The sequence below is a fragment of the Bradyrhizobium sp. BLXBL-03 genome, from assembly GCF_051853015.1.
GTDB lineage: Bacteria > Pseudomonadota > Alphaproteobacteria > Rhizobiales > Xanthobacteraceae > Bradyrhizobium > Bradyrhizobium manausense.
Genome location: NZ_CP182470.1, coordinates 7,760,001 through 7,816,326, shown reverse-complemented (window position 1 = coordinate 7,816,326; position 56,326 = coordinate 7,760,001). Strand labels below are relative to the sequence as shown.

The following is a 56,326-nucleotide window of genomic DNA, read 5'->3' as shown; positions in this document are numbered from 1 at the left end:
GAGGATCGGTTTCAACAGGTCGATCGGCACGACCATGTTGACGTGCTCGGCCTTGCCGTCGCGCTCACGATCAAGCTGGAGCGAGCCGATGCCGATCAATTCGCCGCGCTCGTTGATCAATCCCGTGCCGCCCCAATTCGGATGGGCGGGATAGGTGAACAAGGCCTCGTCGAGCAGATACTCCCAATATCCGGCGAATTCCTGCTTGGCGACGATCTGGCTCGCGACCGAGCGCGTCCGCCCTCCGGCGCCGCCGACCACGACGCGGTCGCCGAGCCTGACGTCCGCCGAGGAGCCGAGCGGCAGCGGCTCGATGTCGAGCCGTCCGAGCGCCTGCACCAGGCCGAAGCCGGTGACGGCGTCGAAGCCGAGCACATGTCCCTCCACCACGTGTCCGTCGCCGCGATGAAGCCAGACGGATTCCGCCTCCGTGATGAGATAGCCGATCGTGAGCACCAGCCCGTCGTCGATCACGACGCCATTGCCAGCGCGCTCGGTGCCGAGCGTTTCCGCGCTGAAGGCGTCTGGCGGGATGATGGCGTGGAGGCCGACAACGGAACCGAGCGCACGGTCAAGATCGAAGCCGTAGTCGCTCGCACGCGGCTGATAGGCCGGCGGCACTCTCCATTCGGTCAGAACAGTCATGGAGTTCTCCTGGCTGAGAGCATCGCTCCGCCGAGGCTGCGGAACAACGCACGAAGCAAGCATAATTTAGGCCGCAGGAGGCCGTCTTGAAAGACTTGACCGCAACTATTCCAGATGTCGTGACGCCGATTTCGGAGGACGACAGAAATTGTTCGCCCAAATTCGCCCGGCGGTTGCCCCTTCCGGCACCGGTCGCATGGCTGCTGTCCCGCGAGATGCTAGGCGGGGTGCAATGAAGCTGCTAACCATTGCCGCTTCGTTGGCCAAGAGATCACGGACAGAACCATGGACAATCGCAGCGACATCTGGCGTGGCATCGACACGATCAAGGGACGCTTCATCGACCTCAGCGACAAGGTCTGGGGCATGCCCGAGGTCTGCTACACCGAAGCGCGCTCCTGCGCCGAGCATCTCGCTGAGCTGCGCCACCAGGGTTTCCGCATCACCGAGAAGGTCGCGGGCATTCCGACAGCGGTGATGGGGGAATGGGGCGAGGGCGGCCCGGTCATCGCCTTCATGGGTGAATACGATGCGCTGCCAGGCCTCAGCCAGGAGGCCGGCGTTGCCGAACACCGTCCGGTCGAAACCGGCGGTCACGGCCATGGTTGCGGTCACAATCTGCTCGGCTCCGCCGCCCTGCTCGCCGCGACCGCGGTCAAGGACTGGCTCGCCGAGAACAAGGTGCCAGGCCGCGTGCGCTATTACGGTTGCCCGGCGGAAGAAGGCGGCGCAGCCAAAGCGTTCATGGTGCGCTCGGGCGCGTTCGAGGACGCCGATATCGCCATTACGTGGCATCCGCATAGTTTCTGGGAAGTCGCGGTGACGCCGTCGCTCGCCAACACCCGCGCCGACTTCATCTTCACCGGCCGCACCTCGCATGCGGCGGCTTCGCCCCATCTCGGCCGTTCCGCGCTCGACGCGGTCGAGCTGATGAATGTTGGCGTGAACTACATGCGCGAGCACATGCCGAGCGATGCGCGCGTGCATTACGCGCTGCTGGACACCGGCGGCATTGCGCCCAACGTGGTGCAGGCTCACGCCCGGGTGCGCTATTCCATTCGTGCCCGGGACCTTCCCGGTATGAACGAGCTGGTCGGGCGCGTCAGCAAGATCGCAGAGGGCGCGGCCTTGATGACCGAGACCAAGGTCGAGATGAAGATCATCTCTGCAGTCTCCAACATCCTGCCGAACACGCCGCTGGAACAGGCGCTGCATCGGGTCATGGAGGAGCTCGGACCGCCGCATTTCGACGACACCGACAAGGGCTTTGCCAGCCAGATCCGCGCGACGCTGACCGACAAGGACATCGCGTCGGTGTATTACGCGATCGGCATGGAGCCGACCGACCGGCCGCTGGCCGACTTCCTGGTGCCGCTGGATGCCAAGCGCAACCCGCTGGTCGGCTCGACCGACGTGGGCGACGTCAGCTGGGTGGTGCCGACCGTGCAGGTTCACGCACCAACGGTTGCAATCGGCACGCCGTTCCACACCTGGCAGGTAGTGGCGCAGGGCAAGAGTCCCCACGCGCACAAGGCGATGGTACAGGCGGCCAAGGCCATGGCCGGCCTCGGCATCAAGGCGTTGAGCGAACCGGAACTGATCAAGGCTGCGAAGGCCGATCTGACGAAGCGGACGGCCAAGACGCCTTATGTCTGCCCGCTGCCGGACCATGTCGCGCCGCCGCTCAATATGTCCGTCGCGTAGAATTCAATCTCGATACTTCGTCTGATCTCGCGAACAAATTTTTCGCAGTGCAACTAGGTTTCCAGCGGATTTTGACGCTGGAATGCCGAACCGTTGGGCTGCGGAATGAAATTTTGCCCAACCGACAGCCAGAACATCGTTTGCACACACACGGCTGCAGTTGACGTGCGACCTATTCGGTGTGCCATCTACCGCCAGCCAAAACCCAGGCGGCCGTTCCGCGGCCGCCCGCAAGCATATGGGAACCAGACGGGGGATAACCATGCTGGACAAAGAACTGCGTTCGATGATCGGTGACGTGAAGGACGGGCGGATGGATCGCCGCGCCTTCATTCAGCGCCTGGCCGCTGTCGGTCTCACTGCCCCCATGGCGAACCAGATCCTCGCCATCGGCGGCGTTGCCATGGCGCAGAGCCCGTCGCCCTATCCGCCGACCAAGCGCGGCGGCGGTGGCCCGCTCAAGCTGCTGTGGTGGCAGGGACCGACCCTGCTCAATCCGCATTTCGCCACCGGCACCAAGGATCAGGACGGCTCGCGTCTGTTCTATGAGCCGCTCGCCAGCTGGGACGTCGACGGCCACCTCAATCCGATCCTCGCCGCCGAGATCCCGTCGATCAAGAATGGCGGTCTTGCCGCTGACGGCAAGTCGGTGACCTGGAAGATCAAGCCCGGGGTCAAATGGCACGACGGCAAACCCCTGACGGCCGACGATCTCGTCTTTACCTGGGCCTATGCCAGCGACCCCGCCACGGCGGCCGTCTCGATCAGCACCTATGCCGACATGACGGTCGAAAAGGTCGATGACCTCACCATCCGGCTTGTGTTCAACAAGCCGACGCCGTTCTGGGCCAATGCGTTCGTCGGCGCCTATGGATGCATTATCCCGAAACATCTGTTTGCGGACTACAAGGGTTCGAAGTCCCGCGAAGCGCCGACCAATCTGGCCCCGGTCGGCACCGGCCCCTACAAATTCGTCGAGTTCAAGCCGGGCGACCTGATCCGCGGTGAGCTCAATCCCGAGTACCACATGCCCAACCGTCCGCATTTCGACACCATCGAGATGAAGGGGGGCGGCGATGCCGTCTCCGCGGCGCGAGCCGTGATCCAGACCGGCGAATTCGATTTCGCCTGGAACATGCAGGTCGAGGACGAAGTGCTGCTGCGCCTCGAGAAGGGTGGCAAGGGCAAGACCACCTATGCCGTGGGCGGCGACATCGAGTTCATTGCGGTCAACTTCACCGATCCGAACACCGAGGTCGATGGGGAACGGTCCTCGATAAAGACCAAGCATCCAATCCTGTCGGACCTCGCGGTGCGTCAGGCGCTCGCTTTGCTCGTCGACCGCGAGTCCGTGAAGAAGGCGATCTACGGCCGCGCCGGTCGCACCACCTCGAACTACCTCAATGGTCCCGAGGACTTCGTGTCCAAGAACACCAAATGGGAGTTCAGCCTCGAGAAGGCGATCGCGCTGCTCGAGAAGGCCGGATGGAAGGCCGGTGCCGACGGCATCCGCGAGAAGGACGGCAAGAAGCTGAAGTTCGTCTACCAGACCTCGATCAACGGTCCGCGCCAGAAGACACAGGCGATCGTCAAGCAGGCCTGCCAGAAGGCGGGCATCGACGTCGAGCTGAAATCGGTCGTCGCCTCGGTGTTCTTCTCCTCCGACGTCGCCAATCCCGACACCTATTCGAAGTTCTACACCGACATCGAGGAGTTCCAGATCCCGATGACGCAGCCCGATCCTGCCCTGCACATGAAGCGCTACATCTCGAGCCAGGTCGCCAGCAAAGACAACAAATGGCAGGGGCAGAACTTCCCGCGCTGGGTCAACAAGGACTACGACGCCGCGATCGAGGCTGCGGAGACCGAGATCGACCCGGTCAAGCGCGCCGCGCTCTACATCAAGTGCAACGACATGCTGTGGCAGGATGTCGTGTTCATCCCGGTGATGCACCGCCTGACGGTGGATGCCTGCGCCACCGCGCTGCAGCCGGTCGTCTCGGGCTGGGCCAACCGGACCGACAACATCCAGGACTGGTATCGGGGGGCATGATCGCGCGGACATAGACGGGATTCTTCCCCATGAGCCAGTATGTCCTGCGTCGCCTTCTGATCGCCATTCCGAGCCTGCTCGGCATTTCGGCGGTGCTGTTCTTCGTGCTGGCGCTCGCGCCCGGCGATCCCTTTTCGGAGTTGGCGACCAATCCGAACGTGCCACCCGAAGTGCAGGCCGCACTTCGGGCCAGGTTCGGCCTCGACGATCCGATCTATCTCCGCTACCTGCACTGGCTCTTTGCCATGGCGCACGGCGATTGGGGCTTCTCCTTCGTCAGCAGGATGGACGTCGACAGGCTGATCCTCCAGCGCCTGCCGGCCACGCTCTACGTGATCGGCTCGGCGCAGGTCCTGGCACTCCTGATCGCCATCCCCGTCGGGGTCTATGCCGCCACCAAGCCCTATTCGTTGTTCGACCAGATCGCGAACACGCTCGCCTTCATCGGCTTCTCGCTGCCGACCTTCTTCACCGGTCTCCTGTTCATCCTGATCTTCTCGGTCACGCTGGACTGGCTGCCCTTTGTCTACACCACCGACATCAAGGCCACCGGCATCCACTATGTGCTGGAGATGATTCGTCAGGCCATCATGCCCGTGGCGGTGCTCGGCCTGTTCCAGGCAGCGTCGATGACGCGCTTCGTCCGTTCGGCGATGCTCGACGTCATCAGGCTCGACTATGTCACCACGGCGCGCGCCAAGGGGCTCGGCCAGGCCAAGGTCATCGTCAAGCACGTGATGCGCAATGCCATGATCCCGGTGGTCACGCTGATCGCGTTGCAGATGCCTGCAGTGTTCGGCGGCGCCCTCGTCACCGAGCAGATCTTCCGTATTCCCGGCATCGGATCGCTGCTGATCTCCTCCATCCTTTCCAACGACACGCCGGTGGTGATGGCCGTCACCTTCGTTTTCGCGTGCCTCGTGGTGCTGTTCAATCTCATCGCGGACGTCCTGTATGGCTGGCTTGACCCTCGCATCTCCCTCCGCTGAGCGGGGCGTCTATTCGCCCTGGCGCGAGACGTGGCGGCGCTATAGCCGCCACAAGCTCGCCGTGGTCAGCGCCTTCCTGCTTCTCGTTCTGATCCTGGCGGTCGTCGTCGGTCCCTTCATCTGGCGCGTCAAGATCAACGACATCGACATCGTCGCCGGCCTGCAGGGGCCATCGCTCACCCATCCTTTCGGCACCGACGATCTCGGCCAGGACATCCTGGCGCGCATGATCTATGGCGGGCGCATCTCGCTTGCCGTCGGGCTCGCCGCGATGCTGGTCTCGGTCTTCATCGGGACCTTGATCGGCGCGCTGGCCGGCATGTCGCGCGGCGCGCTTGGGCACGGTCTGATGTGGCTCACCGACCTCTTTCTGTCGCTGCCGGCACTGCCGCTGCTCTTGATGCTCATCTATCTGTTCCGCGACGCGTTGAAAGCGACGTTCGGTCCCGAGGGCGGCATCTTCATCCTGATCGTGCTCGTGATCGGCGGCCTGCGCTGGATGCCGGTGGCGCGCCTCGTCCGCGCCCAGTTCCTGTCGATCCGAGAGAAGGAGTTCGTCGAGGCCGCGCGTGCGCTTGGTGCGAGCCCCGTGCGGCAGGTGGTGAAGCACATCCTGCCCAATGCGCTCGGCCCGGTGATCATCGCCGGCACCATCGATGTTGCCGCCGCCATCATTGCGGAATCGACGCTGTCCTTTCTCGGTCTCGGCTTCCCGCCTGATACCCCGACCTGGGGCCGGCTGCTGTTCGACGCCAAGGACTTCCTCGATATCGGCCCGCACTGGGCCCTGTTCCCGGGTGGCGCGATCTTCATCGCGGTCGTCGCCATCAACTTCATCGGCGACGGTCTGCGCGACGCGCTCGATGCGCGACGGGTGATCTGATGGCGCCGCTGCTCGAGATCAAAGGCCTCAAGACCCACTTCTCTACCGATGACGGCATCCTCCAGGCCGTCGACGGCGTCGACATCACCATCAACAAGGGCGAGACGCTCTGCGTCGTCGGCGAATCCGGCTGCGGCAAGACCGTGACCGCAATGTCGATCCTGAAGCTGATCGCGATGCCGCCGGGCCGCATCGCCGCAGGGGAGATCATCTTCGAAGGCCGCGATCTGGTGCCGTTGACGAGCAGCCAGCTCGACGAAATCCGCGCCAAGGAGATCGGCTTCATCTTCCAGGAGCCGATGACCTCGCTCAATCCGGTGCTCACCGTCGGCGAGCAGATCGCCGAGAGCCTGCGCCGGCACGAGAGCGTCACCAGGAAGCAGGCGCTCGAGCGCACCATCGAGATGCTGAAGCTGGTGCAGATCCCGAACGCCGAAGGCCGTGTGCACAACTATCCGCACCAGTTCTCCGGCGGCATGCGCCAGCGCGTGATGATCGCGATGGCGCTGGCCTGCAAGCCCAAGCTGATCATCGCCGACGAGCCGACCACTGCGCTCGACGTCACCATCCAGGCGCAGATCCTCGACCTGCTCCAGGACATGAAGGAGCGCTTCGGCATGGCGGTGATGCTGATCACCCATGCCATGGGCGTGGTCGCCGAAACGGCGCAGCGGGTTGTCGTGATGTATGCCGGCAAGGTGGTGGAGGAAGCCGGCGTCGACGCTCTTTTCGCCGATCCGCGCCATCCCTACACGCAAGGCCTGATCCGCTCGATTCCGCGCATCGATCTCGACAGCGAGCACAAGACGCGGCTCGAGGCGATCGGCGGCTCGGTGCCGATCCTGATCAATCCGCCGGTCGGCTGCCGCTTCGCGCCGCGCTGTAAGTTCGCCATGAACGTCTGCACCGCGAAGGAGCCGTTGCTGCGCGAGATCGCGCCCGGCCACCGCATGGCCTGTCATCTCGGCGATCCGCAATTGGGAGGCGCGGCATGAGCGAGCCCTTGCTCCGCGTCAGCGGCCTGAAGAAATATTTCCCCGTGCTCGGCGGCCTGCTGTCGCGCCAGGTCGGCACCGTCTATGCGGTCGACGGCGTGTCGTTCTCCGTCAATCGCGGCGAGACGCTTGGTCTGGTCGGCGAGTCCGGTTGCGGCAAGTCGACCACGGGACGCTGCGTGTTGCGCCTGATCGAGCCGACCGATGGCGAAGTCACCTTCGACGGTCAGAACGTGCGCAACCTCGGCGGCAACGATCTGCGGGCGATGCGGCGGAACATGCAGCTCGTGTTCCAGGATCCGTTCGCCTCGCTCAATCCGCGCATGACGGTCGGCTCGATCCTCGGCGAAGCCTTCACCATCCACAATCTCGCAGCCAACGCCAGGGAGCGTGAGGAACGCGTCGCGGGCTTGCTGGTCAAGGTCGGCCTCAAGGCCGAGCACATGCGACGTTATCCGCATGAATTCTCCGGCGGCCAGCGCCAGCGCATCGTGATCGCACGCGCCCTTGCGGTCGAGCCGAAGCTGATCGTCTGCGACGAGCCGGTATCCGCGCTCGACGTCTCGATCCAGGCGCAGGTCATCAACCTGCTGGAAGATCTCCAGGCCGAGCTGAACCTCACCTATCTGTTCGTGGCGCACGATTTGTCGGTGGTCGAGCACATCTCCGACCGTGTCGCGGTGATGTATCTCGGCCGCATCGTCGAGCTGGCGAAGGCGAGCGATCTCTATCGCAATCCGCAGCATCCCTACACCAAGGCACTGCTCTCCGCGGTGCCGGTGCCGGATCCCAAGCTCAAGCGCAACCGCATCCGCCTCAAGGGCGACGTGCCGAGCCCGATGAAGCCGCCGTCAGGCTGTCACTTCCACACCCGCTGCCCGATCGCCCAGCCCCGCTGCGCGGAAGCCGCGCCGGAGCTGAAGGAAGGCGCGGGCGGACATTACGTGGCGTGTCACCTGGCTTAAAGTCACCTGGCTTAAAGTTGCGCGGTTGGCATTCTCGGCGGCTACGGTGCGCTGACGAGCGAGCTTTATCGACGCAAGCCCGCCTCACCCTTCCAGCGTAAAGCCGACGCGCAGCGTCACCTGGTAGTGGCGCACCGCACCGTTCTCGATGTGGCCACGGGTCTGCACCACCTCGAACCATTTCATCTCGCGGATGGTCTTGGACGCGCGGCTGACAGCATTTTTTATGGCGTCGTCGATCGAGGTCTCGGACGATCCGACCAGTTCCAGGATCTTGTAGACATGATCCTTCTCGGCGGTGGGCATGGTGAGCCTCCCTGGTTGCGCGGCAGCCTTCGCTTCCGCATGGGCTCCGATTGAACGGGTACCGGCCGTTCCGGTTCCCTCGCGCGGCGGCGTGACGCTGGCTCTGTCGCGAACGTAATGGCGCTATTCCGCAGCCTGGGCGGCTCGCGGTAGGACGGATGCGGACTGCATTCCGCGCCAGAGCAGCCGCAGCAGCACGGCCAGCAAGGCCATCATCGCGAAGCCGCCGAGGGCCGGCGCAAACCTGTCGGTCAGTCCGGCGAGATAGGCCTGTTCCTCGCCGAACTGCGCCGCCAGCCGCGCCGATTGAAGCATGCCGTAGGCGCCGGCCAGCAGGATCAGCCCGTAGATGACGCCGCGTTCGCGCGCGCTCGCCAGCAGCGCCAGATCGGGAAGCAGCAAGGCGAGGCCGATGCCGATCATGGGCAGATCATAGTCATAGGCGTAGGGGCTGATCATCACCGAGACCATGGCGGTGATGCCGAGGGCGAATCGAGGCGACATCTTGCGCGCCGCGCCGAGCCAAACGGCAAGCACCACCGCGCAAAGCGCAAGGCTCGCGACCGCTGCCTGCGTCCAGAAGGCAAGAATGGGCGGAACGCCCGCACGGGAAAGCGCCGCGTAGGTCGAGATCATTCGCAGCAGCGGGTAAATGCCCTGATCGAGAAAACGCGCCGATTCCCCGATCGCGCCAAGCCATGCGGTCCAGATCTGCCAGCCGAACACCAGTGTGCAGACCATGGAGCTTGCCAGCACGACGGTCGCGGCGGTCGCGAGCGCCACCCAGCGGCGTGTCGCCAGCATGTAGACGCCGACCGCGATGGCGAGATGCGGCTTGATCACCATCGCACCCAGCGCGAGGCCGGCGACAAGCTGGCGCCGCTCCACGTTGAGGCAGACCAGGCCAATCAGGGTGCCGGTGAGAAAGCCGTTCTGTCCGCCGCCGATCGTGATCGCAAGCGCGGGAAACAGTGCGACCAGGACATGGGCGAAATTCGCGCCCGCAATGGCGCGAAGCATCAGCAAGTAGGTCGCGAGCGTTGCGACGATGAACACGAGATAGGCGATGCCAATCGGCAGCAGCGCCAGCGGTGCGACGAGCAGGTCGAACTGCGGCGGGTAGGTCCAGGGCATGAAGCCGGTTGCTCCATGCGCAGCCTCGGCCTGGAACTGCATCAGCGTTTCGAACCGGTAGACCAGTTCGACCTGGCCGCGCCACACCTGTTGCGCGGCGATGTAAAAGGCGTCGAAATCGGAGAGCTCGCGGATCTGGAAGACGCCCCAGCGCCCAAACCTCAACGTCTTGAACAGCACCATCACGGCCAGTGCCGCCAGCACGAAGCGGACATAGGCGATCCGTTTCGATGGCGAAAATTGAACCGCTTCCAGCGCCTCGGCAAACATAAGCGACGACCCGACCTGACCAATCAGCGGCGTGCAGGCCCCGCAGATCCCGGCCAAACTGCCATCAGAGCTTTAAGGGACGGTAACGAATCAAGAAGGATTTGGGGCGCGCCTTGCCGCGACCGCTGCGCCGGATCGAGATCGCGGCGGCTGGAAGTCGCGCGCTGCCCTACGGATCCAGCTCCGTATCCCAGTAGAGGTAGTCCAGCCAGCTATCGTGCAGATAGTTTGGCGGGAACAGGCGGCCGTTGCGGTGGAGCTGGTGCACGGTCGGCGCGAACGCGTTCTGGCGCGGAAACATTTTTGCCTGAGCCGGCGTCAGATTGCCCTTGCGCAGGTTACAGGGCGAGCACGCCGCGACCACGTTCTCCCAGGTGGTCTGACCGCCTTTGCTGCGCGGGATGATGTGATCGAAGGTAAGATCGTCGGGCGAGCCGCAATATTGGCAGGCGAAGCGGTCGCGCAGGAAGACGTTGAACCGGGTGAAGGCGGGATGCGTGGTCGGCTTGACGAAGGATTTGAGCGAAACCACGCTCGGCAGCTGCATTTGCAGCGTGGGACTGTGAACCGCCTGGTCGTAATGCGCTACGATATTGACGCGGTCGAGGAACACCGCCTTGATCGCGTCCTGCCACGACCACAGAGACAGTGGGTAGTAACTCAGCGGCCGGAAGTCCGCGTTCAGGACCAGCACCGGCCAACTGCCTTGCGAGACATGTGCGTTCAAGTAACGCTCCCGGCCTCCAATATACGCTGCGAAGCAGCATGTACTGACATACTACATGCAGCGTGACGGGATTGTGAAGCCCGTTGAGCGACTTATTCAGGTGCAAGCAATACGGCGGCGGGGTGGCAAACGCCCAAAAATGCCGTGATTTGGGAGGGCCGGCTGGGGAGCCGGCGCGGAGCGGCCTTCCAATTCATGAACCCGATTTCGCCGACAAAAGTGCTTTACCCAATCAGCGAGAGCATCTGGCCCTGCTCAGGCGGGATGCGCCCCTTCAGCGTGTCGAGATAGACCTGCCGCACTCGGCCCGTTAGCCGCGGTTTGCCCAATAGGGATCCCGCAGCTTGCGCTTGAAAATCTTCCCCGTCGCCTCGCGGGGCAGCGCATCCAGGAACTGGACCTCCTTCGGCACCTTGAAGTTTGCCAGCCGCTCGCGCAGGAACGCCTGCACGCCGGCGGCGGAGAGCTGCGCCCCTGTCTCCGGCTCGATGCAGGCGCACAGCCGCTCGCCATATTCCGCGTCGGGGATGCCGAACACGGCGCAATCGCGCACCCCTCGCATCGCAATCAGCGCGTTCTCGATCTCGGCGGGATAGATGTTGACGCCGCCCGAGATCACCATGTCGCGCTTGCGGTCGCACAGGAAGAGATAGCCGTCCTGGTCGAGATAGCCGACGTCGCCGACGCTGACGAGGCCGTCGCGCCCGGCCTCGGCGCGTGCCTGCGCCTTGCCGTGATAGTCGAAGTCCGGTACCGCCGTCTGGCGCATGTAGATTTCGCCGACCTCGCCGGCGCCGCAGAGGCTGCCGTCCTCGCGGAAGATCTTGACGATGCCGCCTTCGATGGCGCGGCCGACCGTGCCCGGCTTCTTCAAGGCCTCCTCGGCCGAGTGCCACACCGGAATGCCGGTCTCGGTCGAGCCGAAATATTCGTTGATGACCGGTCCCCACCAGTCGATCATGGCCCGCTTGATTTCGGGTGGGCAGGGCGCAGCACCGTGCACGACGAAACGCAGCGACGAGAGGTCGTAGCGCTGCTTGATTGCATCGGGCAGCCGCAGCAGCCGGACGAACATGGTCGGCACCATGTGGACGTGGGTGACTCGGTGGCGCTCGATCAGCGCCAGCAGCTCCTCGGCGTCGAACCGCGCCTGCAGAACGATGGTGCAGAAGCTGCGGAACGCCAGCATGCCGTAGGAATGCGGCGCCGAGTGATACATCGGCCCGTTGATCAGCACGACCTGGTCCTCGCGCGGCTTGATGCCATAGGCGATCGCGCCGACGCGCTCGGAGGCGGCGGCCTGCTCGGGCTGCATCGGCATGCGCCTTACGCCCTTCGGCATGCCCGTGGTCCCCGACGTGTAGATCATCGCTGCGGCACGCCGCGGCGGTTCCTGCGATTCCGGATGACCGTTGCGCCAGCTGTCCCAATCGGTCAGGCCGGCCGGCACCTCAGCCAGTCGCGGAGGAATTGCGAAGGTCGACGTGAGCTCGGGCGGGGTTGCAACGACGAGGAGGCGGACGTCCGCAGGCAGGCCGGAACGGATCTGCGGCAGCAGATCGGCATGGCAGACCAGGATCTTCGCGCCGCTGTCGATGAGGATGTAGCGGACTTCCTCGGCCTTGAGATGCCAGTTGATCGGCACCACCGGACTGCCGAGCGCGGCCGAGGCCGCGACCACCTCGAACAGCGCAAAATCGTTGCGCAGCATCATGGCGACCGGCGCGCCGTCGGCGAGGCCCAGGCTGCGAAGCCCGCTCGCGGCCCGCCTGATGCGGGCCTGAATCTCGTCATAGCCGATCCGGCGTTCACCGCTGATGATCATGGCGTGTCCTTGTTTCGCGCGAGCCTAGCGATCGTCCAGCACGTCGCCGAACCCGACCCAGCTCTTGCCGTTGAAGCGGCGGAGCTGAAGCTGCTGGAACGGCAAATAATCATCAGGGCCGGTCGTGACAGACATGCCTGGCAGCAGCAGCGGCAACTTCACCTCCTTCAGCAAGGCAGCCTGGCGCATGATGTTGTCGCGGCTGACGTCGTCCTTGCACGCTCGGAGCACCGTCATCAGCAGCGTCGCGTAGTGGTAGCCGGCCGCGTGGTTGGAGTTGGAGAGGTCCGCATTCGGCATGTACTGCTTCATGAAGGCGAAATATTCCTTCACGCCGGGATCGTCGGCCCATTGCGGGTCCAACGTGTCCTTCTGGTTGCTCGACGAGATCAGTCCGACCGCGTTGTCCAGCCCAGCCGGCTCGAGGAACGAGATCGAGGAGGCCGAGGTCGGCACGAAGAACAGGTCCGGCTTCCAGCCGATCTCGGCCACACCCTTGATCGCCTGCGAGGTGAACTTTCCGAGCACGACGCCGAACAGCACGTTGGCGCCCGAGGCTTTCAACGTCGAGAGCTGCGAGCTGATCGTCGGTGCGCTGGTCTCGTAGCTCGCTTCCGCGATGATCATGCTGGCGGCTTTGGCGCCGAGCGCACGCTTGAAGCCTGCGACATAGTCACGGCCGAAATCGTCGTTCTGCGAGAGGATGGCGATCTTCGCGTCGGGCTTGGACTGCAGGACGTATTTGGCATAGACGGCGCCCTCGGATTCATAGGCCGCCATGCCCGGCATCGTCCACGGGTTCTTCTGCGGATCGGCCCATTTGGTCGCGCCCGAGAGCACGAACAGCTGGGGCACCTTCTTGGCGTTGAGGTAGCGCTGCACGGCGCTATTGGTGGCGGTGCCGAGCGAGCCGAACATCATCAGCACCTCGTCCTGCTCCACCAGCTTGCGGGTCTGCTCGACCGTCTTCGGCGGCGAGTAGGCATCGTCCAGCGAGATGAACTTGACCTTGCGGCCGTTGATGCCGCCTTCCGCGTTGACCTTCTCGAAGAACGCCTCCTGGGTCCGTCCGATCGCGCCGAAGCCGGAGGCTGGTCCGCTATAGGGCAGGGTCTGCCCGATGCGGATCTCGTCGCTGCCTTCGGCGTGGGCGGTTTCAGCTGCGAGCGCCAGCATCGATAGGCCGATCAGTGCGGCTGCCAGCTTCATGATGTCCTCCCGTTCTTCTTTTCTTGTCAGTCTGAACCGTCAGGCGCTGGCGCGCATCAGGAAATCCTGTCGGGCCTGCTCGAACTCGCCCTTCATCCGCTCGACCAGCTCGGCGACCGGAGGCGCGTCGGTGATCTGGCCGATGCCCTGGCCGGATCCCCAGATATCGCGCCATGCCTTGGATTTCATGTTGCCGCCGGAGCCGAAATTCATCTTGGTCTTGTCGGCGACCGGGAGATTGTCCGGGTCCAACCCGGCGGCCGCAATCGACGGTCCGAGATAATTGCCGTGCACGCCGGTGAACAGGTTGGTGTAGACGATATCGTGCGCGGCGTGCTGCGTCAGCGCCGACTTGTAGGCCTCATCGGCGTTGGCTTCCCGCGTCGCGATGAAGCGCGTGCCCATATAAGCGAGGTCGGCGCCCAGCGTCAGCGCCGAGGCGATGCCATAGCCGTCGCTGATCGCGCCCGACAGCAGGATGGCGCCGCCAAACCATTGCTTGACCTCGCGCACCAGCGCGAAGGGCGACAGCGTGCCGGCGTGTCCGCCCGCACCGGCGCAGACCAGGATCAGGCCGTCGACGCCCTGTTCGGCGGCCTTGCGCGCATGCTTGACGTTGATGACGTCGTGGAACACCAGCCCGCCATAGGAATGTGCGGCCTCGACGATCTCCGCCGGCGGCCGCAGCGAGGTGATGATGATGGGCGCCTTGTGCTTCACACAGGTCTCCATGTCCTTCATCAGCCGGTCGTTGGAGGCGTGGCAGATCTGGTTGACGGCGTAGGGCGCGACCTTTTTGCCGGGATTGCGCGAGCTGTGTTCGCCGAGCTCGTCCTCGATGCGGCTCAGCCATTCGTCGAGCTTTTCGACCGGACGGGCGTTGAGCGCGGGAAACGAGCCGACCACGCCGGCCTTGCACTGGGCGATCACCAGCTCCGGGCCGGAGACGATGAAAAGCGGCGAGCCGACGACGGGGAGCTCCAGCTTGTTCCTGAGCAGAGCGGGCAGTGCCATCCGATCCTCCTGACGACGCGTCGTCGGCCCGCCGGCCGAAGCTTGAGCGCTTCCATGTCGATTGCCGCGCCGGCGGGGCTTCCGCCGGCCGGCGCTTTGACCCCACTATAGGATTGGACGGCCGGCGGCGGATCGTTCAATATTGAACATACGTATATTCAGATTTGTACGGAGCGCGGCGGTGGATTGGGATCTCTGCAAGACCTTCGTCGCGGTCGCCGATACCGGCAGCTTCACCGCCGCGGCCAAGCGCCTGCACGCCAGCCATCCGACCGTCAGCCGCAAGATCGCGGCGCTGGAGGCGCAACTCGGCACAAAGCTGCTGGCGCGTGCCGCGGATGGTTTCGTGCTCACCGCCGACGGCCGCACCCTGCGCGAGCATGCCGAGGCGATGGCCGCCGCGGCGCTGCGGGCCGAGGCGGCGGTTGGCGCCGGCGGGCGCAAGGCGCGCGGCACGGTCAAGCTGTCGATCGGCGCGACGCTGGCTTCGCACTGGCTGATGCCGCGGCTGCGTTCCTTTCTCGGCGCGCATGATCACATCAGGCTCGAGATCATCACCCATCCGTTTCCGGCCAGCGTGCGCCGACGGGAGGCCGACGTCGTGCTGCGGCCGGTCGACAGCGGCGAGGAGAATCTGGTCGGCCGCAAGGTCGGCCGTCTCGGCACCGGCTTCTACGCCTCGCGCGGCTATGCTGACGGCCGGTCTCTGCCGGAACGGAGCGGCGAGTGGAAGGGGCACAGCGTCATCGGCTTTGCCGATCAGGATTCGAACGCGCAGCTGGCGCGCTGGAGCGATGCGATCACGCGCCAGGGCACCGTGGTGATGCGCTGCTCTTCGCAGGGCGACATGCTGGCGGCGGTACGCGCGGGGATCGGGATCTCCGCGCTGTCCTGCTTCGTCGCGGAAAGCTATCCGGACCTCGTGCGCGTCGCGCCGCAGAAACTCGTCAGCGTCGCCGACCTCTGGCTGCTCGCCCATCCCGATCTGGTCGAGCTGTCCGCGGTGCGCGCCGTGGTGGACTATGTCGCGGAATGTGCCCGGGCCGACCGCGAACGGTTGCGGGGCTAAAGCATGATCCGGAAAAGTGTGAAGCGGTTTTCCGATAGGATCATGCGTAAAAATTCTAGTTTCCCGCAAGCACACCCTCGCGCTTCTTCACCGCGCGGTAGTAGCTCCACCACAGATGCGCGGCCGCGCCACGCAGGGGACGCCAGGGTTCGGCGAGCGGCGCCATCTGCTTTTCCGTCGGTCGCGCCTTCAGGCCGAGACCCATCCTGATGCCCTCCTGCACGGCGAGGTCGCCGGCCGGCCATGCGTCGCCATGGCCAAGGCAAAACAGGAGATAGAGGTCGGCCGTCCAGGGCCCGATGCCCGGCAGCGAGACCAGCGTGTGATGCGCGGCGTCGGCGTCTTCCTCTGCGAGCACGTCGAGGTTCAGCCGCTCGGCGATGATCTCGCGCGCGAGATGTTTCAGCGTCTTGATCTTGGCCGCTGACAGTCCGAGCCGCCCGAGCCGGTCGGTGCGGGCGCGGCGCACCGCCTCATGATCGAACGGATCGAAGGCCGCAGATAACCGTCCCCAGATCGCCGCCGCGCTCGCGGTCGACAGTTGCTGCCCGCAGACGATATGCGCCAGCCCCGCAAAGCCCGGCTCGCGCCGCCTGAGCGCCGGCATGCCCGCGATCTCGAGCACGGACTTGAGGCGCGGATCGCGCTTGACCAGCGTGCGGACGGCTTCTTCGAGATCGGATTGGGATTCGAGGTGGATGGTCATGGCAGTTTGGCAAACTCTCTCCGGAGTCATGGCCGGGCTTGACCCGGCCATCCACGTCTTTCTAACCGCAGGACATTGTTTAGCATGGGCCGCGGTCATCGTGTTCGTCCATGACGGTGACACGATCGGTCTGTGATACCGAACAACGTGGATGGCCGGGACAAGCCCGGCCATGACGAGATTCATCTGATGCCGCCACCCGTTTTCCGATTTGCCCCGAGCCCGAACGGCCACCTTCATCTCGGCCATGCTTATTCGGCGCTGCTGAACTTCGACCGCGCGCAGGAGACCGGTGGACGGCTATTGCTGCGCATCGAAGACATCGACGTGGCGCGCTGCCGGCCTGAATATGAGACCGCGATCTACGAAGATCTCGCCTGGCTCGGGATCGCCTGGGAAACGCCAGTGCGGCGGCAATCGGAGCATCTCGCCGACTATCGCGCGGCGCTTGAAAGACTCTCCGCGCTCGGTCTCGTCTATCCAGCTTTTGAGAGCCGCGCCGAGATCGCAAAGCTGGTCGCGGCCCGTGAGGGGGATGGGCCATGGCCGCGTGATCCCGATGGCGCTCCACTCTATCCTGGCGATGCGAATTCGCTGCCGGCCGGCGAGCGAGCGCGCCTGATCGCCTCCGGCGTGCCCTATGCCTTGCGCCTCGATATGGCGGCGGCCTGCCGGCAGGTCTCCGGTCTGACCTGGAACGAGCAGGGCGAGGGCCCCGACGGCGAGCGCGGCCTGGTCGCCGCGCGGCCCGAGGCGTGGGGCGACGTGATCCTGGCCCGCAAGGAGACGCCGACCAGCTATCATCTATCCGTGGTGGTCGACGACGCGCTCCAGCAGGTGACCGAGATCGTGCGTGGCCAGGACCTGTTTCACGCCACCTCGGTTCACCGGCTGCTTCAGGCTCTGCTCGGCCTGACCGAGCCCATCTATCGCCATCACGGCCTGATTCGCGGCACCGATGGCCGGAAGCTGTCGAAATCGAACCGCTCGACTGGCCTCCGGGAGCTGCGTGCGGCCGGCATCTCGCCCGCTGGCATCCGCACGACCGTGGGATTAGGCTAAGTTTCTCTGGGGGTTAGCACGGCAGTGCCGTGACTCCGGGGTGGCGGCCATGCCATGCTCGCCTTTGAGCCCGGGGGGTTCGAAGCGGAGACTTCGAAGGGGAGCTATGGCGGCGAAAACGCGGGCAGCGCGCACCACGCGAAAGTCCAGGCAGCCGCCTCGGAAGCGGTCCGGGGCGGTCGGGAAAGTGCGCCAGCGCAGCGCCGGGAACGTTGCACCCGACGTGATCCAGGCGGCGCTCGCGGCCTTCGCCCACGAGGTTCGGACGCCCCTGACCGGCATTCTGGCGATCAGCGACCTGCTTTCGACCTCCGACCTCGGCGAGCGGGAGCGGCGCTGGGCCGACACCATCAAGGCCGGTGCCGAGCACTTGGCAAACCTCGCCACGCTGTTCGTCGATGCCGCCAAGACCGGCAAGGGTGCCGGCAAGGGTGGCACGCTGCGGCAGGATCTGTTTGATCTGCGCGCGCTTGCCCGCAGCACCGGCGATTCGCTCGCCGGTCGTGCCGCTGCCAAGGGCCTTCAGGCCGAGGTCGATATCTCCGACAAGCTTCCGGGCCTCGTGGTCGGGGATTCCGTTCGCCTCCGCGCCGCACTCGAGAACCTGATCGACAATGCGGTCAAGTTCACGGAGCAGGGGGCCGTCGCCATCTCGGCCGCGCCTTGGCGGCCCGCCAAGGGCAAAGCTAGCGGCAAAGCCAAGGACAAGCACCGGGTCGGCGTCGCCTTCTCTGTCTCCGACAGCGGCCTCGGGCTGACCATGGCCGAGATCAAGCGGCTGTTCCGCCCGTTCACCCAGGCCAATGTCACCATCGCCTCGCGCTTCGGCGGCGCCGGGCTCGGTCTGTCCTCGGTCAAGCAGCTGGCCCGTGCGATGGGCGGCGACATCACGGTCGCACCGCGGCGAGGTGGCGGCGCCACCTTCACCCTGACTGTCACGCTCGATGCGGCCGGGCCGGCAAAGGCCGGCAAGACCGAAGGCGGCGAAGCGGAGCCGCTGACATCGCTGCGCGTGCTCAGCGTCGAGGACAATCCATTCGGCCGCGTCGTGCTCAACACGATCCTGACCGAGCTCGGCCATCATGCCGAGTTCATCGGGCGCGGCGAGGATGTGGTGAACAGGCTCGCGCAGGGCGGCTTCGATGCGGTGCTGATGGACATGGTGTTGCCGGGCATCGACGGCGTCGAGGCGATCAGACGGGTTCGCAAGATGCAGGCGCCGCTGGCCCGGATCCCGATCATCGGCGTGTCTGGCCGCGGCGAGGATGAGGCGGCCGCGCGCGAAGCCGGCGCCGACGCCTTCCTCGTCAAGCCTGTGTCCCCGCGGGCGTTAGCGATTGCGCTGCTTGAAGCGACACGCCGTGAGGAAGTCGCGATTTGATGATCGCGGCGTTGAGTTCGCCGCCGAAGACGAAGATCGCGGCAATGAAATACAGGAACACCAGCGCGATGATGACCGAGGCGAGTCCCGCATACATCGTGACGTAATTGTTGGCGAAGCGCGCCAGGTATTGGCCGAACACGATGCCCGAGATCAGCGATGCCACCATGGTGAAGACGATGCCGGGCAGGATCTGAAGGAAGCTGCGCCGTCCCGCCGGCAGCCAGGCGTGCAGGATGAACAGCGCCACCACCAAAGCGGCGATAGTGATGCCATAGCGAAGCCAGGTGAGGATGCTCTCGTTGGATTCGACGAACAGCGGAATGTGCCGCCGGGCAGCTGCGATGAGCAGCGGTCCGAGCACGATCAGGAATGCCATGGCGAGCGCAGTGAACGCCGCCACCAGCGTGTAGCCGATCGATTCCAGCCGGAGCCAGTACCAGCGCCGCATCTCCACCACGGCATAGGCACGGTTGAGTGCAACCCGGAGTGCCTCGACGCCATTCGAGGCGAAATAGACCGACAGCACCGCGCCGATGGTCAGCACGCCGGAGCGGGTCGTCGTCAGCACGTCGTGCACCTCGCCCGAAATCGAATCGGAGACCTGTTTGGGCCAGACCTGAAGCATCAGGCTGGCGGCCTGGTCGGCGAGCTCCTTGGAGCCAAAGAAGCCGGCCAGCGACGTCAGCACGATCAGGAACGGGAACAGCGCCATCAGCGTCGACAGCGCGATATGGCTCGCGATCGCCCAGCCGTCGTCGGCCAGGAACGTGTAGAAGGCGTCCTCCACGATGACATAGATGGTGCGAACGGCTTTCACGATAGCTGCACCGCTGTCGCTGCTCCTTCGCCCCGCTTGCGGGGAGAGGTAGGAAAGGCTGGCGGTCGAGGCAAATCGGAAGTCATGTCGCCAGCTTCTGATATTCTTGGCCCAAAAGCCAGATCGCGAAGCGCCCCGCCGTCATTCCGGGGCGCGCGCAGCGCGAGCCCGGAATCCATCGGGCCGCAACGCAGCTGGAGGAATGGATTCCGGGCTCGATGCTTCGCATCGCCCCGGAATGACGGCCGGGGAGATGGCGGAGCGCCGCACACGGTGTTATCACCCCCAAATGGCATCTCTCCTGAGTACTTTCATCCTGCCGATTGCCGTGGCCGCCGTGGCGGTGGTGCTGCTGCTCGGCCTCGTCAACATGATGCGCGGCGGCTCGCCCAACACGTCGCAGAAATTGATGCGCTGGCGCGTGCTGCTGCAGTTCATCGCGATCGTCATTGCCATGGTCGCGGTCTGGGCGATGGGGCGATAGGGCATGATCCGGACCCGAAGGGCCGCGCTTGCGCAAGGTGTGAAGCGGTTTTCCGATGAGATCATGCCCGAAGAACAAGGACACTCTCATGGTTGTTCTGAACCGCATCTATACGAAGACCGGTGACGACGGCACGACAGCGCTCGGAACCGGCGAGCGCCGTCCGAAATATGATCGGCGCATCGCAGCCTACGGCACCGTCGACGAGACCAATGCCGCAATCGGCGTGGCGCGCCTTCACACCAAGGATGCACTGGTGCTCGATGCGATGCTCGGCCGCATCCAGAATGATCTGTTCGATCTCGGCGCCGATCTCGCGGTGCCCGAACGGGACGGCAAAGCGGAGCGGCTGCGGGTGGTGGCGGGTCAGGTCGAGCGGCTCGAGCACGACATCGACGCGCTCAACGACAAGCTGGCGCCGCTCACCTCTTTCGTGCTGCCGGGCGGCACGCCGGCCGCCGCCTATCTCCATGTCGCGCGCACGATATGCCGCAGGGCGGAACGCATGATGGTGGAGCTGGCAGCCCAGCCCGGCGAGCCCGTAGGCGCCGCTGGCATCCAATATATGAATCGCCTGTCGGACTTCCTGTTCGTGGCCAGCCGCGCCGCTAACCATGATGGCGCCGGCGACGTGCTATGGGTTCCGGGCCAGAATCGCTGACCCATTGAGATCAGCATTTCAGGGGACTAAAATTAGGCCCTACGCGCGTTGACCGGGCCGGGTCAGGCCTTTAGGTTCCGCGCCAGTTGAAATACCCCCCTCCCAAATTGAGTGAAAGAGGATCGATGAAGGTCTTAGTGCCGGTAAAGCGGGTGGTCGATTACAACGTCAAGGTCCGCGTCAAGGGCGATGGATCGGGCGTTGAACTCGCCAACGTCAAGATGTCGATGAACCCCTTCGACGAAATCGCGGTCGAGGAAGCGCTGCGTCTGAAGGAAGCCGGCAAGGCGACCGAAGTCGTGGTGGTCTCCATCGGGCCGGCGCAGGCATCGGAGACGATCCGCACCGGTCTTGCGATGGGCGCCGATCGCGGCATCCTGGTGAAGGCCGAGGGCACCGTCGAGCCGCTCGCCGTCGCCAAGATCCTGAAGAAGGTTGCTGAAGAAGAGCAGCCGGGCCTGATCATCCTCGGCAAGCAGGCGATCGACGACGACAGCAATCAGACCGGCCAGATGCTGGCTGCGCTGCTGGGCTGGGCGCAGGCGACGTTTGCCTCGAAGCTCGAGGTCGAAGGTTCGGATTTCAAGGTCACCCGCGAAGTCGATGGCGGCCTGCAGACCGTCAAGCTCAAGGGACCGGCGATCGTCACCACCGATCTGCGTCTCAACGAGCCGCGCTATGCTTCGCTGCCCAACATCATGAAGGCCAAGAAGAAGCCGATCGCGGAGAAGGCCGTCGCCGATTACGGCGTCGACGTCACTGCGCGCCTCGAAGTTCTGAAGACGGCTGAGCCTGCGGGCCGCAAGGCCGGCGTCAAGGTGAAGGACGTCGCCGAGCTGGTGTCGAAGCTCAAGAACGAAGCCGGGGTGCTCTGATGACTGCGCTGTTGATTGCTGAACACGAACACGAGGTCCTCAAGGACTCCACCAACAAGGCGCTGACCGCGGCCTCTCAGCTCGGCGGCGACGTCCACGTGCTGGTCGCCGGTGGCGGGCAGGGCACCAAGGCTGCCGCCGAAGCGGCCTCGAAGCTCGCCGGTGTCGCCAAGGTGCTGGTGGCTGAAGGCGAGGCCTACGCGCACGATCTCGCCGAGCCGCTGGCCGCGCTGATCGTCTCGCTGGCCCCGTCCTATGACGCGATCGTCGCGCCTGCGACCTCGCGCTTCAAGAACGTGATGCCGCGCGTCGCAGCTCTGCTCGACGTCATGCAGGTCTCGGAGATCATCAAGGTGGTCGCGCCCGACACTTTCGAGCGTCCGATCTATGCCGGCAACGCCATCCAGACGGTGAAGTCGAAGGATGCCAAGAAGGTCATCACGGTCCGGACCTCGACCTTCGCGGCGGCAGCGGCCGGTGGCAGCGCGCCGGTTGAGAGCGTCGCGGCCGCGGCCGATCCCGGCCTGTCGACCTTCGTCGGCGAGGAGGTTGCCAAAAGCGACCGTCCGGAGCTGACCTCGGCCAAGATCATCGTTTCCGGTGGCCGCGCCATGCAGAGCCGCGAGAACTTCGCCAAGTACATCGAGCCGCTTGCCGACAAGTTAGGGGCCGGTGTCGGTGCCTCGCGCGCGGCGGTCGACGCCGGCTATGCGCCGAACGACTGGCAGGTCGGCCAGACCGGCAAGGTCGTCGCCCCCGAGCTCTACGTCGCGGTGGGCATTTCCGGTGCCATCCAGCATCTGGCCGGCATGAAGGACTCCAAGGTGATCGTCGCGATCAACAAGGACGAGGATGCGCCGATCTTCCAGGTGGCTGATTACGGCCTTGTCGCCGACCTCTACCAGGCGGTTCCGGAGCTGACCGCCGAACTCGGCAAGCTCGGCAAGTGAAACCCCATAAAAACACCGGCCGGAGGTATAAACTCCGGCCGGTGTTTCATTTCTGAGGCGTTTTCTTTGGCGTGGGGCACGCCTTTGAAGCGATCCAATCTAGGTTTCGAGCCAAGGTTCTGATTAAATCGGGCTTCTGGTCAAATCAGACCTCCCGGCTCAGGGGATAGGCAGGCGCGATATGCGCGCCGTTCCGGTGGATGGCATTATGGCGGCAGTGATCAAGAAGGTCGGCGTGATCGGCGCGGGTCAAATGGGCAACGGCATCGCGCATGTCGCGGCCCTGGCCGGCTTCGACGTGGTGCTCAACGACGTCTCGGCCGACCGCCTGAAGTCAGGCATGGCCACCATCAACGGCAATCTGGCGCGGCAGGTCTCCAAGAAGGCCGTCACTGAGGACGACAAGACCAAGGCAATGGCGCGCATCAAGCTCGCCGAGAAGCTGGACGACCTCGCCGACTGCGATCTTGTGATCGAGACCGCGGTCGAGAAGGAAGAGGTCAAGCGCAGGATCTTCCACGACCTTTGCGCGATTCTGAAGCCGGAGGCGATCGTCGCCTCCGACACATCCTCGATCTCGATCACCCGCCTTGCCGCCGCCACGGACCGGCCCGAGCGCTTCATCGGCATTCACTTCATGAATCCGGTGCCGCTGATGGAGCTGGTGGAACTGATCCGCGGCATCGCCACCGACGATGCGACCTTCGAGGCGTCCAAGGAATTCGTCGCCAAACTCGGCAAGCAGGTCGCTGTCTCCGAGGATTTCCCGGCCTTCATCGTCAACCGCATCCTGCTGCCGATGATCAATGAGGCGATCTACACGCTGTATGAAGGCGTCGGCAATGTCGAGGCGATCGACGCGGCGATGAAGCTCGGGGCGCACCATCCGATGGGCCCGCTGGAGCTTGCCGATTTCATCGGTCTCGATACCTGCCTGTCGATCATGCAGGTGCTGCATGAGGGCCTTGCCGACTCCAAGTATCGCCCGTGCCCGCTACTGGTGAAATACGTCGAGGCCGGCTGGCTCGGCCGCAAGACCCAACGCGGTTTTTACGACTACCGCGGTGCCAAGCCGGTTCCGACGAGATAAGGCGGCACTGCCGTAGGGCGGGCAAAGCGAAGCGTGCCCACGCATTTTTTTGCTGCAATGCTGAGATGGTGGGCACGGCGCAAGTGCGCCTTTGCCCACCCTATACGGCACCTCGGCCCTAGCTCGACCGAGTGACAATTCATGTCCCATTAACCCACTCGGCCTAGGCTCTCGCCGGTACGAGGATCTGCGTAATGGACATGATGGCGATGGTCAGCACCATGCTGGCCTCTCAGCAGGGCGCGCTGCAGTCGAACATCGCGGCGACGCTGACGAAGCAGAACATGGACATGGAGAAATCCACCGTCCTGACGCTGCTGGGCGGCGCAGGTCAGCCATCCCTTGCCAATGTCGGCCCCGGCGTCGGCGGCAACCTCAACGTCACCGCCTGAACTTCCCTAGAGCGATGCGGCAGCCGGACCTAACGCGGCCCGGATCAGCTTGAGCGCATCGTCGCTCGCCCATTCGGCCGGCCCCGCGATCGTCGCGAGCTCGCAGCCTTGTGGGTCGACCAGCACCGAGGTCGGCATGCCCAGGGCCCGGCCTATTGCCTTAAGGTCCTGGAAAACCTTGGCTTTCTGGTCAGTGAAATAGCCGAGCCGGGTCAGGTCGGCATCCTTCAGGAAATTCTTCGGCTTCTCGGGGTCGCGGGTGTCGATATTGATCGCCACCACCTCGAAGTCAGGGCCCGACAGCTTGGCCTGGAGCTGGTCCAGCGCCGGCATCTCTTTCCGGCAGGGCACGCACCAGGTGGCCCAGAGGTTGACCAGCACGGTCTTGCCGCGGAAATCCGACAGCTTCCTCGGCTTGCCATCGGCGTCCTCAAAAGTGAGGTCCGGCAGCTTCAGGGGGGCACTCGCCATGGTTAGCGCGGCAACCTCGCCATGAGCAAGCGGCGCGAGCTTCTGGGCCCTGGCCACCGCCGGTTTGCAGGCCGGATCGCCTGACGGAGCCCGGTTCAGGCTGAGCCCATACAGCGCGGCGAAGCCGGCCAGCCCACCGATCACAACGGTGGCGATGACGATGGGGATCCGCCGCGTGGCGGAGGGCTTCTGGTCGAGCATATCGTTTGTCATCCGGTCGCAGATATGGCTATCAGGGGCCTCTTAATACGGCTGGCATCAGTCAGCAAACATGCGGCAAAGCAAGGCGTGAGCAGGGAATCATGAGCAACAAGATGTGGGGCGGCCGGTTCTCGGAGCGTCCCGATGAGATCATGGAAGAGATCAACGTCTCCATCGACGTCGATCGTCACCTCTTCGCCCAGGACATTGCCGCGTCCAAGGCCCACGCCGCGATGTTGGCCGCGAACGGCATTATCACGGCCTCTGATGCGAAAAATATCGGCAAGGGTCTAGACACGATTTTGTCAGAGATCGGCAAGGGCGGCTTCGAGTTCAAGCGCGCGCTCGAGGACATCCATATGAATGTCGAGAGCCGCCTGTCGGAGCTGATTGGCCCCGCGGCCGGCCGCCTGCACACCGCGCGCTCGCGCAACGACCAGATCGCGACCGACTTCCGCCTCTATGTCCGCGACGTCGTCGACGAGACCGATGCGGCGCTTGCTGCGTTCCAGCAGGCGCTGGTGGCGCGCGCGCTGGAGCATGCCGGAACCGTGATGCCCGGTTTCACCCATCTGCAGACCGCGCAGCCCGTCACTTTCGGCCATCATCTGCTCGCCTATGTCGAGATGGCTGCGCGCGATCGCGGCCGTTTTCAGGATGCGCGCAAGCGGCTCAATGAATCCCCGCTTGGCGCCGCCGCGCTTGCCGGCACCTCGTTCCCGATCGACCGGCACGCCACCGCGAAGGCGCTGGCCTTCGATCGTCCGATGGCGAACTCGCTCGATGCTGTCTCCGATCGCGACTTCGTGCTGGAGACGCTGTCGGCGGCCTCGATCTGCGCCGTGCACATGTCGCGCTTTGCCGAGGAGATCGTGATCTGGACCTCGCCCCTGGTCGGCATGATACGCCTCAGCGACAAGTTCACCACCGGCTCCTCGATCATGCCGCAGAAGCGCAATCCTGATGCCGCTGAGCTGGTGCGCGCCAAGACCGGCCGCGTCATCGGGGCCCTCAACGGCCTTCTGATCGTGATGAAAGGCCTGCCGCTCGCCTATCAAAAGGACATGCAGGAGGACAAGCAGGGCGCGATGGAAGGCTTTGCCGCGCTGTCGCTGGCGATCCGCGCCATGACCGGCATGGTTCGCGACCTCGTGCCTGACGAGGCCAAGATGAAGGCGGCCGCTGGCGAGGGCTATGCCACCGCGACCGATCTCGCCGACTGGCTGGTGCGGACGCTGAAGATGCCGTTCCGCGAGGCCCATCACGTCACCGGCCGCATCGTCGCCAAGGCTGCCGAGGGCGGCGTGGCGCTGCATGAGCTGCCGCTGAAGGAGATGCAGGCGATCGAGCCCCGGATTACCAGGGACGTGCTCGGCGTGCTCTCGGTCGAATCGTCGGTCAAGAGCCGCACCAGCTACGGCGGCACCGCGCCGAAGAACGTGACTACGCAAGCCAAGGCCTGGGCCAAGCGGCTGGAAAAAGAGCGAAAATTGGGCTGAGGGTCGAAATTTCGCCGGCCTTCCGTGACCTTCCGGCACTCGCCAGCGGGGGCCAACCTCTGTATGGTGCGGCCGCATATTGGGGATTTCGTCGTGACGTCAAAGTTTCGCCCGGCCGGCTCGGGGTGGGCCATCATTGTCCTTAGCCTGACGGCGCTCGCGCTCGCCGGCTGCGGCCGAAGGGGCCCGCTCGACCTGCCGCCGACCGCCTCCAGCGCGTCCACGGCCAATGTCGCTGCGCCTGGCGACACCGAGACCGAGGCCCAGAAGACGCCGAGCGTGTTCAATCCGACCTATGGCGCGGATGCCGCGCCGGCGGCGACAAGGGGCAGGAAAAAACCGTTTGTCCTCGACCCGCTCCTGGACGAACCTCCCGGCAAGCAATGAGCCGGGGCAACTGAGCCAACGCCATGAACCATTTCGACTATCGCAACGGCGTGCTGCACGCCGAGGCGGTGAACCTGTCCGAGCTGGCCGCGACGGTCGGCACGCCATTTTATTGCTATTCGACCGCGACGCTGGAGCGGCACTATCGCGTCTTTGCCGATGCCTTTGCCGGCGAGAAGGTGCTGGTCTGCTACGCCATGAAGGCGAACTCCAACCAGTCGGTGCTGCGCACGCTGGCCAAGCTTGGCGCCGGCGCCGACGTCGTCTCCGGCGGTGAATTGAAGCGCGCGCTCGCGGCCGGCATTCCCGCCAGCAAGATCGTGTTCTCCGGTGTTGGAAAGACGGAAACCGAGCTGCGCGCGGCGCTCGCCGCCGACATCCTCTGCCTCAACGTCGAATCCGAGCCCGAGCTCGAATTGCTGTCGCGCCTTGCAACCGAGATGGGCAGGACCGCACGCATCTCCGTGCGCGTCAATCCCGATGTCGATGCGGGCACGCATGCGAAAATCTCGACCGGCAAGTCCGAGAACAAGTTCGGCATTCCGATCGTGCATGCGCGCGAAGTTTACGCCCGCGCTGCGAAGCTGCCCGGCATCGTGGTCACAGGTACCGACGTTCATATCGGCAGCCAGATTACCGACCTCTCCAAGATGGAGACGGCGTTCCGCATTCTTTCCGAATTCGTGCAGACGCTGCGCGCCGACGGCCACAACATCAGCCACGTCGATTTCGGCGGCGGGCTCGGCATTCCCTATTACATGGATCGCGAGGCGCCGCCGGCGCCGGATGCCTATGCCGCCATGGTCAAGCGCGTCAGCCACAATCTCGGCTGCACGCTGATGTTCGAGCCGGGCCGCATGATCGTCGGCAATGCCGGCATCCTCGTCGCCAAGGTGATCTATGTGAAGCACGGCGACGGCAAGAACTTCGTCATCATCGACGCCGCGATGAATGACCTGATCCGTCCGACGCTGTATGAGGCGCATCACGACATCCTGCCGGTGATGCAGCCGGCGAAGGGGGCGCCTACCATCATGGCCGACGTCGTCGGTCCGGTCTGCGAGACCGGCGACTATCTCGCGCTCGACCGCACGTTGCCGACGCCGAAGCCGGGCGACCTCATCGCCATCATGACCGCGGGCGCCTATGGCGCCGTCCAGGCCGGCACCTACAACACCCGGCCGCTGGTGCCGGAGGTGCTGGTCAAGGGCGATCAATACGCGGTGGTCCGCCCGCGCATCGAGGTCGAGCAGCTGATCGCGATGGACACGCCGGCGCCGTGGCTGTGAGCAATTGATCGTAGCCCGGATGGAGCGAAGCGAAATCCGGGGGGCTCGCCGCCGCAACAATCCCGGATTACGCTACGCTCCATCCGGGCTACCGGAGCAGTTGTGAGGCGTTACTTCCCCGCAAGTCCCCCCATCTTCCCGCCCACCACCACGCCCGCCTTCTTCTCGATCGGCTTGATCGCCGCGGTGAAATCGGACTCGGCGCCCTCCGCTGATATCACGGTCTCCCAGAGACGTCCGACCGCATCCGCGACCTCCATCGACAGCCCGAGCTGCTTCATCTCCTCGAGCGCCAGCCGCACGTCCTTCACCATCAATCCGGTGGCGAAGCCGAAGTCGAAGCTGCGTGGCAGCACCGCGCGCGGAAACTTGTCGCGGCTCGCCGTGTTCATGCCCGAGCCCGCATTGATGACGTCGATCATCACGGCGGGATCGAGCCCGGCCTTGACGCCCATCACCACGGCCTCCGACGTCGCCACGATCGCTGTGGCCGAGAGGAAATTGTTGGCGAGCTTCATGGTCTGCGCCGCGCCGGGCTTCTCGCCGATGAAGAACACCTTTCCGATCACGTCGAGAACAGGCTTGAGCAGCTCGAACTCCGGCCTCGGCCCTGAGACCATCACCGCCAGCGTGCCCTTCTCGGCGCCGCCGACGCCGCCGGAGACGGGGCAGTCGATCTGCACGATGTTGCGCCTGGCCAGCAGGCCGTGAATCTTCGCAGCCATCTGCGAGCCGACCGTCGACAGATCGATGAAGCGTTTGGCCCGGCTGCCCCCGATCACGCCGTTCGCGCCGGTGGCAACCTCGAGCGAGGCCTTGAGCGACGGCAGGCTCGCCATCACGGTCTCGACCTTGTCGGCGACATCCTTCGGCGAGGTCGCAGCGGTCGCGCCGCGCGCGACAAGCTTGTCGATCGCCTCCTTGCGCGTGTCGAACACGACGAGCTTGTGGCCGGCCTCGATCAACCGCCGCGCCATCGGGAAGCCCATATTGCCGAGGCCGATGAATCCAATGTCCATGGTGTTATTTCCTTCCCCGTCGGCAATGACGGAGCAATAAAGTTGAAAGCGGTTAGCTTGCCTCACGCCTTCCCATCGATCTCCGCGAATACCTCGCGCGCGATACGGAAGCTGTCGACGGCCGCCGGCATGCCGCCATAGATCGCGACCTGCATCAGGATCTCGCGGATCTCGTCGCGGGTGACGCCGTTGGTGAGCGCGCCTTTCAGATGCGCGCGGAATTCGTGCTGGCGGTTGAGGATCGCGATCATCGCAATGTTGAGCATGCTGCGGGTCTTGCGCGGCAGCTCCTCGCGGCCCCACACCGTGCCCCAGCAATATTCGTTGAGCATCTCCTGGAACGGACGGTTGAAGTCGTCGACGTTTTTCAGCGCGTTGTTGACATAGGCCTCGCCCAGCACCGCTTTGCGGACCTCCAGGCCCTTGTCATGCATCTTCTTGTCCATGGTGTTTCCTTTGGCGTTTCCTTCGTTTCCCTTAGGCGGCGCCGCGGAAATTACGGGGTTGCCCCTCGCCAGTCACGTCCTCGTGTTATGCGGGAAAAGGGGTGTCTCCCGTACAGGAACGGATGCCTCACTGCCGCCGTTGTGGTACGCTCCACTCCGCCGGGTAACCTGGAGAGTTGATTGAACGGCGTCACCCCCGACCCGTCAGACCCGATCCGTGATGGCGATGCTCTGTCGCGGCTGAAGCTGGCGCAGGCCCTTGAGCGGTCCACCTATGCCATCGCGTGGGAGCGAGCCTGGCCGGGTTTGGCGCGTGTTCTCACCGTTGTCGGCCTGTTTCTGGTGGTGTCCTGGGCCGGTCTCTGGTTGGCGCTGCCCTTCGTCGCCCGCGCCATCGGCCTCGTCATTTTCGCAGGGTTGGCGGTCGGCGCCCTGTTCCCGCTGATTCGGTTTCGCTGGCCGAGCCGCGAAGAGGCGCTCGCCCGGCTCGACCGCGGTTCGGGCATTCGCCATCGTCCCGCCACCACGCTCACGGACACGCTGACCTCGCAGGATCCGGTTGCACTCGCGCTGTGGCAGGCGCAACGCGAGCGCACGCTGGCCTCGCTCAAGCGCATCCGCGCCGGTCTGCCGCACCCGCGCCTGGCCATCCACGACCCCTGGGCGCTGCGCGCGCTGGTGATGGTGATGCTGGTCGCGACCTTCTTCGCGGCCGGCGACGAGCGCGCGATGCGGTTAGGGGCGGCGTTCGACTGGAACGGCGTGCTGGCGCCGACCAATATCCGCGTCGACGCCTGGGTCACCCCGCCGCTCTACACCGGAAAGCCGCCGGTGATCCTGTCGGCCGCCAACAAGGAGGCGGCCGCGCTGCCTGCAAGCGGCCCGCTCGCCGTTCCCGCCGGCTCGACCCTGATCGTGCGCTCGTCCGGCGGCAGCCTGGATGTCGTGGTCTCCGGCGGCCTCAAGGAAGCCGAGCCCAAGGAGGCTGCGCCCAAGGGCACCAACGAAAAGCATTTCACCATCACCGGCGATGGCACCGCGCATGTCCGCGCGCCCTCGGGCCAGCCGCAATGGGCCTTTGCAGCGACGCCGGATCGTCCGCCGACGATCGCGCTCGCCAAGGATCCGGAGCGCCAGGCGCGCGGCGCGCTGCAGCTCGTCTACAAGATCGAGGACGATTACGGCGTCACCGGCGCCGAAGCGCAAGTTGCCGTGCGGCCCACCGAGAGCAAGGACGGCGATGCCAAGACCGCGGCGCGGCCGCTGTTCCAGCCGCCGCAGTTTCCGCTGGTGCTGCCGAACGCGCGCACCCGCAACGGCGTCGGCCAGACGGTGAAGGATCTCAGCGATGATCCCTATGCCGGTGCCGATGTCAGGCTGACGCTCACTGCCAAGGATGAGGCCGGCAACGAGGCGCGAAGCGAGCCGTTCAACATGCGCCTGCCCGAGCGTCTCTTCACCAAGCCGCTCGCACGCGCGTTGATCGAGCAGCGCCGCATCCTCGCGCTCGACGCCAACAAGAACGCCGACGTCTACACCGCGCTCGATGCGCTGATGATCGCGCCCGAACTGTTCACGCAGGAGACCGGGCAATATCTTGGCCTCTACAGCGTCACCCGCCAGCTCGAGGCGGCGCGCACCGATGATGCGCTGCGCGAGGTGGTGGCGAGCCTGTGGGCGCTCGCGGTGACGATCGAGGACGGCAACATCTCCGATGTCGAGAAGGCGCTCCGCGCAGCACAGGACGCGCTGAAGCAGGCGCTGGACCGCGGCGCCAGCGACGAGGAGATCAAGAAGCTCACGCAGGACCTGAGGGCGGCGCTGGACAATTTCATGCGCCAGCTTGCCGAGCAGTTCCGCAACAACAAGGATGCCCAGCAGCTCGCGCGTCCGCTCGATCCCAACACCAAGATCCTGCGCCAGCAGGACCTGCAGAACATGATCGACCGCATGGAGCGCCTGTCACGCTCGGGCGACAAGGATGCGGCCAAGCAGCTGCTCGACCAGCTTCAGCAGATGCTGGAGGGCCTCCAGATGGCGCAGCCGGGGCAGTCCGGCGAGAGCGACATGGAGCAGGCGCTCAACGAGCTCGGCGACATGATCCGCAAGCAGCAGCAATTGCGTGACAAGACCTACAAGCAGGGCCAGGATTCCCGGCGCGATCGTATGCGCGGCAAGCAGCAGCAGGGCGACCAGTCGATGTCGGATCTGCAGCAGGACCAGCAGGCGCTGCGCGATCGTTTGAAGAAGCTCCAGGATGAAATGGCCAAGCGCGGCCTGTCGCAGAAGGGTCAGAAAGGCCAGAAGGGACAAAAGGGCCAGGAAGGCCAGCAAGGCGACCAGGCGCAGTCCGGTCAGGACGGCGATCAGGATGCCGACCAGGGTGATGATGATGGCGGGCTTGATTCCGCCGACAACGCCATGGGTGATGCGGGCTCGAAGCTGGGCGAAGGCAATGCTGACGGCGCGGTGGATTCCCAGGGCAAGGCGCTGGACGCGATGCGCAAGGGTGCGCAGAAGATGGCCGAGGCGATGCAGCAGGGTGACGGCGATGGCCAGGGCGATGGTCCCGGCAACCGTGCCGGTCGCCAGCAAAGCGGCGGCAACCAGACCGACCCGCTCGGCCGTCCGCTGCGTGGCCACGAATATGGCGATGATTACACTGTCAGGATCCCCGGCGAGATCGACGTCCAGCGCGTCCGCCGCATTCTCGAAGAACTCCGCCGCCGCCTCGGCGACCCCTCGCGCCCGCAGATCGAGCTCGATTATATCGAGCGGCTGCTGAAGGATTTTTGAGGGGCGCCTTTGTAGCCTGGATGGAGCGAAGCGAAATCCAGGACCTCTGCTGATCCGCATTCTGCTTTGCGTCATGCGGGCTACGATTGTGCCACTTACTCCGTCATTGCGAGCGCAGCGAAGCAATCCAGACTGTCACCGCGGAAAGATTCTGGATTGCTTCGCTGCGCTCGCAATGACGACATCCGAGCAGTGAGACCCACTACCCCTTCTTCGCCGCCAGCGCATCGGCCACGGCCGTGCGGATATCCGCGACCGAGAACGGCTTGGTCACGACGTCATGCACCAGCGCATTCAAATTCGAGGCGCGCTCGCGCTGGTCGGCAAAGCCCGTCATCAAGAGAATGGTCAATTGCGGAAAGTCGCGCGCCGCGGAGAGGGCGAGCGCGATGCCGTCCATGACGGGCATCTGGATATCGGTGAGCAACAGATCGAACGCGCCGTCCTCGCGGGTCAGGATCTCCAGCGCCTCGGCGCCGTCCTGCGCGGTGACGGTTTCGTGGCCGTCCATGGCGATGGCGCGTGCCACCAGCTGGCGCATCGAATCCTCGTCGTCGGCGATCAACACTTTTGGCATGAGACGATCCTTGGGACGATCCTTGGGACCAACCCTCCCGTGCGGACTCTACAAGGCCCGATTATACGCTACCGCCGGCGATGTCGCGCCGGTTGAAGAAGCGAACGTCGATATTGCGGCCTTCCGGCGGCGGCGAGGCGAGGCGCGAGCGGAAGAAGGCGCGTTCGCCGGGTTGCAGCACGGTCTGCTCCAGCACCGAATTCCAGGCGTAGATCTCGGCGCCCTGCGCGTCGCGCACCGCAAAACGCAAGCGCGGTATATCAAGCGGCTTCTTGCCCCGGCCGACGATCACGCCCTCGATGACCAACACCTGCTTACCGTCCACGGTCTCGGTCGAGAGCTTGACGTCCTTGAAGGCGAGCCCGCGCAGGTTCACTTCCAGCCCGACCAGCTTGTAGAAGGCCGCGGTCTGCGGCAGCAGGCGGACCATGTCGCCGCGCCAGATCACCAGGGCCAGCACCAGCGCGCCCATGGCAGCGCAGGCGACCGGCAGGCCGTAAGAGGATCTGCGCGGGGCAACAGTGGGCGTCGGCCGCCTCACTTTGGCGCCGCGACGGCTGAACAGGCCGCGGAACCAGGATTGATGCTGGGCCCCGACGACCTCTTCTTCCACAGCCCGAGCCGCCGCGGACCATTCGTCCTCAGCCTCCGCGGCATTCTCCGTCGGCCAGTCGCTGGCGATCGAGGGACTGTCGACCAAGGGCGTCTCGGCGGCGTTATCGTCCTTGGCGTATGTGTTCCACTGCTCGGCGAGGTCGGACTGGTCGTCGGCCTGGCGGGCTGCGGCCATGGCCGGCACGGCTGACACCTCGATGGCGTCCTCGGGATGGGCGATCCAGGTTTTCTTGCAGCGGGAGCAGCGGACCGTCCGCCCGTTGGTCCCCAGGCTCGCAAGCTTGATGGCGTAGGATGTCATACAATGGGGGCAGACGATATGCATGGACGGCCTCGACAATGACCTTGGCGCGGGGAACCTGGCGCCAGGATTCTCCCGGGACAAGGTTCGCCCGAGAAGGGACTTCTAAGAATGCTGCCCGAGATGCTACAGGGCGACCGTTAACGAACCGGAAACCATAACGGTCGCACAACCCCTTGATCGCATGCGGCGAAGCCTCGCTGGCGATGCGGCTACGTCCCCTCGAACGGAGCTGAGCTTTGGTTCGGTTCGAAAATGTCGGATTGCGTTACGGTCTGGGGCCGGAGATCCTGCGCGACCTCAGTTTCCAGATCCCGGCGCATTCCTTCCAGTTCCTCACCGGCCCGTCCGGCGCCGGCAAGACGTCGCTGCTGCGCCTGTTGTTCCTGTCGCACCGGCCGACGCGCGGCCTCGTCAATCTGTTCGGCCACGACATCTCCACGCTCGGCAAGGACGAGATCGCGGATTTGCGCAAGCGCATCGGCATCGTGCTGCAGGACTTCCGCCTGCTCGACCACATGACGACCTATGAGAACGTGGCGCTGCCGTTCCGCGTCATGGGCCGCAGCGAATCCAGCTATCGCAAGGAGGTCATCGACCTCTTGCGCTGGGTCGGTCTCGGTGACCGCATGGATGCGCTGCCGCCGATCCTGTCGGGAGGCGAGAAGCAGCGCGCGGCGATCGCGCGCGCGGTGATCTCGCGGCCGCAGCTCCTGCTTGCGGACGAGCCGACCGGCAGCGTCGATCCGACGCTCGGGCGGCGCCTGCTGCGGCTCTTCATCGAGCTCAACAAGTCAGGCACCGCCGTCATCATCGCCACCCACGATATTGCGCTGATGGACCAGTATGAAGCGCGCCGCTTCGTGCTGCATCAGGGACGGCTGCACGTCTATGAGTAGGCCAGATGAGCGCGGCGTGTTGGTCGACCTCGGACAGGAGCGTCCGCCGCTGCCGGCCAAGGCGCGCAATACCTCGCCGATCGTGCCGCGCGCCTCGATCCACGGCCGTGCGCTGGTCGCCGTTGTCGCTATCATGACTTTTCTCGCCTCGATGACAACGGGCGCGGTGCTCTTGGTGAGCGCTTCGGCTGCGGAATGGCAGTCCGATGTCGCCAGCGAAATCACCATCCAGGTCCGCCCGCAATCGGGACGCGACCTCGAGCGCGACACGGCCGCCGTCACCGAGGCGATGCGCGCGCAACCCGGTATTGTCGAGGTCAAGCCGTTCACCAAGGACGAAAGCGGCAAGCTGCTCGAGCCCTGGCTCGGCACCGGCCTGTCGATGGACGATCTGCCGGTGCCGCGCATGATCATCGCGCGCGTGCAGCCGGGCACGGCGCTCGACCTCGGCAGCTTGCGTGCGCGCGTGACGCAAGTGGCGCCGAGCGCCAGCGTCGACGATCATCGCGCCTGGATCGAACGGATGCGCTCGATGACCAACGCCACCGTGCTGGCCGGCATCGGCATTCTTGCACTCGTCATCGTCGCAACCATCATCTCGGTCTCGTTCGCAACCCGCGGCGCGATGGCCGCGAACCGGCCGATCGTCGAAGTGCTGCATTTCGTCGGCGCAGGCGACCGCTACATCGCCAATCATTTCCTGCGGCATTTCCTCCGGCTCGGCCTCGAAGGCGGCGTCATCGGCGGCGGCGTCGCCATGCTACTGTTCGGCTTCTCCGAATCGATCGCCGGCTGGTTTTCCGGAACCCCCGTCGGCGACCAGTTCGCGGCGCTGCTCGGCACCTTCTCGCTGCGGCCGTCAGGCTATGTCGTGCTCGCGGTGCAGGCCGTGCTGATCGGCGCAATCACGGCGGTCGCCTCGCGCCAGACCCTGTTCGCGACGCTGAATGACGTGGATTGAGCCCGACAAACCGGACTCCACTTCGCCTCAAAACGTCTTAAAATCATCCGGGGAAGGGATCACCGACATCACATGACCTCGCCGACCGACGATCGATCGCCGAAACTGCCGCGCGGCTGGCTCCGTGCGACCGTGGTGTCGACGATCGCGTTCGCCTTTGTCGGCGCGGCGGCGGGCTTCGTCGCCTTCCTGTCGCAATTGCGCGGCGCCGAGATCGCACCCGATCGCAAGGCTGACGGCATCGTGGTCCTCACCGGCGGCTCCTCGCGGGTCTCGGACGCGATGGAGCTGCTCGCGGCCGGCTACGGCAAGCGGCTCCTGATCTCGGGCGTGCACCCGACCTCGACCGCGAGCGATATCTCCCGGACCCTGCCGGAGAACCAGTCCTTCATGACCTGCTGCGTCGATCTCGACCGCACCGCGCTCACGACCCGCGGCAACGCGGCGGAGGCGCGGCACTGGGCCCAGGGGCGCGGCTTCAAATCGTTGATCGTGGTCACCTCGAATTACCACATGCCCCGCGCGCTCGTGGAATTCTCGCATGCGATGCCGGAGACCACGCTGGTGCCATTCGCCGTGGTCGGTGACAAATGGCGCGAGGAGCCGTGGTGGACCTCGGCCTCGACGCTGCGGCTGCTGTTGTCCGAATATGTCAAATACATCGCGGCCGAGGTGAGGGTACGGCTGCAAGATTTCGGGATTGACCTTTCGCCCGAGATGTCGGAGCAGCCTCTTGGTCTGCAATCCAGGCGGCCCGCCACCGCTCAGGCCAATTGATCGGATTCCTGATGTTCCTGATTTTCCTGCGCTCGCTGCTGTTCAACGTGCTGTTCTACACCGTGCTGGTGTGCCTTGCGATCGTGGCGCTGCCGACCTTCGCGTTGCCGCCGCGCGCCATGCTGACGGTTGCGCAATGGTGGGCGAAGGCGACGCTCGTCCTGATGCGCGTGGTCTGCAACATCAAGGTCGAATTCCGCGGCGTCGAGAAGATTCCGCAAGGGCCGCTGGTGATCGTCGCGAAGCACCAATCGTTCTGGGAGACCTTCGTGCTGCCGGGCTTCTTTGAGCGCCCGATCTTCATCCTCAAGCGCCAGCTGATGCAGATTCCGGTGTTCGGTCAGTTTCTGGTCAAGACAGGCATGATTGCGATCGACCGCAAAGCCGGCGTGAAGGCGCTGCTCGACATGACGCGGCGCGCGCGCGAGGCGGTGCGCGCCGGCGGCCAGCTCGTCATCTTTCCGGAAGGCACGCGCCGCGCGCCGGGGGCGCCGCCGGATTACAAGACCGGCTTTGCGCAGATCTATTCATCCTGCGGCGTGCAGTGCCTGCCGATCGCGCTCAATTCCGGCCTGTTCTGGCCGCGCCGCACCTTCATGCGCTATCCCGGCACGCTGGTCGTCGAGTTCCTCGATCCGCTGCCGCCGGGCCTGCCCAAGGATGAGTTTCTCTCGCGCGTGCAAACCGTGATCGAGGATGCGACCAGCCGCATCGTCGAAGCAGGTCGGAAAGAGCAGGAGCGGTTGATCGGCAGCTCGCCGAGCTACGGGGCCTCGGGCAGCTAGTCTAATTGGACGAGCCGAATGTAGAGGCTCGTAGGGATCCCTGACAACTCTGCTGGGGTTTGCGCAATGGCATGAATCCGGTGAGATTCAAAATCGAGCACATCACCCGACTGTACGCGTGAGCGATCATTGGATGCTCTCTGATTCCCCGGCCCAGAAACAGTCGGCCGAACTCAGTTGGTGGCGAAACAGTAAAACAAACCCGCTCCACCGACGCGCTGCAAGTTCGCCGGGGAACAACCCGGCGTCTTGTGCGAATAGTTCCAGAAATTCGGACCCTGAGTGTTGCCGATCAGGTCATGGTGTCCGACGATCGCGCTACCCTGTCCGTCAGTGCTGCTGGTCCAGTTACTGCAGGTCGCGTCTGCGCCCGGAATGGCCGTGCCATCGTGTTGTGTGCCGGTGAGCATGTCATGTTGGTTGGGAGTGTCGCTGCGGCCCTTGACCATCATGCCCTTCTCGTCGAGGGCGGTCTCTTTGTTGATCTTGTTATTGTCACTGTGCAGGTCGGCCACGCTTGCCGCGATCTGTGTACCCTTGGCATTGGACCAGGGACCGCTCCCGATCCGGTCTTTGGCGTTGATCGCATTCGGCCCCTGCGTCGAAAGATAGGCGTGCCAGGTTTTGCCGCCCGCGCCTGCGGCCTCGGCGAGGGTCTGGCAATGTCGATCGGCGCCGTCGATCCCACCGAGGTCCCCGCCCTTGCCGAGCCCCACACTGGTTATGAAGAAGCTCATGCTGCTTTGCTGGGCTTGCGCCGGTCCCGGTACACCCGACGTCAACAAGACCAGGGATGAGAGTACAGCAAAATTCGCTATCTGGGCCATCAGGTTGGTCCTTCCCAGTGAGGACTGTCGCCCCCACGATCATGCGTCGCAACAACACTGCTAAAACCGGTTATCCCGGCATTCGCCAAGACCCATTATACGATCAGATGATCCATAATCACACATCGTCCTTAAAGTGATCGCGCACTTGGGCGGGGTTTCGTGGGCGGCAACGTGGTCAGAGCATGCCTGGTCTGCGCTTTAGCGACCGTCCCTCGCTCGGAGCCTGAGCGTGCGACGAATGCGCCTCGCCATGCAGCATCATCGCGAGCTGATGCAGTTGCGTGTCGCGAAAGCCCTCGGCTTCGATCGCCTTCACGGTCGCGGTGACATAGTCGCGGTTGGCGCCGGATTGGCCGTGGCCTTGGAGCACGTGGCGGTGCTGCTCGGCGAGCGAGAGCCGGCCGGCATATTGCACATGACCGCGGTCGACGACATAAGCGAGCGCGCTGACGCGCTGCCGCGCATCGTTCTCCAGCCACACCGAGCGCATCACTTCGCGATAGACCGACGTTACCTGCTCGCGCGCGCGCAAGTAAGCAACCACATCGGCGCGGTTCTTTTCGGCGACACGGAACGCGATGCCGCGGCAGGCGCCGCCGCGGTCGAGCCCGAGCACAAGGCCCGGCTGCTCCGGCGTGCCGCGATGCACGAAGGAATAGACGCAGAGCGCGCGGTGCTCCCCGACCAGCCGCGCCGGGACGCGCTCCTCGAATTCAAAGCCCGGCCGCCACATCAGCGATCCGTAGCCGAACACCCAGAGGTCGCCCTTGGCTGACGTGACGGTGGGAAGGATGATTTCCGACATTTCGGGCACGGCTACCAGAACCCGGCTCCGAAGCGAAGTCATTTCTCCGCCTTTTGTCGAGGGCCAAGCTCGCTTACATTTGACAAAATCTGGGGCCAAAGGGTCGCCGCATGTCCAATATGACCATTGCCGCAGGCCGACGCTCCCGCTGGGGCCTCTTCATTGCCCCCGTCCTCCTCCTGATCCTCGCGGCCGCCTGGAGCGGCTTCTGGTTCTACGCGGCCTCGCAGGCCGCGATCGCCGTCGATGCCTGGCGCGCGCAGGAGGCCAAAGCCGGCCGCATCTATGATTGCGCCAAGCGCTCGATCGCGGGTTTCCCGTTCCGCTTCGAGGTCCAGTGCTCCGGTGCCAGCGTCGCCCTGGTGTCGCAAAATGCGAGCAAGACGCCGTTCACGGCCAGGCTCGACAACATCCTGGTCGTCGGGCAGGTCTACGATCCCAAGCACGTCATTGCGGAATTCACTGCGCCGGCAACGCTGGTCGACGGCGTGACGCAAAACGCCTTCGTGGTGAACTGGAGCAAGGGCCGCAGCAGCGTGATCGGTCTGCCGGCGGTGCCGGAGCGCGCCTCCATCGTGTTCGACGATCCCAGCATCGCCAGGCTGGACGGCAGCGTGCAGGTGCCGCTCGCGCGCGCCAGGCAGATCGAGCTGCATGGTCGCCTCGCCGATGGATCGACGTCGGCTCATCCTGTGATCGAGACCGTGCTCCAGGTCTCGCAAGGCAGCGTCCAGGGCGTGCATCCGTTGCTCGCTGAGCCGTTCGAAGCGGACACGCGCGCCAAGATCAGCGGCCTTTCCGATCTCACGCCAAAGCCTTGGCCGCAGCGCTTTCGCGAGATCCAGGCCGCCGGCGGCCATATCGAGATCGTGCAGTCGCGCATCCAGCAGGGCGAGATGATCGCGGTCGCGGCCGGCACGCTGGGCCTCTCGGCCAATGGCCGACTGGACGGCGAATTGCAGATGACGGTGACCGGACTCGAGCGCGTCATTCCGGCGCTCGGCATCGAGAAGATGCTGGAAGAGGGCGTGCCCCAGGCGACGCTCGACCGCGTCGCGCCCGGCGTGAAGTCGCAGGACCTCAACAATCTCTTCGGCGCGCTCGACCGTGCCGTTCCCGGCCTCGGCAAGGTCATCAAGCAGAACGCCAATGCCGGCGTCGCCGCCGGTATCAACTCGATCGGCACCGAGAGCACGCTCGAGGGCAAGAAGGCGCGCAGCTTCCCGCTGAAATTTGCCGACGGCGCCGTGCTGCTCGGCCCGTTCAAGGTCGGCCAGATCCCGCCGCTGTACTGATTCCCGTAGCCCGGATGGAGCGCAGCGCAATCCGGGACAGCGCCAACCGCATCGAAGAATCCCGGATTGCGCTGCGCTCCCTCCGGGCTACGAACTGACGTCAGGATCTCTTCGCCGGATCGTGATTGCGCATCGGAATGCGGAGCCGCGTTGCGTGAGGCCCGCAATCATCGCGCGCGTGCGGATCGCCGACGCTGCGAAATTATTCCGACCATGATCGTCGGAAAACGTGATGCGGAAGATGCACGGGCCCTGCGAACAACAGCCCGCTTATTCGCATCACTCCACGCCAGGGAAGCATGCGCGCGCCGGGGGGCGCGACGCTTCGCTCCATCCGGGCTACTTCGGCGCTACGGCTTCTTGTCGAGCTGCCCATGCTGGCGGCCGAAATCTGCTGCTGCCGAATCCTGGCCGATCTCGACGATGCCGCGGCGGATGGCGCGGGTGCGGGTGAAGTGGTCGAACAGCGCCTCGCCATCACCGCGGCGGATCGCGCGCGTCAGCTTGGCGAGGTCCTCGGTGAAGGTGCCGAGCATTTCCAGCACCGCGTCCTTGTTGGCGAGGAAGACGTCGCGCCACATCGTCGGGTCGGACGCCGCGATGCGGGTGAAGTCGCGGAAGCCGCCGGCGGAGAATTTGATCACTTCCGATTCCGTCACCTGCGCCAGCTCGTCGGCGGTGCCGACGATGGTGTAGGCGATCAAATGCGGCAGATGGCTGGTGATCGCGAGCACGAGGTCATGATGATCCGGCGTCATCACCTCGACCTTGGCGCCCATCGCCGTCCAGAACGCGCGCAAATGCGCGGTCGCCTCGGTGTCGGTGCCCTCTGGCGGCGTCAGAATGCACCAGCGGTTGATGAAGAGCTCGGCGAAGCCGGAGTCAGGCCCCGAATGCTCGGTGCCCGCCACGGGGTGCGCCGGCACGAAATGAACGTCCTTCGGCAGATGCGGCGCCATGTCCTTGACCACCGCGCCCTTGACCGAGCCGACGTCGGAGATGACGGCGCCCGGCTTCAGATGCGCCGATATCTCCTGCGCCACCTCGCCGCAGGCGCCGACGGGAATGCAGAGGATGACGAGATCGGCATCCTTCACCGCTTCCGCATTGGTTGCCACGACATGATCGACAATGCCGAGTTCGAGCACCCGCGCGCGCGTCTTCTCCGAGCGCGCGGTGGTGACGATCTCGCCGGCCAGGCCTTGCAGCTTCGCGGCGCGCGCGATCGAGCCGCCGATCAGGCCGAAGCCGATCAGGGCGACGCGCTGGAAATGCGGGTCCACGCTCATTTGCCGGCCATGAAGTCGCGCAGCGCGTCCACGACGAGGCGATTGGCCTCCTCGGTGCCGATGGTCATGCGCAGCTGATGGTGCAGGCCATAGTTCTTCAGCGCGCGCAGCACGAGGCCACGCCTGGTGAGATAGGCGTCGGCCGCATCCGATGTCTTGCCGCTTTCCGGAAAGTGGATCAGCACGAAATTGGCAACGCCGGGCGTCACCTTCAGCCCGAGCTTGGTGATCTCCTCAGCGAGCCAGTTGCGCCAGGTCTCGGTGAACTGCTTCGACATCGCCTGATGCGCAGTGTCCTCGATCGCGGCGACCGCGGCATACATCGCCGGCGTCGATACGTTGAAGGGGCCGCGGATGCGGTTGACGGCGTCGATGATGGGCTCGGGGCCGAACATCCAGCCGACGCGCAGCGCCGCGAGGCCATGGATCTTGGAGAAGGTGTGCGTCACCACCGTATTCTCCGTGGTGGCGACCAGCTCGATCCCCATCTCGTAGTCGTTACGGGAGACGTAATCGCAATAGGCCGCATCCAGCACCAGCAGCACGTGCGAGGGCAGGCCGGCGCGCAGGCGCTTGACCTCGTCGAACGGGATATAAGTGCCGGTCGGATTGTTGGGGTTGGCGAGCCAGACCAGCTTCGTCTTCGGCGTCACCGCTTTCAGGATGGCGTCGACGTCGGCGGTCAGGTTCTTCTCGGCCGCCACCACGTTCTTGGCGCCGTTCGCCATGGTGGCGATCGGGTAGACCAGGAAGCCGTGTGTGGTGGAGATCGCCTCGTCGCCATGGCTGAGATAAGTGTGGGCGAGCAGGTTGAGAATCTCGTCCGAGCCGGCGCCGCAGATGATGCGGTTGGGATCGAGCCCGTAGTGGCGGCCGATCGCCTCGCGCAGCACGCGCGAGGTTCCCTCAGGATAGTCTTCCAGATGATCCGCGACGTGCTTGAAGGCCTCGATCGCCTTGGGCGAAGGTCCGAACGGCGTCTCGTTGGCCGAGAGCTTGAACACCTTGCGGCCGGGCTCGGCGACCGGGGTCTTGCCGGGCGTGTAGGGCGCAATATCGAGAATGCCGGGATTCGGCATGGGGCGGGACATCTTCAACTCCGGATAGGCTTTGGGCGGTACGCGATTTACGACCCGGTCGGGGGCACGGTATAGCGCGTTGCGTGGCTGCCGACGAGGGCCGTGGAGCGCACCGAGGCCCCCGCTTCGATCAGGGCAGCCTTGATCTTGTCGATGCTGGTGGCCGATGTGACCGAGACCAGCAGCGCCGCGCCGTCGAAGGCGGTATCGGGCACCGCCACGATCTCGGCGAGCGGCGACAGCGCCCGCGCGACCTCCGCGTTCCACCCCGACACGCGCACGCTGAAGGTCTCGACCTCCGTCACCACGGCGCTGTCGGCGACGCGCGAGATCGCGAACACCGGCAGCGACGCCGGATGATCGGCGCGCTCGACAAAGGGCATGCGCGCGATGATCTTCGGCGCGCCCACGGCTTCCAGCTCCAGCCACCACGGCGTGCGGCTCGATGTCGCCGAGACCAGCGCGAGGTCACCCTTGGATTTCGCCACCGCCTCGACCGCCGCCTGCGCACTGAAATGCGCGACATACGGCACCGTGAAGCCGAAATGGAAGCGCACGGAATCGCGCATCGCGGGCTCGCTCGCCGAGATGTCGGCATGCACGGAGAACGGCGCCTGCACATAGGTGAAGGTCGAGATGATGACGCGCCAGATGCTTTCGACCGTGTCGAGCGGCAGGATGCCGCGATGCCGCTGCACGATCTCGCGCATCATCGAGGCCTCGCGCGCGGGCCGGAACGCCGAGCCGACCTCCTGGGTCTGCTTCACCTGGATCAGCCGGTCGATGATGTCGCCGCGCTGCATCAACAGGCGATGCATGGCCTCGTCGATCGCGTCGATCTCCTTGCGCAATTCCTGCAGCGATGGTGGCGCGGGCGGACGTTGGGACATATCTGACTAGGCGGTTATGAGGCTTCGGAGAATGTCCTGATTAGGCAGTCGGGGCGGCGAAAGCAAAGAGAAATGACGGCCTGCAAGGCGGCCGGTTGAGAGACGTCCGGCTGCGACTTGACGAAATCGGCCCAAGCCGGTAGGTTTTTGCCCGTTCCGTGGTCATTTGAGCCGGCCGGCTTGCAGCCACGTTAAAAAACTCGCTAAACAGGCCGGGGACGCTTCCGATCCCGGCCGAACCTATCGTTCAGGCCGGGTTTTTCATGGCCTGATTTCATCGCGGTCTCACGTCCGATCGCAAACGAGGTCGATGGTCAGAGATGGTTGGCGTCAAGTCTGTCCCAAGTCCTACGATCCCAAGTCCTACGATCAGTGCCGACGATCGGTCGCATGAGGTCGATCATCCGAGTTCAGAGGTCGCGCGGTTCGGCGCCGACCAACCGCTGCGGCTCGATTGCGGTGTCGATCTCACCCCGTTCCAAATTGCCTACAAGACCTATGGCGAGCTCAACGCCGATCGCTCCAATGCGGTGCTGATCTGCCATGCGCTGACCGGCGACCAGCACGTCGCCAATGTCCATCCGGTCACCGGCAAACCCGGCTGGTGGGAGACTCTGGTCGGCCCCGGCCGGCCGCTCGATCCGAGCAAATACTTCATCATCTGCTCCAACGTGATCGGCGGCTGCATGGGCTCGACCGGGCCCGCCTCGATCAATCCAGCCACCGGCAAGGTGTGGGGCCTGGATTTCCCTGTCATCACCATTCCCGACATGGTGCGCGCGCAGGCGATGCTGATCGACCGGCTCGGCATCGATACGCTGTTTGCCGTCGTCGGCGGCTCGATGGGCGGCATGCAGGTGCTGCAATGGACCGCGGCGTACCCTGCGCGTGTCTACTCAGCGCTGGCGATCGCCTGTTCGACGCGGCACTCGGCGCAGAACATCGCCTTCCACGAGCTCGGCCGCCAGGCCGTCATGGCCGATCCCGACTGGCACAATGGCGCCTATGCCGATCAGGGCATCCATCCGCATCGCGGCCTCGCGGTCGCGCGCATGGCCGCGCACATCACCTATCTGTCGGACGCTGCGCTGCATCGCAAGTTCGGCCGCCGCATGCAGGACCGCGAGCTGCCGACTTTCTCGTTCGACGCCGATTTCCAGGTCGAGTCCTATCTGCGCTACCAGGGCTCGTCCTTCGTCGAGCGCTTCGACGCCAATTCCTATCTCTATCTGACGCGCGCGATGGATTATTTCGACATCGCCGCCGACCATGGCGGCGTGCTGGCGAAGGCGTTCGCAGGGATTGAGACCCGCTTCTGCGTGGTCTCCTTCACCAGCGACTGGCTGTTCCCTACTTCGGAATCGCGCGCGCTGGTGCATGCGCTGAATGCGTCCAGCGCGCGGGTGTCGTTCGCGGAGATCGAGACCGATCGCGGCCACGATGCCTTCCTGCTCGACGTGCCCGAATTCTTCGACATCTCCCGCGCCTTCCTGCAATCCGCCGGCAAGGCGCGCGGACTCACGAACAAGGACGGCTAGCGATGTCTGTGCAGCAAGTACTGCCGCTGAACGGCCTCGCGGCTGAGCAGTCGGGCCCATTTCGCGCCGACCATCTGCTGGTCGCCGAAATGGTCAAGCCGGGTTCGAAGGTGCTCGACGTCGGCTGCGGCGACGGCGATCTGCTTCAGCTCTTGGAGACCCGCGGCATCGACGGCCGCGGCATCGAGCTGTCGCGCGAGGGCGTCAACCGCTGCGTGGCCAAGGGCCTCGCCGTGGTGCAGGGCGATGCCGACACCGACCTCGTCAATTACCCCGATGATGCCTTCGACTACGTGATCCTGTCGCAGACGCTGCAAGCGACGCGTCAGCCCAAGGTCGTGCTGGAGAATCTGCTGCGCATCGGTCGCCGCGCCATCGTCTCGTTCCCGAATTTCGGCTTCTGGCGGATGCGCCTGCAGCTCCTGATCGGCGGCCACATGCCGCGCACCGAGAACCTGCCGGCGAGCTGGTACGACACCGCCAATATCCATTTCTGCACCATCAAGGATTTCGTCGAGCTCTGCGACGAAATCCACGTCAAGATGGAGCGCGCCGAGGCGCTCGACCTCTACGGTCGTCCGCTGCGGCTGCGGCTGCCCTGGTGGGTGTGGAATCTGTTCGGCGAGCAGGGCGTGTTCCTGCTGAGCCGGGGCGGTGGGAAATAGTTTGCTGCCTGTAGCCCGGATGGAGCGAAGGTCCATCCTTCGTCATTGCGAGGAGCTCTTGCGACGAAGCAATCCAGAGTGTTTCCGCGGAGACAGTCTGGATTGCTTCGCTGCGCTCGCAATGACGGAGCGCGCGGCGACGCCGTCGCCCTAATGCGCCGCCATCGACCTTGGATCGCGCGCCGGCCAGCGGCCGGCTTCCACCAGCGTCACGAACCGCTCCACGCTCTCGTTGAACAGTGCCGGCTCTTCGAGATTGAGCACGTGGCCGGACTTCGGAAACATCGCGAGGCCCGCGGCCGGCAGATGTTTCTTCAGGAACAGGCTCGCGCCGATGCAGGGATCGTCCTCGTCGCCGCAGATGATCAGCGCCGGCGTCGTCACGTTCCTGATCGCTTCCGTCAGCGTGTAAATCGACGGCCGGCCACCCTGGAAGCCGCGCATCGTGTTGGCCGAACCCTTGGCATCGTGCCGCGCCAGTGCAGCATAGAAATCGACATGACCGCGCGGGTCCTTCACCAGGAAGGGAATCCGGCTAGGCGCCTCGCGCGTGACCTTTGCGACTTCTGCCGAGCCCAGCGTCTCGAACTGCTCGGCATTGGCGCGGCACTGCTTGCGCCAGGCGTCGAGATTTTCGAGCTCCGAGCCGGAGCCGACGCCGGCCAGCGTCATCGACAGCGCGCGCTGTGGTGCGTTCAATCCGATCTGGAGCGACGAGTAGGCGCCCATCGAGAGGCCGACGAGATGCGCGCGCTCGATTCCGAGATGATCGAGCACGGCGAGCGCATCGGTGTAGAAGTGCTTGTAAGTGTAGACCTCGCCATCGGGCACGTCGGACGGCGTGTAGCCGCGCGCGGAATAGGTGATACAGCGGTGGCCACGCGAGAAGTAACGCATCTGCGGCTCCCAATTGGTGTAATCGGCCGCGAACTCGTGCAGGAAAATGATCGGCGTTCCCTGACCTGCTTCTTCGAAATAGATGCGGACGTCGTCCCTGGTCGTGGCGTGGGGCATTAACTGTTTCCCTCTCTGCAAGCCGCAAGTTCAGGATCGCAGTTCATGCAGATGTCCGCAATAAGGCAGCTCCATCAGAGCATTGCCGCAAAATCATCGCAGCTATTCGCGGGCCACCGCGTCTTTTTCTCGCCACATCGGACGGCTTAACGGCCCCATCGATGTTGGCCGTCGCACGGGCTGACCTTGGGAAGTGGGGGTGTCAACGAAGGATGAAGTATGTTTGAGTTGTTTGCGTCCCGCCTGTCGCGTCGTGTTGTCGCGCTGGCGGTGTTCTTCACGGCCATTGCCGCGTTCGTTTCTCCGGCCTCAGCGCGGCCGCATCATCGTCACAGCGCAGAGCGGCACGCTTACGTGCATCACGCCAGCAGGCATCATCAAATCGGGCACTCGGCCCGCAGCTCGCGCTTCGAGCGCAGCGCGGCGCGGTTGCAGGCAGGTGGATTCGCCAACACGCAGGCCAGCTATGGTCCGAGCGCCAGCGGCGGTGGTGCGACGATGAGCGGCGGCTTCGGCGGCGGTTCAGGCCTCGTGTCCGAGGCGCGCCGCTATCTCGGCGGCAACCCGACGGGGCGCGGCAGCCTGTGGTGCGCGCGCTTCATGAACATGGTGCTTGAGAAAACCGGCCACCAAGGCACCGGATCGGACATGGCGAACTCGTTCGCGCATTACGGCACGCGCGTCTCCGGCCCGCAGGTCGGCGCCATCGCGGTGATGTCGCGCGGCCGCCGCGGCGGTCATGTCGGCATCATCACCGGCATCGATGCGCAGGGAAATCCGATCATGATCTCAGGTAACAATGGCAACCGCGTCCGCGAAGCCCCGATCTCGCGCGGCCGGATCTACGCGTATGTGATGCCGAATTAGCGCCGTCATTGCGAGGAGCTCTTGCGACGAAGCAATCCAGACTGTCTCCGCGGATGCATTGCTGGATTGCTTCGCTGCGCTCGCAATGACGGAGTGTGTTGAGCCGCCGTAGGCTCATACCAATCTCGGCTCTTCCACCGCCACCGCATCTCCCACGCCGATCTCGCCATCGGCCACCACCTCAGCATAGATGCCGCAATCCATGTGGCCGAGATGGCGCGACAGCGTCGGCGGTATTTCGAGATCGCGCTTCGCCGTCACCGGGTCCACATTCGTGGCCGGACAGCGGACGATGCGCTTGACCACCTTCAGCCGGGCCTGCCCGATCGCTAGCGTCTGGCCGACGAGGTCGAGCTCGGACCAGGCCGGCCAGCCCTTCACGTAGAGATTGGCGCGGAAGCGCAGGGGATTGACGGCGGTGCCGCCGAGCATGGCCTCGATGGCGCGGACGCTGTTGAGATTGATGATCGACACGACCTTGCGGGCGAGGTCGGAAAAGCTGTGATCGCGGCCCGACAGGACTTTCGGCGGGCCCTTCAGCTCCGGCTGAAAATTCTCCGTGAAGTAGACCTCGATCGCCGCGCGCCCGGCCGCGGTCTCGAGATCGCCGCTGGCGACGATCTGGCCGTGCTTGCGGATGGTCAGGCGGTTGGTGGCATCGTCGAACCGGCCGTCGAGGGAAGCCAGCCGCTCATTGCGCGCCAGCATCAGAAACTGGATTTTCGGCTTCCACTCGGGCGCCTCCGGGTCGAACCCGCTGGGCCCGTTCTCGATGGCATAGCGGCGGTCGGCGGGCAGGGTCTGACCGGACCGCAAGGGGGCCCGGAGCAGGGCTTCCGGCGTCAGGCCCTTGATCGGGTAGCGGTAAAGGCCGGTGATTTCGGCGGTCTGGCTTGTTGTCATGCGGCTACTTAAGGGATTCGACCCGTACCCGCCAAGCCGGCCGATCTGCGCACGAAATTGTGAACGTGCCTCTTCCGATCGGAAGGTGCGCTTCCCACATCTGGGTCAGGTCGGCGCCAGCGCCGGCTGATAACGACCGCTTGCTGGTTGAGGAACGTCAACGCATCAGGCGGAAACCCAATGAAGATGCCGTTTGGGGTGCCTTAGAGGGCCCCAAGGGCAGGCCGAGGGACAGAAAAGACATGAATATCGACAAATATACCGAGCGCTCCAGGGGCTTCATCCAGTCCGCGCAGTCGCTTGCGATGCGCGAGGGGCATCAGCAGTTTTCCACGCTCCACCTGTTGAAGGTGCTGCTCGACGACAATGAGGGGCTGGCTGCCGGTCTCATCGACCGCGCCGGTGGCAATTCCCGCGCAATTCTGAAGGCGACCGAGGACGCTCTGAACAAAGTGCCAAAGGTCAGCGGCGGCGGCGCCGGGCAGATCTATTTGGCGCCCGAGCTCGCGCGCACCTTCGACGCGGCCGAAAAGGCCGGCGAGAAGGCGGGCGACAGCTTTGTCACCGTCGAGCGGTTGCTGCTCGGGCTGACACTGGAGAAGACCAGCGAAGCCGGCACCATCCTGAACAAGGGCGGCGTCACCCCGCAAAATCTCAACGCTGCGATCGAGGCGCTGCGCAAGGGCCGCACCGCGGACACCGCGACGGCGGAGAACGCCTATGACGCGCTGAAGAAATATGCCCGCGACCTGACCCAGGCTGCGCGGGACGGCAAGCTCGATCCGGTCATCGGCCGCGACGAGGAGATCCGTCGCACCATCCAGGTGCTGTCGCGGCGGACCAAGAACAATCCCGTCCTGATCGGTGAACCCGGCGTCGGCAAGACCGCCATCGCGGAAGGGCTGGCGCTGCGCATCGTCAACGGCGATGTGCCCGAGAGCCTGAAGGACAAGAAGCTGCTGTCGCTTGATTTGGGCGCGCTGATTGCGGGTGCAAAATACCGCGGCGAGTTCGAGGAGCGGCTGAAGGCCGTGCTCCAGGAGGTCACCGGGAGCGACGGCACCTTCATCCTGTTCATCGACGAGATGCACACGCTCATCGGCGCCGGCAAGGCCGACGGTGCGATGGACGCCTCCAACCTGCTCAAGCCGGCGCTTGCCCGCGGCGAGCTGCACTGCATCGGCGCGACCACGCTCGACGAGTACCAGAAGCACGTCGAGAAGGACGCCGCGCTGGCGCGGCGGTTCCAGCCGATCTTCGTCAGCGAGCCCTCGGTCGAGGATACCATCTCGATCCTGCGCGGGTTGAAGGACAAGTACGAGCAGCACCATGGCGTGCGGATCACCGATTCCGCGCTGGTGGCGTCCGCGACGCTGTCCAACCGCTACATCACCGACCGCTTCCTGCCCGACAAGGCGATCGACCTCATGGACGAGGCCGCGGCGCGGCTGAAGATGCAGGTCGATTCCAAACCGGAAGAGCTGGATTCGCTCGACCGAGAGATCATCCGGCTCAAGATCGAGCAGGAAGCGCTCAAGAAGGAAAGTGATCTCGGCTCAAAATCCCGACTTGAGTCGCTTCAGAAAGAGCTGGCCGACCTCGAGGAGAAGTCTGCGGCGCTGACGGCACGCTGGAGCGCGGAGAAGAACAAGCTCTCCAACGCCCAGAAGCTGAAGTCGGAGCTCGACGCCCTGCGCGTCGACCTCGCCGACGCGCAGCGCCGCGGCGAATTCCAGAAGGCGGGCGAGCTGGCTTATGGCCGGATCCCGCAGCTCGAGAAGCAGCTCGCCGAGATCGAGGCGCGCGAAGGCTCCGGTGAGATGATGGAGGAGGCTGTTACCGCCAACCACATCGCGCAGGTGGTCTCGCGCTGGACCGGCGTGCCCGTCGACAAGATGCTGGAGGGCGAGAAGGAGAAGCTCCTGAAGATGGAGGAGCAGCTCGGCAAGCGCGTCGTCGGCCAGGCCGAGGCCGTGCGTGCGGTCGCGACCGCCGTGCGTCGTTCGCGCGCGGGCCTGCAGGATCCGCACCGCCCCACAGGCTCGTTCATGTTCCTGGGGCCGACCGGCGTCGGCAAGACCGAGCTGACGAAAGCTCTTGCGGAGTACCTCTTCAACGACGAGACCGCGATGGTCCGCCTCGACATGTCCGAGTACATGGAGAAGCACTCGGTCTCGCGGCTGATCGGCGCGCCTCCGGGCTATGTCGGTTATGACGAGGGCGGTGCGCTCACCGAAGCGGTGCGACGCCGGCCTTATCAGGTGGTGCTGTTCGACGAGATCGAGAAGGCGCATCCCGACGTCTTCAACGTGCTGTTGCAGGTGCTGGACGACGGCCGGCTGACCGATGGCCAGGGCCGTACCGTCGATTTCCGCAACACGCTGATCATCATGACCTCGAATCTCGGTTCGGAATATCTGGTGAACCAGCCGGAAGGCGAAGACACTTCTGCCGTGCGTGAGCAGGTGATGGGCATGGTGCGGGGACATTTCCGCCCCGAATTCCTCAACCGCGTCGATGAGATCATCCTGTTCCACCGCCTGCAGAAGAGCGAGATGGGCCGGATCGTCGAGATCCAGTTCGGCCGGCTGCAGAAGCTCCTGACCGATCGCAAGATCGTGCTGACGCTCGATGCCGCCGCGCGCGACTGGCTCGCCGCCAAGGGCTGGGATCCCGCCTACGGTGCTCGCCCGCTGAAGCGGGTGATCCAGCGCTACCTGCAGGATCCGCTCGCCGAGATGATCCTGGCCGGAGACGTCAGGGATGGCGACACGGTGGCGATCTCGTCCGAAGGCAACGTGTTGACCTTCAACGGCAAGGCGCCGCAGACCGCGGAAATCGCCCAGTTCGAGGCGCCAGTGTCGAAGCGCAAGCTGAACTGAGCAGCAGCGTAACTCACAGATTCGCCCCGGAGAGGTCCCTCTCTCCGGGGCGTTTCATCGTCGGGTTGGGCCCCTAGCTGATTGCAGATGCCGAGGCGGGCCCGGGTGGGCCTGGCTCGTCATCCTCCTGTTCGAGCTCCGACAGGATATCCACCAGCGTGCGCACGCGCCCTTGGGCCAGCGGCCTGAGGTCATTGATCATGGGCTCGTCATTGGCGAGCCAGGCCTGGGCTTCGGCGAGCTCCTCGACGGTCGCGCCGGTTCCGATGATCTCTGCAATGGTCACGTCGTCAGCGCTGCCGACCGCCTTGATGACGTCGTCGCGTGAGAGGTGCTGCATGATCGGTCTCCTCTTGACGGACTGGACCCATCAACCGTGAGCATCACCCAACTGTTCCACCACGAGTCGCGCGGCCGTTCTGACGGCGATCGGAAGCGTTTCGTGATCGTGAGGGCCCGGATTTTGGGCACGCCGGTTGTCAGCGATGTCAGGGAATTACCGGTTTACCGATTCGTGACCTGTAGCGGCCCGCCCGTCGCGTCCGACATGCGGGCGATGGCGCCGCCGCGACCGCTCATCATGCCGTCGAGGCGGTCTCGCTCCTTCTCGAAGCTGGCCAGCATCGGGCCTTCCAGCGACCGGCCGCGCGGCAGTTTCACGCGCATCGGGTCGACGAAGCGGCCGTTGACGAGGATTTCGTAGTGCACATGCGGGCCGGTCGACTGGCCGGTCGAGCCGACAAAGCCGATCACCTGGCCCTGCCGCACCTTCTTGCCCGGCTCCATGCCCTTGGCGAACGCCGACAGATGGCCGTAGGCGGTCTCGTAGCCGTTGTTGTGCTTGATGCGAACGTATTTGCCGTAGCCGCCCTCGAGCTGCGCCTTCTCGATTACGCCGTTGCCGGCGGCGAAGATCGGCGTGCCGTAGGCGGTGGCCCAGTCGACGCCGGTGTGCATCTTCACGTAGCCGAGGATCGGATGGCGGCGGCCGCCGAATCCGGAGCGCATGATGGCGCTGTTGACGGGCTTGCGGACCAGGAACTTTTTCGCGCTCTTGCCGGTCTCGTCATAGTAGTCGACGACGCCGTCGTCGGGACTCTGGTAGCGATAATATTTCTTGGTTTCGCCGCCGACCGTGAGGGATGCGAACAGCACCTCGCTCTTGTCCGAGGCCGTCGTGCCCTCGTCTTCGCCGGCGTAGAACACATCGAACGAGTCGCCCGGTTGCACCTTGCGCTGGAAGTCGACGTCGTAGGAGTAGATCTTGATCATGTCGTCGATGACCGGCATCGGCACTTTGTTGCGCATCGCGGTCTCGTAGATGCTCTGGTAGAGCCGCACGCCGCTGCCGTCATCATCGTCATCGTCTTCGCTGCTGGGGTTGGCCGTAGCGTCGGCGACGGTATTCATGCTGGAGACGTCGACCGCGACGTATTTGCCGAGATCGGACAGCGCCGCGATCGCCTCGACCACGGTGTCGTTGGCGACGACGACGCGATAGGGCTGCAAGCGTGCACCGGGGCTTGCGGGCGCCATCAGGATGCGAAGCTTTTCGCCTTCCTTCAGCCCGCCGTCGCGGCCGCGGGGACCGAGGGTTGCGGCAATCGCCTTGATCTCCTCGGCGGTGGCGCCGAGATCGCGCAGCACGGAGCCGACGCTGTCGCCCTTCTTGACGACATGGACGCGCTCGCCGTTGGGATTGCCGCCGGTGATCTGCTCCTTGGTCTTCGGCAGCAGCGTCACGTTTTCCGGCACCACGCGGGTCTCGAAGCCGGCATAGGGGTCGGACGACGACGCTTCGGTGGCGTAGGCCATCTTCATGTCGGATGCGCCGGCCGCGCCGGAGACGTCGGCGGTCGCGTTGGCGAGCGAGGCGTAGCGCACCCCGCCATTGCCGCGCCAATTGGCGGCATCGCGCACCCGCATCAGGATGTCGTCGAGCGCAACCACCGCGGAAATCTTGGCCTTCGGCAGCACCGGCGAGAGGTCCTTGGTGACGAAGGAGACCTCGGCGTCGGGTTCGACGGCCTCGGGATTGTTCGGATCGTCGGTCGCGGTCTTCGGATCGGAGCCGACGTCGGTGAGCATGCGCTGCGCGTTGAACGGCGGAATCTTCGCCGACAAATCGCTCGTCGTCATCGACAGATTGCCGGCGATCCGGATGAAGGGGCGCACCCGCATCACGTCGCGGTTGCCGACGCGGGCGACGGTGGAGACGCGGACGATGTTGCGCGAGGCGGTCGAGTCACTGGGCGGCGGCAGGCGATCGCTCTTGTGCAGCGTCGCGGTGCGATCGGCCGCAGCAAAGGCGCCACGCAGTGCGCCCTCGACCCGTTCCGGCACCTTGGCGAAAGTCATCTCGCCGTCGAGAGACGCGAAAACGGCGCCGCCGATCAGGGCTGCTCCGCAGAGTCCGGTCAGAATTGTGCCGCTGAACCATTGCACCGAGACACGACGGCGATCGATGACGGCAGCTTCCGAACCATCGACGGACAGCGGCGGCTCGTGGCCGAGATCAATGATCCCGGTCTCACGCCCGTAAGCGCCGCGTGATGTCCTCTGGCTCAACCCAAGTCCCCCAATCAACGACCCGAAACCTTCCCTTTCAGCGCCTCCTCCCGGTCGCCCTCTTGCAGGGGCATCTCGGAAAAAGCCTTCGCGCAGATGCTCGCACTCAGAAGGCCTCGAATGAGACCCGGCCGAAATTACGAACAGCTAGGCAGGTGAAAGGTCTCGCGATGTCTTTCGAATGTCCGAAGAAGGCTGCGTCATCGTCAGATCGCCTTCTCTGAACCCCAAATCGCTGGCAGCCCCCACTGGCACCCGCGATTCAAGCTTGTCTCATACCAGAACGCCGCGGGATTGTGGCTCTAGTACGGCGCCTAATATGGAAAAAGTTTCCTGAACGGCCGCTCGCGGAGAGCCCGGACCCAGGGAGGACGCCGGACGGATGGCGGACGGACGGGGGACGGACGGGTCGCTTTCGGCCTCCTCAGCAGCCCCCTCCGAGCCCCTCAGGAGCGCGCCGGGGGCCAAACTTTTTTTCAGATTTTTTGCCGGACGGCGCGCCTTCGCTTGCTCTCCGTCCTTCTAATCGACTGGAATCGCAGGATTTTTTATGGAAATCCAGTGTGCGACGATTTGTTGACGATTGGCGTTGACAGCCCGGAAGGTGGGGCCTATAACCCCAACCACTGAGCGCGGCGCCGCCGGGTCACTGACCAAGGCGAGCGAACGCGCCACTGATGCTCCTCACCTTGTTGAGTGACACAACAGCCGACACAATCGGTTGGAGTCATTCGACGTCGGTAAGGGTGTCGGAACCCTTCCACTCCGGAAGGTTGGGGCCTCCACGGTCCCGGGCTGTTTGACAAGTGAAGATGAAGAAAGAGAAACGTGGACGGCGGAGTCCTTGCGCCTCTCGGACCACTTGAGAGCTTCGGCTTTTGAGTACTGAGAGAGGACGAAAGACTTCGGCGGTACACGTTTCAAAGGAAACACCATCGTTGCCCGCGATGTGAATCGCAGGCAGCACATCGACTTCGGTCGATAATGGTGGGACCTCGTCAAACGTTGTGATCAGCCGGTTCAAAGTTCAAGTCCAACTTGAGAGTTTGATCCTGGCTCAGAGCGAACGCTGGCGGCAGGCTTAACACATGCAAGTCGAGCGGGCGTAGCAATACGTCAGCGGCAGACGGGTGAGTAACGCGTGGGAACGTACCTTTTGGTTCGGAACAACACAGGGAAACTTGTGCTAATACCGGATAAGCCCTTACGGGGAAAGATTTATCGCCGAAAGATCGGCCCGCGTCTGATTAGCTAGTTGGTAGGGTAATGGCCTACCAAGGCGACGATCAGTAGCTGGTCTGAGAGGATGATCAGCCACATTGGGACTGAGACACGGCCCAAACTCCTACGGGAGGCAGCAGTGGGGAATATTGGACAATGGGGGCAACCCTGATCCAGCCATGCCGCGTGAGTGATGAAGGCCCTAGGGTTGTAAAGCTCTTTTGTGCGGGAAGATAATGACGGTACCGCAAGAATAAGCCCCGGCTAACTTCGTGCCAGCAGCCGCGGTAATACGAAGGGGGCTAGCGTTGCTCGGAATCACTGGGCGTAAAGGGTGCGTAGGCGGGTTTTTAAGTCAGGGGTGAAATCCTGGAGCTCAACTCCAGAACTGCCTTTGATACTGAAGATCTTGAGTCCGGGAGAGGTGAGTGGAACTGCGAGTGTAGAGGTGAAATTCGTAGATATTCGCAAGAACACCAGTGGCGAAGGCGGCTCACTGGCCCGGTACTGACGCTGAGGCACGAAAGCGTGGGGAGCAAACAGGATTAGATACCCTGGTAGTCCACGCCGTAAACGATGAATGCCAGCCGTTAGTGGGTTTACTCACTAGTGGCGCAGCTAACGCTTTAAGCATTCCGCCTGGGGAGTACGGTCGCAAGATTAAAACTCAAAGGAATTGACGGGGGCCCGCACAAGCGGTGGAGCATGTGGTTTAATTCGACGCAACGCGCAGAACCTTACCAGCCCTTGACATGTCCAGGACCGGTCGCAGAGATGTGACCCTCTCTTCGGAGCCTGGAACACAGGTGCTGCATGGCTGTCGTCAGCTCGTGTCGTGAGATGTTGGGTTAAGTCCCGCAACGAGCGCAACCCCCGTCCTTAGTTGCTACCATTTAGTTGAGCACTCTAAGGAGACTGCCGGTGATAAGCCGCGAGGAAGGTGGGGATGACGTCAAGTCCTCATGGCCCTTACGGGCTGGGCTACACACGTGCTACAATGGCGGTGACAATGGGATGCTAAGGGGCGACCCTTCGCAAATCTCAAAAAGCCGTCTCAGTTCGGATTGGGCTCTGCAACTCGAGCCCATGAAGTTGGAATCGCTAGTAATCGTGGATCAGCACGCCACGGTGAATACGTTCCCGGGCCTTGTACACACCGCCCGTCACACCATGGGAGTTGGTTTTACCTGAAGACGGTGCGCTAACCGCAAGGAGGCAGCCGGCCACGGTAGGGTCAGCGACTGGGGT

Annotated in this window: 50 protein-coding genes, 1 rRNA gene, 1 pseudogene and 1 riboswitch (2 of these 53 only partly in view); of the genes and pseudogenes, 29 read left to right on the top strand and 23 right to left on the bottom strand. The window is 64.5% G+C overall.

The features are described 5' to 3' along the window. On the bottom strand, window positions 1-645 hold the 5' portion of the coding sequence (locus ACNJX9_RS36840; protein WP_057746445.1) for a S1C family serine protease. 345 nt of this gene lie to the left of the window's left edge; the window shows 645 of its 990 coding nt (coding positions 1-645); it begins with the start codon at window positions 643-645; its stop codon lies off the left edge, out of view. A gap of 285 nt (window positions 646-930) precedes the next feature. Between ACNJX9_RS36840 and ACNJX9_RS36835 the strand changes: the two genes are divergently transcribed. The 6 genes from ACNJX9_RS36835 to ACNJX9_RS36810 all read left to right on the top strand — a co-directional run bounded on the left by ACNJX9_RS36835 (window position 931) and on the right by ACNJX9_RS36810 (window position 8,234). Further along, window positions 931-2,349, top strand: coding sequence for a M20 family metallopeptidase (locus ACNJX9_RS36835; RefSeq protein WP_439407003.1), 1,419 nt, complete (start codon window positions 931-933; stop codon window positions 2,347-2,349). A gap of 262 nt (window positions 2,350-2,611) precedes the next feature. Continuing rightward, window positions 2,612-4,402: a peptide ABC transporter substrate-binding protein gene (locus tag ACNJX9_RS36830; RefSeq protein WP_439407001.1), complete on the top strand. Its 1,791-nt coding sequence runs from the start codon at window positions 2,612-2,614 to the stop codon at window positions 4,400-4,402. 29 nt (window positions 4,403-4,431) lie between these two features. Continuing rightward, on the top strand, window positions 4,432-5,391 hold the full coding sequence (locus tag ACNJX9_RS36825; RefSeq protein ID WP_057746454.1) for an ABC transporter permease: 960 nt from the start codon (window positions 4,432-4,434) through the stop codon (window positions 5,389-5,391). After that, window positions 5,357-6,274: an ABC transporter permease gene (locus ACNJX9_RS36820; RefSeq protein WP_439406999.1), complete on the top strand. Its 918-nt coding sequence runs from the start codon at window positions 5,357-5,359 to the stop codon at window positions 6,272-6,274. The genes ACNJX9_RS36825 and ACNJX9_RS36820 overlap by 35 nt, the downstream gene beginning before the upstream one ends. Continuing rightward, window positions 6,274-7,269: an ABC transporter ATP-binding protein gene (locus ACNJX9_RS36815; RefSeq protein ID WP_439406997.1), complete on the top strand. Its 996-nt coding sequence runs from the start codon at window positions 6,274-6,276 to the stop codon at window positions 7,267-7,269. The genes ACNJX9_RS36820 and ACNJX9_RS36815 overlap by 1 nt, the downstream gene beginning before the upstream one ends. Beyond that, on the top strand, window positions 7,266-8,234 hold the full coding sequence (locus tag ACNJX9_RS36810) for an ABC transporter ATP-binding protein (protein WP_057746458.1): 969 nt from the start codon (window positions 7,266-7,268) through the stop codon (window positions 8,232-8,234). Before ACNJX9_RS36815 ends, ACNJX9_RS36810 begins: the two co-directional genes overlap by 4 nt. 84 nt (window positions 8,235-8,318) lie before the next feature. Here the strand turns inward: ACNJX9_RS36810 and ACNJX9_RS36805 are convergent, their stop codons facing one another. The 6 genes and pseudogenes from ACNJX9_RS36805 to ACNJX9_RS36780 all read right to left on the bottom strand — a co-directional run bounded on the left by ACNJX9_RS36805 (window position 8,319) and on the right by ACNJX9_RS36780 (window position 14,719). Continuing rightward, on the bottom strand, window positions 8,319-8,540 hold the full coding sequence (locus ACNJX9_RS36805) for a dodecin (RefSeq protein ID WP_057746461.1): 222 nt from the start codon (window positions 8,538-8,540) through the stop codon (window positions 8,319-8,321). Window positions 8,541-8,663: 123 nt separating this feature from the next. Next, window positions 8,664-10,001: a glycosyltransferase family 87 protein gene (locus ACNJX9_RS36800; protein ID WP_439406995.1), complete on the bottom strand. Its 1,338-nt coding sequence runs from the start codon at window positions 9,999-10,001 to the stop codon at window positions 8,664-8,666. Between the two features lie 112 nt (window positions 10,002-10,113). After that, window positions 10,114-10,671, bottom strand: a complete 558-nt coding sequence (locus ACNJX9_RS36795) for an HNH endonuclease (protein WP_220006090.1) — start codon at window positions 10,669-10,671, stop codon at window positions 10,114-10,116. Between the two features lie 310 nt (window positions 10,672-10,981). After that, window positions 10,982-12,505: pseudogene (locus tag ACNJX9_RS36790) on the bottom strand (acyl-CoA synthetase); the annotation flags it as partial. A gap of 15 nt (window positions 12,506-12,520) precedes the next feature. Next, window positions 12,521-13,705: an ABC transporter substrate-binding protein gene (locus ACNJX9_RS36785; RefSeq protein WP_439406993.1), complete on the bottom strand. Its 1,185-nt coding sequence runs from the start codon at window positions 13,703-13,705 to the stop codon at window positions 12,521-12,523. Between the two features lie 39 nt (window positions 13,706-13,744). Further along, window positions 13,745-14,719, bottom strand: a complete 975-nt coding sequence (locus ACNJX9_RS36780) for an NAD(P)H-dependent flavin oxidoreductase (RefSeq protein WP_439406991.1) — start codon at window positions 14,717-14,719, stop codon at window positions 13,745-13,747. Between the two features lie 181 nt (window positions 14,720-14,900). Here ACNJX9_RS36780 and ACNJX9_RS36775 point away from each other — a divergent pair, with 181 nt between their 5' ends. Then, entirely contained in the window at window positions 14,901-15,788 is an 888-nt protein-coding gene (locus ACNJX9_RS36775) for a LysR family transcriptional regulator (protein WP_057746659.1), read from the top strand. A gap of 55 nt (window positions 15,789-15,843) precedes the next feature. On the opposite strand, the gene ACNJX9_RS36770 is transcribed toward ACNJX9_RS36775, so the two are convergent. Beyond that, window positions 15,844-16,494, bottom strand: a complete 651-nt coding sequence (locus ACNJX9_RS36770) for a DNA-3-methyladenine glycosylase family protein (protein WP_439406990.1) — start codon at window positions 16,492-16,494, stop codon at window positions 15,844-15,846. A gap of 189 nt (window positions 16,495-16,683) precedes the next feature. Between ACNJX9_RS36770 and gluQRS the strand changes: the two genes are divergently transcribed. Together gluQRS and ACNJX9_RS36760 are read left to right on the top strand one after the other, a co-directional pair. Next, window positions 16,684-17,556, top strand: a complete 873-nt coding sequence (gene gluQRS, locus ACNJX9_RS36765; protein ID WP_439406988.1) for a tRNA glutamyl-Q(34) synthetase GluQRS — start codon at window positions 16,684-16,686, stop codon at window positions 17,554-17,556. 106 nt (window positions 17,557-17,662) lie between these two features. Beyond that, window positions 17,663-18,937: an ATP-binding protein gene (locus ACNJX9_RS36760; protein ID WP_439406987.1), complete on the top strand. Its 1,275-nt coding sequence runs from the start codon at window positions 17,663-17,665 to the stop codon at window positions 18,935-18,937. On the opposite strand, the gene ACNJX9_RS36755 is transcribed toward ACNJX9_RS36760, so the two are convergent. Then, entirely contained in the window at window positions 18,864-19,757 is an 894-nt protein-coding gene (locus ACNJX9_RS36755) for a YihY/virulence factor BrkB family protein (protein WP_057746668.1), read from the bottom strand. The two genes, ACNJX9_RS36760 and ACNJX9_RS36755, sit on opposite strands and share 74 nt — an antisense overlap. A 289-nt stretch (window positions 19,758-20,046) precedes the next feature. On the opposite strand from ACNJX9_RS36755, the gene ACNJX9_RS36750 reads away from it, so the two are divergent. From ACNJX9_RS36750 to ACNJX9_RS36725, 6 genes are all read left to right on the top strand, one after another. Further along, window positions 20,047-20,241 (top strand): twin transmembrane helix small protein, encoded by a 195-nt coding sequence (locus ACNJX9_RS36750; RefSeq protein ID WP_057746671.1) that lies wholly within the window; start codon window positions 20,047-20,049, stop codon window positions 20,239-20,241. 88 nt (window positions 20,242-20,329) lie between these two features. Then, window positions 20,330-20,902, top strand: coding sequence for a cob(I)yrinic acid a,c-diamide adenosyltransferase (locus tag ACNJX9_RS36745; RefSeq protein WP_057746900.1), 573 nt, complete (start codon window positions 20,330-20,332; stop codon window positions 20,900-20,902). A gap of 125 nt (window positions 20,903-21,027) precedes the next feature. Next, entirely contained in the window at window positions 21,028-21,777 is a 750-nt protein-coding gene (locus tag ACNJX9_RS36740; protein WP_271618299.1) for an electron transfer flavoprotein subunit beta/FixA family protein, read from the top strand. Next, window positions 21,777-22,727 (top strand): electron transfer flavoprotein subunit alpha/FixB family protein, encoded by a 951-nt coding sequence (locus tag ACNJX9_RS36735; RefSeq protein WP_057746677.1) that lies wholly within the window; start codon window positions 21,777-21,779, stop codon window positions 22,725-22,727. The genes ACNJX9_RS36740 and ACNJX9_RS36735 overlap by 1 nt, the downstream gene beginning before the upstream one ends. Window positions 22,728-22,935: 208 nt before the next feature. Further along, window positions 22,936-23,817, top strand: coding sequence for a 3-hydroxybutyryl-CoA dehydrogenase (locus ACNJX9_RS36730; protein ID WP_271599019.1), 882 nt, complete (start codon window positions 22,936-22,938; stop codon window positions 23,815-23,817). 194 nt (window positions 23,818-24,011) lie between these two features. Next, on the top strand, window positions 24,012-24,209 hold the full coding sequence (locus tag ACNJX9_RS36725; RefSeq protein WP_439406983.1) for a hypothetical protein: 198 nt from the start codon (window positions 24,012-24,014) through the stop codon (window positions 24,207-24,209). Between the two features lie 6 nt (window positions 24,210-24,215). Here the strand turns inward: ACNJX9_RS36725 and tlpA are convergent, their stop codons facing one another. Next, window positions 24,216-24,881, bottom strand: a complete 666-nt coding sequence (gene tlpA, locus ACNJX9_RS36720) for a thiol:disulfide interchange protein TlpA (RefSeq protein ID WP_439410202.1) — start codon at window positions 24,879-24,881, stop codon at window positions 24,216-24,218. Between the two features lie 101 nt (window positions 24,882-24,982). Between tlpA and argH the strand changes: the two genes are divergently transcribed. From argH to lysA, 3 genes are all read left to right on the top strand, one after another. After that, complete coding sequence (gene argH / locus ACNJX9_RS36715; protein WP_439406982.1) at window positions 24,983-26,380, top strand: argininosuccinate lyase; 1,398 nt, start codon at window positions 24,983-24,985, stop codon at window positions 26,378-26,380. A 93-nt stretch (window positions 26,381-26,473) separates the two neighbouring features. Beyond that, window positions 26,474-26,767 (top strand): LPS translocon maturation chaperone LptM, encoded by a 294-nt coding sequence (gene lptM / locus ACNJX9_RS36710; RefSeq protein ID WP_057746903.1) that lies wholly within the window; start codon window positions 26,474-26,476, stop codon window positions 26,765-26,767. Between the two features lie 23 nt (window positions 26,768-26,790). Further along, entirely contained in the window at window positions 26,791-28,056 is a 1,266-nt protein-coding gene (lysA, locus tag ACNJX9_RS36705; protein ID WP_057746685.1) for a diaminopimelate decarboxylase, read from the top strand. A 110-nt stretch (window positions 28,057-28,166) separates the two neighbouring features. Here the strand turns inward: lysA and ACNJX9_RS36700 are convergent, their stop codons facing one another. Together ACNJX9_RS36700 and ACNJX9_RS36695 are read right to left on the bottom strand one after the other, a co-directional pair. Continuing rightward, the gene (locus tag ACNJX9_RS36700) at window positions 28,167-29,075 is read right to left on the bottom strand and encodes an NAD(P)-dependent oxidoreductase (RefSeq protein ID WP_439406980.1); all 909 of its coding nucleotides are present in this window, start codon (window positions 29,073-29,075) and stop codon (window positions 28,167-28,169) included. A 62-nt stretch (window positions 29,076-29,137) separates the two neighbouring features. Beyond that, a complete protein-coding gene (locus ACNJX9_RS36695; RefSeq protein ID WP_008567285.1) occupies window positions 29,138-29,521 on the bottom strand; it encodes a carboxymuconolactone decarboxylase family protein in 384 nt (127 codons plus the stop codon). Window positions 29,522-29,701: 180 nt separating this feature from the next. Between ACNJX9_RS36695 and ACNJX9_RS36690 the strand changes: the two genes are divergently transcribed. Further along, window positions 29,702-32,317 (top strand): TIGR02302 family protein, encoded by a 2,616-nt coding sequence (locus ACNJX9_RS36690; RefSeq protein WP_439406978.1) that lies wholly within the window; start codon window positions 29,702-29,704, stop codon window positions 32,315-32,317. Between the two features lie 202 nt (window positions 32,318-32,519). Here the strand turns inward: ACNJX9_RS36690 and ACNJX9_RS36685 are convergent, their stop codons facing one another. Together ACNJX9_RS36685 and ACNJX9_RS36680 are read right to left on the bottom strand one after the other, a co-directional pair. Beyond that, window positions 32,520-32,894 carry a response regulator gene (locus ACNJX9_RS36685; protein ID WP_027530607.1) on the bottom strand — a complete coding sequence of 125 codons (375 nt, stop codon included), beginning with the start codon at window positions 32,892-32,894 and terminating at the stop codon, window positions 32,520-32,522. Between the two features lie 61 nt (window positions 32,895-32,955). Continuing rightward, window positions 32,956-33,834 carry an MJ0042-type zinc finger domain-containing protein gene (locus tag ACNJX9_RS36680; RefSeq protein ID WP_439406977.1) on the bottom strand — a complete coding sequence of 293 codons (879 nt, stop codon included), beginning with the start codon at window positions 33,832-33,834 and terminating at the stop codon, window positions 32,956-32,958. A gap of 215 nt (window positions 33,835-34,049) precedes the next feature. Here ACNJX9_RS36680 and ftsE point away from each other — a divergent pair, with 215 nt between their 5' ends. From ftsE to ACNJX9_RS36660, 4 genes are all read left to right on the top strand, one after another. Further along, window positions 34,050-34,709: a cell division ATP-binding protein FtsE gene (ftsE, locus tag ACNJX9_RS36675; RefSeq protein WP_057746699.1), complete on the top strand. Its 660-nt coding sequence runs from the start codon at window positions 34,050-34,052 to the stop codon at window positions 34,707-34,709. Next, window positions 34,702-35,670, top strand: a complete 969-nt coding sequence (locus tag ACNJX9_RS36670; RefSeq protein ID WP_439406975.1) for a cell division protein FtsX — start codon at window positions 34,702-34,704, stop codon at window positions 35,668-35,670. The genes ftsE and ACNJX9_RS36670 overlap by 8 nt, the downstream gene beginning before the upstream one ends. Before the next feature lie 72 nt (window positions 35,671-35,742). Continuing rightward, the gene (locus ACNJX9_RS36665; protein ID WP_439406973.1) at window positions 35,743-36,447 is read left to right on the top strand and encodes a YdcF family protein; all 705 of its coding nucleotides are present in this window, start codon (window positions 35,743-35,745) and stop codon (window positions 36,445-36,447) included. Window positions 36,448-36,458: 11 nt separating this feature from the next. Continuing rightward, window positions 36,459-37,232 carry a lysophospholipid acyltransferase family protein gene (locus tag ACNJX9_RS36660; RefSeq protein WP_057746905.1) on the top strand — a complete coding sequence of 258 codons (774 nt, stop codon included), beginning with the start codon at window positions 36,459-36,461 and terminating at the stop codon, window positions 37,230-37,232. A 173-nt stretch (window positions 37,233-37,405) separates the two neighbouring features. Here the strand turns inward: ACNJX9_RS36660 and ACNJX9_RS36655 are convergent, their stop codons facing one another. Then, window positions 37,406-38,059 (bottom strand): hypothetical protein, encoded by a 654-nt coding sequence (locus ACNJX9_RS36655; protein WP_057746709.1) that lies wholly within the window; start codon window positions 38,057-38,059, stop codon window positions 37,406-37,408. 178 nt (window positions 38,060-38,237) lie between these two features. Then, window positions 38,238-38,867, bottom strand: a complete 630-nt coding sequence (locus ACNJX9_RS36650; RefSeq protein WP_057746712.1) for a gamma-glutamylcyclotransferase — start codon at window positions 38,865-38,867, stop codon at window positions 38,238-38,240. A 110-nt stretch (window positions 38,868-38,977) separates the two neighbouring features. Here ACNJX9_RS36650 and ACNJX9_RS36645 point away from each other — a divergent pair, with 110 nt between their 5' ends. Then, window positions 38,978-40,162: a DUF2125 domain-containing protein gene (locus ACNJX9_RS36645; RefSeq protein ID WP_439406970.1), complete on the top strand. Its 1,185-nt coding sequence runs from the start codon at window positions 38,978-38,980 to the stop codon at window positions 40,160-40,162. 350 nt (window positions 40,163-40,512) lie between these two features. On the opposite strand, the gene ACNJX9_RS36640 is transcribed toward ACNJX9_RS36645, so the two are convergent. Genes ACNJX9_RS36640 through ACNJX9_RS36630 form a run of 3 tightly spaced genes read right to left on the bottom strand, consistent with a single transcriptional unit; the run spans window position 40,513 to window position 43,420 of the window. Then, the gene (locus ACNJX9_RS36640) at window positions 40,513-41,451 is read right to left on the bottom strand and encodes a prephenate/arogenate dehydrogenase family protein (RefSeq protein WP_057746718.1); all 939 of its coding nucleotides are present in this window, start codon (window positions 41,449-41,451) and stop codon (window positions 40,513-40,515) included. Next, complete coding sequence (hisC, locus tag ACNJX9_RS36635; protein WP_439406968.1) at window positions 41,448-42,542, bottom strand: histidinol-phosphate transaminase; 1,095 nt, start codon at window positions 42,540-42,542, stop codon at window positions 41,448-41,450. The genes ACNJX9_RS36640 and hisC overlap by 4 nt, the downstream gene beginning before the upstream one ends. 35 nt (window positions 42,543-42,577) lie before the next feature. After that, on the bottom strand, window positions 42,578-43,420 hold the full coding sequence (locus ACNJX9_RS36630) for a chorismate mutase (protein ID WP_057746724.1): 843 nt from the start codon (window positions 43,418-43,420) through the stop codon (window positions 42,578-42,580). A 148-nt stretch (window positions 43,421-43,568) separates the two neighbouring features. Then, window positions 43,569-43,648: riboswitch (SAM riboswitch) on the top strand. A 92-nt stretch (window positions 43,649-43,740) separates the two neighbouring features. On the opposite strand from ACNJX9_RS36630, the gene metX reads away from it, so the two are divergent. Both metX and metW read left to right on the top strand, forming a co-directional pair. Continuing rightward, a complete protein-coding gene (metX, locus tag ACNJX9_RS36625) occupies window positions 43,741-44,958 on the top strand; it encodes a homoserine O-acetyltransferase MetX (protein ID WP_057746728.1) in 1,218 nt (405 codons plus the stop codon). 2 nt (window positions 44,959-44,960) lie between these two features. Next, window positions 44,961-45,623 carry a methionine biosynthesis protein MetW gene (metW, locus tag ACNJX9_RS36620; protein WP_057746731.1) on the top strand — a complete coding sequence of 221 codons (663 nt, stop codon included), beginning with the start codon at window positions 44,961-44,963 and terminating at the stop codon, window positions 45,621-45,623. Between the two features lie 150 nt (window positions 45,624-45,773). On the opposite strand, the gene ACNJX9_RS36615 is transcribed toward metW, so the two are convergent. Further along, window positions 45,774-46,637 (bottom strand): alpha/beta fold hydrolase, encoded by an 864-nt coding sequence (locus tag ACNJX9_RS36615; RefSeq protein WP_439406965.1) that lies wholly within the window; start codon window positions 46,635-46,637, stop codon window positions 45,774-45,776. A gap of 219 nt (window positions 46,638-46,856) precedes the next feature. On the opposite strand from ACNJX9_RS36615, the gene ACNJX9_RS36610 reads away from it, so the two are divergent. Further along, entirely contained in the window at window positions 46,857-47,504 is a 648-nt protein-coding gene (locus ACNJX9_RS36610) for an NlpC/P60 family protein (RefSeq protein WP_439406963.1), read from the top strand. 114 nt (window positions 47,505-47,618) lie between these two features. Here ACNJX9_RS36610 and ACNJX9_RS36605 read toward each other — a convergent pair whose 3' ends face one another. Further along, a complete protein-coding gene (locus ACNJX9_RS36605; protein WP_439406961.1) occupies window positions 47,619-48,407 on the bottom strand; it encodes an MOSC domain-containing protein in 789 nt (262 codons plus the stop codon). A 242-nt stretch (window positions 48,408-48,649) separates the two neighbouring features. On the opposite strand from ACNJX9_RS36605, the gene clpB reads away from it, so the two are divergent. Continuing rightward, window positions 48,650-51,289 (top strand): ATP-dependent chaperone ClpB, encoded by a 2,640-nt coding sequence (gene clpB, locus ACNJX9_RS36600; protein ID WP_439406960.1) that lies wholly within the window; start codon window positions 48,650-48,652, stop codon window positions 51,287-51,289. Window positions 51,290-51,362: 73 nt separating this feature from the next. Here the strand turns inward: clpB and ACNJX9_RS36595 are convergent, their stop codons facing one another. Then, entirely contained in the window at window positions 51,363-51,629 is a 267-nt protein-coding gene (locus ACNJX9_RS36595) for a hypothetical protein (RefSeq protein ID WP_057746745.1), read from the bottom strand. Between the two features lie 164 nt (window positions 51,630-51,793). Further along, on the bottom strand, window positions 51,794-53,857 hold the full coding sequence (locus tag ACNJX9_RS36590) for a peptidoglycan DD-metalloendopeptidase family protein (RefSeq protein ID WP_439406958.1): 2,064 nt from the start codon (window positions 53,855-53,857) through the stop codon (window positions 51,794-51,796). Window positions 53,858-54,891: 1,034 nt separating this feature from the next. On the opposite strand from ACNJX9_RS36590, the gene ACNJX9_RS36585 reads away from it, so the two are divergent. After that, window positions 54,892-56,326, top strand: a 16S ribosomal RNA gene (locus tag ACNJX9_RS36585) (it continues 52 nt past the right edge of the window).

Excerpts from the sequence above, each read along its gene's own strand:
- ACNJX9_RS36835 (WP_439407003.1), top strand. The coding sequence starts at position 931 with ATGGACAATCGCAGCGACATCTGGCGTGGCATCGACACGATCAAGGGA.
- ACNJX9_RS36830 (WP_439407001.1), top strand. The coding sequence starts at position 2,612 with ATGCTGGACAAAGAACTGCGTTCGATGATCGGTGACGTGAAGGACGGG.
- ACNJX9_RS36825 (WP_057746454.1), top strand. The coding sequence starts at position 4,432 with ATGAGCCAGTATGTCCTGCGTCGCCTTCTGATCGCCATTCCGAGCCTG.
- ACNJX9_RS36820 (WP_439406999.1), top strand. The coding sequence starts at position 5,357 with ATGGCTGGCTTGACCCTCGCATCTCCCTCCGCTGAGCGGGGCGTCTAT.
- ACNJX9_RS36815 (WP_439406997.1), top strand. The coding sequence starts at position 6,274 with ATGGCGCCGCTGCTCGAGATCAAAGGCCTCAAGACCCACTTCTCTACC.
- ACNJX9_RS36810 (WP_057746458.1), top strand. The coding sequence starts at position 7,266 with ATGAGCGAGCCCTTGCTCCGCGTCAGCGGCCTGAAGAAATATTTCCCC.
- ACNJX9_RS36805 (WP_057746461.1), bottom strand. The coding sequence starts at position 8,540 with ATGCCCACCGCCGAGAAGGATCATGTCTACAAGATCCTGGAACTGGTC.
- ACNJX9_RS36785 (WP_439406993.1), bottom strand. The coding sequence starts at position 13,705 with ATGAAGCTGGCAGCCGCACTGATCGGCCTATCGATGCTGGCGCTCGCA.
- ACNJX9_RS36780 (WP_439406991.1), bottom strand. The coding sequence starts at position 14,719 with ATGGCACTGCCCGCTCTGCTCAGGAACAAGCTGGAGCTCCCCGTCGTC.
- ACNJX9_RS36770 (WP_439406990.1), bottom strand. The coding sequence starts at position 16,494 with ATGACCATCCACCTCGAATCCCAATCCGATCTCGAAGAAGCCGTCCGC.
- gluQRS (WP_439406988.1), top strand. The coding sequence starts at position 16,684 with ATGCCGCCACCCGTTTTCCGATTTGCCCCGAGCCCGAACGGCCACCTT.
- ACNJX9_RS36760 (WP_439406987.1), top strand. The coding sequence starts at position 17,663 with ATGGCGGCGAAAACGCGGGCAGCGCGCACCACGCGAAAGTCCAGGCAG.
- ACNJX9_RS36750 (WP_057746671.1), top strand. The coding sequence starts at position 20,047 with ATGGCATCTCTCCTGAGTACTTTCATCCTGCCGATTGCCGTGGCCGCC.
- ACNJX9_RS36745 (WP_057746900.1), top strand. The coding sequence starts at position 20,330 with ATGGTTGTTCTGAACCGCATCTATACGAAGACCGGTGACGACGGCACG.
- ACNJX9_RS36740 (WP_271618299.1), top strand. The coding sequence starts at position 21,028 with ATGAAGGTCTTAGTGCCGGTAAAGCGGGTGGTCGATTACAACGTCAAG.
- ACNJX9_RS36735 (WP_057746677.1), top strand. The coding sequence starts at position 21,777 with ATGACTGCGCTGTTGATTGCTGAACACGAACACGAGGTCCTCAAGGAC.
- ACNJX9_RS36730 (WP_271599019.1), top strand. The coding sequence starts at position 22,936 with ATGGCGGCAGTGATCAAGAAGGTCGGCGTGATCGGCGCGGGTCAAATG.
- ACNJX9_RS36725 (WP_439406983.1), top strand. The coding sequence starts at position 24,012 with ATGGACATGATGGCGATGGTCAGCACCATGCTGGCCTCTCAGCAGGGC.
- tlpA (WP_439410202.1), bottom strand. The coding sequence starts at position 24,881 with ATGCTCGACCAGAAGCCCTCCGCCACGCGGCGGATCCCCATCGTCATC.
- argH (WP_439406982.1), top strand. The coding sequence starts at position 24,983 with ATGAGCAACAAGATGTGGGGCGGCCGGTTCTCGGAGCGTCCCGATGAG.
- lysA (WP_057746685.1), top strand. The coding sequence starts at position 26,791 with ATGAACCATTTCGACTATCGCAACGGCGTGCTGCACGCCGAGGCGGTG.
- ACNJX9_RS36700 (WP_439406980.1), bottom strand. The coding sequence starts at position 29,075 with ATGGACATTGGATTCATCGGCCTCGGCAATATGGGCTTCCCGATGGCG.
- ACNJX9_RS36695 (WP_008567285.1), bottom strand. The coding sequence starts at position 29,521 with ATGGACAAGAAGATGCATGACAAGGGCCTGGAGGTCCGCAAAGCGGTG.
- ACNJX9_RS36685 (WP_027530607.1), bottom strand. The coding sequence starts at position 32,894 with ATGCCAAAAGTGTTGATCGCCGACGACGAGGATTCGATGCGCCAGCTG.
- ACNJX9_RS36680 (WP_439406977.1), bottom strand. The coding sequence starts at position 33,834 with ATGCATATCGTCTGCCCCCATTGTATGACATCCTACGCCATCAAGCTT.
- ACNJX9_RS36670 (WP_439406975.1), top strand. The coding sequence starts at position 34,702 with ATGAGTAGGCCAGATGAGCGCGGCGTGTTGGTCGACCTCGGACAGGAG.
- ACNJX9_RS36665 (WP_439406973.1), top strand. The coding sequence starts at position 35,743 with ATGACCTCGCCGACCGACGATCGATCGCCGAAACTGCCGCGCGGCTGG.
- ACNJX9_RS36660 (WP_057746905.1), top strand. The coding sequence starts at position 36,459 with ATGTTCCTGATTTTCCTGCGCTCGCTGCTGTTCAACGTGCTGTTCTAC.
- ACNJX9_RS36655 (WP_057746709.1), bottom strand. The coding sequence starts at position 38,059 with ATGGCCCAGATAGCGAATTTTGCTGTACTCTCATCCCTGGTCTTGTTG.
- ACNJX9_RS36650 (WP_057746712.1), bottom strand. The coding sequence starts at position 38,867 with ATGTCGGAAATCATCCTTCCCACCGTCACGTCAGCCAAGGGCGACCTC.
- ACNJX9_RS36645 (WP_439406970.1), top strand. The coding sequence starts at position 38,978 with ATGTCCAATATGACCATTGCCGCAGGCCGACGCTCCCGCTGGGGCCTC.
- ACNJX9_RS36640 (WP_057746718.1), bottom strand. The coding sequence starts at position 41,451 with ATGAGCGTGGACCCGCATTTCCAGCGCGTCGCCCTGATCGGCTTCGGC.
- hisC (WP_439406968.1), bottom strand. The coding sequence starts at position 42,542 with ATGTCCCGCCCCATGCCGAATCCCGGCATTCTCGATATTGCGCCCTAC.
- ACNJX9_RS36630 (WP_057746724.1), bottom strand. The coding sequence starts at position 43,420 with ATGTCCCAACGTCCGCCCGCGCCACCATCGCTGCAGGAATTGCGCAAG.
- metX (WP_057746728.1), top strand. The coding sequence starts at position 43,741 with ATGGTTGGCGTCAAGTCTGTCCCAAGTCCTACGATCCCAAGTCCTACG.
- metW (WP_057746731.1), top strand. The coding sequence starts at position 44,961 with ATGTCTGTGCAGCAAGTACTGCCGCTGAACGGCCTCGCGGCTGAGCAG.
- ACNJX9_RS36615 (WP_439406965.1), bottom strand. The coding sequence starts at position 46,637 with ATGCCCCACGCCACGACCAGGGACGACGTCCGCATCTATTTCGAAGAA.
- ACNJX9_RS36610 (WP_439406963.1), top strand. The coding sequence starts at position 46,857 with ATGTTTGAGTTGTTTGCGTCCCGCCTGTCGCGTCGTGTTGTCGCGCTG.
- ACNJX9_RS36605 (WP_439406961.1), bottom strand. The coding sequence starts at position 48,407 with ATGACAACAAGCCAGACCGCCGAAATCACCGGCCTTTACCGCTACCCG.
- clpB (WP_439406960.1), top strand. The coding sequence starts at position 48,650 with ATGAATATCGACAAATATACCGAGCGCTCCAGGGGCTTCATCCAGTCC.
- ACNJX9_RS36595 (WP_057746745.1), bottom strand. The coding sequence starts at position 51,629 with ATGCAGCACCTCTCACGCGACGACGTCATCAAGGCGGTCGGCAGCGCT.